This is a genomic window from Acinetobacter indicus CIP 110367, assembly GCF_000488255.1.
GTDB classification, from domain to species: domain Bacteria; phylum Pseudomonadota; class Gammaproteobacteria; order Pseudomonadales; family Moraxellaceae; genus Acinetobacter; species Acinetobacter indicus.
The window spans coordinates 1-57,671 of the sequence record NZ_KI530757.1 but is presented as its reverse complement, the minus strand read 5'-3'; the positions used below and the strand labels follow the sequence as shown (position 1 = coordinate 57,671).

At 44.4% G+C, this 57,671-nt stretch carries 56 protein-coding genes, 2 tRNA genes and 4 pseudogenes (1 of these 62 running past the window's edge); 39 read left to right on the top strand and 23 right to left on the bottom strand.

The window, feature by feature from the left end; genetic code table 11:
* The 4 genes in view from P253_RS13240 to P253_RS13225 are tightly spaced (at most 57 nt apart) and all read left to right on the top strand, a layout consistent with a single transcriptional unit that may run on beyond the window.
* On the top strand, positions 1-630 hold the 3' portion of the coding sequence (locus tag P253_RS13240) for a type I restriction-modification system subunit M (protein WP_016658951.1). It extends 939 nt beyond the left edge of the window; the window shows 630 of its 1,569 coding nt (coding positions 940-1,569); its start codon lies beyond the left edge, outside the window; its stop codon occupies positions 628-630.
* On the top strand, positions 630-1,757 hold the full coding sequence (locus P253_RS13235; protein WP_016658952.1) for a restriction endonuclease subunit S: 1,128 nt from the start codon (positions 630-632) through the stop codon (positions 1,755-1,757). Before P253_RS13240 ends, P253_RS13235 begins: the two co-directional genes overlap by 1 nt.
* 8 nt (positions 1,758-1,765) lie before the next feature.
* On the top strand, positions 1,766-2,428 hold the full coding sequence (locus tag P253_RS13230) for a hypothetical protein (RefSeq protein ID WP_016658953.1): 663 nt from the start codon (positions 1,766-1,768) through the stop codon (positions 2,426-2,428).
* 57 nt (positions 2,429-2,485) lie between these two features.
* A complete protein-coding gene (locus P253_RS13225; protein WP_016658954.1) occupies positions 2,486-5,362 on the top strand; it encodes a type I restriction endonuclease subunit R in 2,877 nt (958 codons plus the stop codon).
* A gap of 41 nt (positions 5,363-5,403) precedes the next feature.
* Here the strand turns inward: P253_RS13225 and P253_RS15805 are convergent.
* The 6 genes and pseudogenes from P253_RS15805 to P253_RS13200 form a co-directional block, all read right to left on the bottom strand.
* A pseudogene (locus tag P253_RS15805) lies at positions 5,404-5,520 on the bottom strand (IS5/IS1182 family transposase); the annotation flags it as partial.
* A gap of 119 nt (positions 5,521-5,639) precedes the next feature.
* Positions 5,640-6,383, bottom strand: a complete 744-nt coding sequence (locus P253_RS13220) for an ATP-binding protein (RefSeq protein ID WP_016658955.1) — start codon at positions 6,381-6,383, stop codon at positions 5,640-5,642.
* 10 nt (positions 6,384-6,393) lie between these two features.
* Positions 6,394-6,936 carry a DUF1376 domain-containing protein gene (locus P253_RS13215; RefSeq protein WP_016658956.1) on the bottom strand — a complete coding sequence of 181 codons (543 nt, stop codon included), beginning with the start codon at positions 6,934-6,936 and terminating at the stop codon, positions 6,394-6,396.
* A 65-nt stretch (positions 6,937-7,001) separates the two neighbouring features.
* Positions 7,002-7,253, bottom strand: coding sequence for a hypothetical protein (locus tag P253_RS13210; protein ID WP_004835501.1), 252 nt, complete (start codon positions 7,251-7,253; stop codon positions 7,002-7,004).
* The gene (locus tag P253_RS13205; protein WP_016658957.1) at positions 7,246-8,427 is read right to left on the bottom strand and encodes a site-specific integrase; all 1,182 of its coding nucleotides are present in this window, start codon (positions 8,425-8,427) and stop codon (positions 7,246-7,248) included. Before P253_RS13205 ends, P253_RS13210 begins: the two co-directional genes overlap by 8 nt.
* A gap of 19 nt (positions 8,428-8,446) precedes the next feature.
* Positions 8,447-8,656, bottom strand: a complete 210-nt coding sequence (locus P253_RS13200) for a hypothetical protein (RefSeq protein WP_000122748.1) — start codon at positions 8,654-8,656, stop codon at positions 8,447-8,449.
* Positions 8,657-8,768: 112 nt separating this feature from the next.
* On the opposite strand from P253_RS13200, the gene P253_RS13195 reads away from it, so the two are divergent.
* A complete protein-coding gene (locus tag P253_RS13195; RefSeq protein ID WP_016658958.1) occupies positions 8,769-8,996 on the top strand; it encodes a helix-turn-helix domain-containing protein in 228 nt (75 codons plus the stop codon).
* 325 nt (positions 8,997-9,321) lie between these two features.
* Here the strand turns inward: P253_RS13195 and P253_RS13190 are convergent.
* Both P253_RS13190 and P253_RS13185 read right to left on the bottom strand, forming a co-directional pair.
* Positions 9,322-9,397, bottom strand: a tRNA-Gly gene (locus P253_RS13190).
* A 46-nt stretch (positions 9,398-9,443) separates the two neighbouring features.
* A tRNA-Gly gene (locus tag P253_RS13185) sits at positions 9,444-9,519 on the bottom strand.
* Positions 9,520-9,751: 232 nt separating this feature from the next.
* Here P253_RS13185 and P253_RS13180 point away from each other — a divergent pair.
* The 5 genes from P253_RS13180 to P253_RS13160 all read left to right on the top strand — a co-directional run bounded on the left by P253_RS13180 (position 9,752) and on the right by P253_RS13160 (position 12,621).
* A complete protein-coding gene (locus P253_RS13180) occupies positions 9,752-10,060 on the top strand; it encodes a BolA family protein (RefSeq protein WP_016658959.1) in 309 nt (102 codons plus the stop codon).
* Between the two features lie 32 nt (positions 10,061-10,092).
* On the top strand, positions 10,093-10,485 hold the full coding sequence (locus tag P253_RS13175) for a SirB2 family protein (protein ID WP_016658960.1): 393 nt from the start codon (positions 10,093-10,095) through the stop codon (positions 10,483-10,485).
* Positions 10,486-10,565: 80 nt separating this feature from the next.
* Positions 10,566-11,408, top strand: a complete 843-nt coding sequence (locus P253_RS13170; RefSeq protein WP_016658961.1) for a ParA family protein — start codon at positions 10,566-10,568, stop codon at positions 11,406-11,408.
* Between the two features lie 7 nt (positions 11,409-11,415).
* Positions 11,416-11,808, top strand: a complete 393-nt coding sequence (locus tag P253_RS13165; RefSeq protein WP_016658962.1) for a hypothetical protein — start codon at positions 11,416-11,418, stop codon at positions 11,806-11,808.
* A gap of 219 nt (positions 11,809-12,027) precedes the next feature.
* Positions 12,028-12,621, top strand: a complete 594-nt coding sequence (locus P253_RS13160; protein WP_016658963.1) for a LysE family translocator — start codon at positions 12,028-12,030, stop codon at positions 12,619-12,621.
* Here P253_RS13160 and P253_RS13155 read toward each other — a convergent pair.
* Positions 12,618-13,256, bottom strand: coding sequence for a DedA family protein (locus P253_RS13155; RefSeq protein ID WP_005181345.1), 639 nt, complete (start codon positions 13,254-13,256; stop codon positions 12,618-12,620). The genes P253_RS13160 and P253_RS13155 overlap by 4 nt on opposite strands.
* Before the next feature lie 193 nt (positions 13,257-13,449).
* On the opposite strand from P253_RS13155, the gene P253_RS13150 reads away from it, so the two are divergent.
* Both P253_RS13150 and guaA read left to right on the top strand, forming a co-directional pair.
* The gene (locus P253_RS13150) at positions 13,450-13,866 is read left to right on the top strand and encodes a DoxX family protein (protein WP_016658964.1); all 417 of its coding nucleotides are present in this window, start codon (positions 13,450-13,452) and stop codon (positions 13,864-13,866) included.
* Positions 13,867-14,086: 220 nt separating this feature from the next.
* Positions 14,087-15,655, top strand: a complete 1,569-nt coding sequence (guaA, locus tag P253_RS13145; protein WP_016658965.1) for a glutamine-hydrolyzing GMP synthase — start codon at positions 14,087-14,089, stop codon at positions 15,653-15,655.
* A 207-nt stretch (positions 15,656-15,862) separates the two neighbouring features.
* Here guaA and P253_RS13140 read toward each other — a convergent pair whose 3' ends face one another.
* The gene (locus P253_RS13140; RefSeq protein ID WP_016658966.1) at positions 15,863-17,131 is read right to left on the bottom strand and encodes a GGDEF domain-containing protein; all 1,269 of its coding nucleotides are present in this window, start codon (positions 17,129-17,131) and stop codon (positions 15,863-15,865) included.
* 318 nt (positions 17,132-17,449) lie between these two features.
* Between P253_RS13140 and P253_RS13135 the strand changes: the two genes are divergently transcribed.
* Both P253_RS13135 and P253_RS13130 read left to right on the top strand, forming a co-directional pair.
* Positions 17,450-18,397, top strand: a complete 948-nt coding sequence (locus P253_RS13135; protein ID WP_016658967.1) for a pirin family protein — start codon at positions 17,450-17,452, stop codon at positions 18,395-18,397.
* 131 nt (positions 18,398-18,528) lie between these two features.
* The gene (locus tag P253_RS13130; RefSeq protein ID WP_016658968.1) at positions 18,529-19,188 is read left to right on the top strand and encodes a glutathione S-transferase family protein; all 660 of its coding nucleotides are present in this window, start codon (positions 18,529-18,531) and stop codon (positions 19,186-19,188) included.
* 45 nt (positions 19,189-19,233) lie between these two features.
* Here P253_RS13130 and P253_RS13125 read toward each other — a convergent pair whose 3' ends face one another.
* Both P253_RS13125 and argS read right to left on the bottom strand, forming a co-directional pair.
* Positions 19,234-19,854, bottom strand: a complete 621-nt coding sequence (locus tag P253_RS13125) for an SPOR domain-containing protein (RefSeq protein WP_016658969.1) — start codon at positions 19,852-19,854, stop codon at positions 19,234-19,236.
* A gap of 85 nt (positions 19,855-19,939) precedes the next feature.
* The gene (gene argS, locus P253_RS13120) at positions 19,940-21,730 is read right to left on the bottom strand and encodes an arginine--tRNA ligase (RefSeq protein WP_035363616.1); all 1,791 of its coding nucleotides are present in this window, start codon (positions 21,728-21,730) and stop codon (positions 19,940-19,942) included.
* 184 nt (positions 21,731-21,914) lie between these two features.
* Between argS and P253_RS13115 the strand changes: the two genes are divergently transcribed.
* Positions 21,915-22,193, top strand: coding sequence for a DUF2798 domain-containing protein (locus tag P253_RS13115; protein WP_016658971.1), 279 nt, complete (start codon positions 21,915-21,917; stop codon positions 22,191-22,193).
* 3 nt (positions 22,194-22,196) lie between these two features.
* Here P253_RS13115 and P253_RS13110 read toward each other — a convergent pair.
* A pseudogene (locus P253_RS13110) lies at positions 22,197-22,802 on the bottom strand (hypothetical protein).
* Between the two features lie 366 nt (positions 22,803-23,168).
* On the opposite strand from P253_RS13110, the gene P253_RS13105 reads away from it, so the two are divergent.
* The 7 genes and pseudogenes from P253_RS13105 to P253_RS13075 all read left to right on the top strand — a co-directional run bounded on the left by P253_RS13105 (position 23,169) and on the right by P253_RS13075 (position 32,567).
* Positions 23,169-24,869: an NAD-dependent malic enzyme gene (locus P253_RS13105; protein ID WP_016658973.1), complete on the top strand. Its 1,701-nt coding sequence runs from the start codon at positions 23,169-23,171 to the stop codon at positions 24,867-24,869.
* A 171-nt stretch (positions 24,870-25,040) separates the two neighbouring features.
* A pseudogene (locus tag P253_RS13100) lies at positions 25,041-27,551 on the top strand (type VI secretion system Vgr family protein); the annotation flags it as partial.
* A 55-nt stretch (positions 27,552-27,606) separates the two neighbouring features.
* Positions 27,607-28,539: an IS5 family transposase gene (locus tag P253_RS13095; RefSeq protein ID WP_005064486.1), complete on the top strand. Its 933-nt coding sequence runs from the start codon at positions 27,607-27,609 to the stop codon at positions 28,537-28,539.
* A gap of 99 nt (positions 28,540-28,638) precedes the next feature.
* On the top strand, positions 28,639-29,037 hold the full coding sequence (locus P253_RS13090) for a hypothetical protein (RefSeq protein WP_016658976.1): 399 nt from the start codon (positions 28,639-28,641) through the stop codon (positions 29,035-29,037).
* A 10-nt stretch (positions 29,038-29,047) separates the two neighbouring features.
* Positions 29,048-29,551 carry a hypothetical protein gene (locus tag P253_RS13085; RefSeq protein ID WP_035363581.1) on the top strand — a complete coding sequence of 168 codons (504 nt, stop codon included), beginning with the start codon at positions 29,048-29,050 and terminating at the stop codon, positions 29,549-29,551.
* Positions 29,552-29,556: 5 nt separating this feature from the next.
* Positions 29,557-31,950 (top strand): hypothetical protein, encoded by a 2,394-nt coding sequence (locus P253_RS13080; RefSeq protein WP_016658978.1) that lies wholly within the window; start codon positions 29,557-29,559, stop codon positions 31,948-31,950.
* Between the two features lie 113 nt (positions 31,951-32,063).
* A complete protein-coding gene (locus tag P253_RS13075; RefSeq protein ID WP_016658979.1) occupies positions 32,064-32,567 on the top strand; it encodes a hypothetical protein in 504 nt (167 codons plus the stop codon).
* A 58-nt stretch (positions 32,568-32,625) separates the two neighbouring features.
* On the opposite strand, the gene P253_RS13070 is transcribed toward P253_RS13075, so the two are convergent.
* The gene (locus tag P253_RS13070; RefSeq protein ID WP_005181383.1) at positions 32,626-33,546 is read right to left on the bottom strand and encodes a Dyp-type peroxidase; all 921 of its coding nucleotides are present in this window, start codon (positions 33,544-33,546) and stop codon (positions 32,626-32,628) included.
* A 158-nt stretch (positions 33,547-33,704) separates the two neighbouring features.
* On the opposite strand from P253_RS13070, the gene P253_RS13065 reads away from it, so the two are divergent.
* Positions 33,705-34,325: a LysE family transporter gene (locus tag P253_RS13065; protein ID WP_005181385.1), complete on the top strand. Its 621-nt coding sequence runs from the start codon at positions 33,705-33,707 to the stop codon at positions 34,323-34,325.
* Positions 34,326-34,392: 67 nt separating this feature from the next.
* Here P253_RS13065 and znuB read toward each other — a convergent pair whose 3' ends face one another.
* From znuB to P253_RS13050, 3 genes are read right to left on the bottom strand one after another with little or no spacing between them, the layout of a single operon-like run.
* Positions 34,393-35,193, bottom strand: a complete 801-nt coding sequence (gene znuB / locus P253_RS13060; RefSeq protein ID WP_016658980.1) for a zinc ABC transporter permease subunit ZnuB — start codon at positions 35,191-35,193, stop codon at positions 34,393-34,395.
* 3 nt (positions 35,194-35,196) lie between these two features.
* Positions 35,197-35,988: a zinc ABC transporter ATP-binding protein ZnuC gene (gene znuC / locus P253_RS13055; RefSeq protein ID WP_016658981.1), complete on the bottom strand. Its 792-nt coding sequence runs from the start codon at positions 35,986-35,988 to the stop codon at positions 35,197-35,199.
* A complete protein-coding gene (locus P253_RS13050; protein WP_005181393.1) occupies positions 35,961-36,458 on the bottom strand; it encodes a transcriptional repressor in 498 nt (165 codons plus the stop codon). The genes znuC and P253_RS13050 overlap by 28 nt, the downstream gene beginning before the upstream one ends.
* Before the next feature lie 136 nt (positions 36,459-36,594).
* Between P253_RS13050 and P253_RS13045 the strand changes: the two genes are divergently transcribed.
* The 11 genes from P253_RS13045 (at position 36,595) to P253_RS12995 (ending at position 45,403) form a co-directional block, all read left to right on the top strand.
* Positions 36,595-37,434, top strand: coding sequence for a metal ABC transporter solute-binding protein, Zn/Mn family (locus P253_RS13045; RefSeq protein WP_016658982.1), 840 nt, complete (start codon positions 36,595-36,597; stop codon positions 37,432-37,434).
* Positions 37,435-37,605: 171 nt separating this feature from the next.
* Positions 37,606-38,004, top strand: coding sequence for an ATP synthase subunit I (locus P253_RS13040; protein ID WP_005181400.1), 399 nt, complete (start codon positions 37,606-37,608; stop codon positions 38,002-38,004).
* Positions 38,005-38,105: 101 nt separating this feature from the next.
* A complete protein-coding gene (gene atpB, locus P253_RS13035; protein WP_016658983.1) occupies positions 38,106-38,981 on the top strand; it encodes a F0F1 ATP synthase subunit A in 876 nt (291 codons plus the stop codon).
* An 84-nt stretch (positions 38,982-39,065) separates the two neighbouring features.
* Positions 39,066-39,311, top strand: coding sequence for a F0F1 ATP synthase subunit C (gene atpE / locus P253_RS13030; protein WP_000424060.1), 246 nt, complete (start codon positions 39,066-39,068; stop codon positions 39,309-39,311).
* A gap of 40 nt (positions 39,312-39,351) precedes the next feature.
* On the top strand, positions 39,352-39,822 hold the full coding sequence (locus P253_RS13025) for a F0F1 ATP synthase subunit B (protein WP_005181403.1): 471 nt from the start codon (positions 39,352-39,354) through the stop codon (positions 39,820-39,822).
* 12 nt (positions 39,823-39,834) lie between these two features.
* A complete protein-coding gene (locus P253_RS13020) occupies positions 39,835-40,371 on the top strand; it encodes a F0F1 ATP synthase subunit delta (RefSeq protein ID WP_005181408.1) in 537 nt (178 codons plus the stop codon).
* Positions 40,372-40,417: 46 nt separating this feature from the next.
* Positions 40,418-41,962: a F0F1 ATP synthase subunit alpha gene (gene atpA, locus P253_RS13015; protein ID WP_005181412.1), complete on the top strand. Its 1,545-nt coding sequence runs from the start codon at positions 40,418-40,420 to the stop codon at positions 41,960-41,962.
* Positions 41,963-42,048: 86 nt separating this feature from the next.
* Entirely contained in the window at positions 42,049-42,918 is an 870-nt protein-coding gene (atpG, locus tag P253_RS13010) for a F0F1 ATP synthase subunit gamma (protein ID WP_005181426.1), read from the top strand.
* A 26-nt stretch (positions 42,919-42,944) separates the two neighbouring features.
* Positions 42,945-44,339, top strand: coding sequence for a F0F1 ATP synthase subunit beta (gene atpD / locus P253_RS13005; protein WP_005181429.1), 1,395 nt, complete (start codon positions 42,945-42,947; stop codon positions 44,337-44,339).
* A 26-nt stretch (positions 44,340-44,365) separates the two neighbouring features.
* The gene (locus tag P253_RS13000; protein WP_016658984.1) at positions 44,366-44,785 is read left to right on the top strand and encodes a F0F1 ATP synthase subunit epsilon; all 420 of its coding nucleotides are present in this window, start codon (positions 44,366-44,368) and stop codon (positions 44,783-44,785) included.
* Between the two features lie 135 nt (positions 44,786-44,920).
* Complete coding sequence (locus P253_RS12995) at positions 44,921-45,403, top strand: DUF2846 domain-containing protein (protein ID WP_005181435.1); 483 nt, start codon at positions 44,921-44,923, stop codon at positions 45,401-45,403.
* A gap of 191 nt (positions 45,404-45,594) precedes the next feature.
* On the opposite strand, the gene P253_RS12990 is transcribed toward P253_RS12995, so the two are convergent.
* Both P253_RS12990 and P253_RS12985 read right to left on the bottom strand, forming a co-directional pair.
* Positions 45,595-46,593, bottom strand: a complete 999-nt coding sequence (locus P253_RS12990; RefSeq protein ID WP_005181442.1) for a pirin family protein — start codon at positions 46,591-46,593, stop codon at positions 45,595-45,597.
* A 120-nt stretch (positions 46,594-46,713) separates the two neighbouring features.
* Positions 46,714-47,322 (bottom strand): hypothetical protein, encoded by a 609-nt coding sequence (locus P253_RS12985; RefSeq protein WP_016658985.1) that lies wholly within the window; start codon positions 47,320-47,322, stop codon positions 46,714-46,716.
* 258 nt (positions 47,323-47,580) lie between these two features.
* Between P253_RS12985 and P253_RS12980 the strand changes: the two are divergent.
* Positions 47,581-48,732: pseudogene (locus tag P253_RS12980) on the top strand (IS4-like element ISAbe18 family transposase).
* Between the two features lie 51 nt (positions 48,733-48,783).
* Here P253_RS12980 and P253_RS12975 read toward each other — a convergent pair.
* Entirely contained in the window at positions 48,784-49,326 is a 543-nt protein-coding gene (locus P253_RS12975) for a glutathione peroxidase (protein ID WP_005181445.1), read from the bottom strand.
* Between the two features lie 328 nt (positions 49,327-49,654).
* Between P253_RS12975 and P253_RS12965 the strand changes: the two genes are divergently transcribed.
* Positions 49,655-50,566, top strand: a complete 912-nt coding sequence (locus P253_RS12965; protein WP_016658987.1) for a DMT family transporter — start codon at positions 49,655-49,657, stop codon at positions 50,564-50,566.
* 380 nt (positions 50,567-50,946) lie between these two features.
* Here P253_RS12965 and P253_RS12960 read toward each other — a convergent pair whose 3' ends face one another.
* Genes P253_RS12960 through P253_RS12950 form a run of 3 tightly spaced genes read right to left on the bottom strand, consistent with a single transcriptional unit; the run spans position 50,947 to position 53,875 of the window.
* Positions 50,947-51,513: an L-threonylcarbamoyladenylate synthase type 1 TsaC gene (locus P253_RS12960; protein WP_005181449.1), complete on the bottom strand. Its 567-nt coding sequence runs from the start codon at positions 51,511-51,513 to the stop codon at positions 50,947-50,949.
* A 45-nt stretch (positions 51,514-51,558) separates the two neighbouring features.
* A complete protein-coding gene (gene dprA / locus P253_RS12955) occupies positions 51,559-52,701 on the bottom strand; it encodes a DNA-processing protein DprA (RefSeq protein ID WP_016658989.1) in 1,143 nt (380 codons plus the stop codon).
* 16 nt (positions 52,702-52,717) lie between these two features.
* Entirely contained in the window at positions 52,718-53,875 is a 1,158-nt protein-coding gene (locus P253_RS12950; protein ID WP_016658990.1) for a LysM peptidoglycan-binding domain-containing protein, read from the bottom strand.
* Between the two features lie 119 nt (positions 53,876-53,994).
* Between P253_RS12950 and def the strand changes: the two genes are divergently transcribed.
* The 3 genes from def (at position 53,995) to P253_RS12935 (ending at position 57,139) form a co-directional block, all read left to right on the top strand.
* On the top strand, positions 53,995-54,519 hold the full coding sequence (gene def / locus P253_RS12945) for a peptide deformylase (RefSeq protein WP_005181462.1): 525 nt from the start codon (positions 53,995-53,997) through the stop codon (positions 54,517-54,519).
* A 90-nt stretch (positions 54,520-54,609) separates the two neighbouring features.
* A complete protein-coding gene (locus P253_RS12940; protein ID WP_016658991.1) occupies positions 54,610-55,032 on the top strand; it encodes a DUF2946 family protein in 423 nt (140 codons plus the stop codon).
* Between the two features lie 73 nt (positions 55,033-55,105).
* Entirely contained in the window at positions 55,106-57,139 is a 2,034-nt protein-coding gene (locus P253_RS12935) for a TonB-dependent copper receptor (RefSeq protein ID WP_016658992.1), read from the top strand.
* Positions 57,140-57,671 lie beyond the last annotated feature (532 nt).

Genomic DNA, 57,671 nt, shown 5'->3' with positions numbered 1-57,671 from the left:
TTTTTACAAGATGAGCGTTTTGCTTCTTATGGCAAACTGGCGCCAAGCTCCAAAGCCGATATGGCTTTTGTACAGCACATGCTGTATCAACTGGATGACAATGGCACCATGGCGGTGGTGTTACCGCATGGCGTCTTGTTCCGTGGTTCGAGCGAGGGCGTGATTCGTCAGTATTTGATTGAACAGTTGAACGTGGTGGATGCGATTATTGGTCTACCCGCCAATATATTCTATGGCACCTCGATTCCGACCTGTATTTTGGTGTTGAAGAAAAACCGTGAGCATAAAGACAATATTTTGTTTATTGATGCCAGCAATGATTTTGAAAAGCAGAAGAATCAAAACAAGTTATTGTCTGAGCATTTGGATAAGATTGTTGCGGCATTTGAAAAGCGTGAAAATATTGAAAAATATGCGCATGTCGCGACCTTGCAAGAAGTCAAAGATAACGATTACAACCTGAATATTCCGCGTTATGTGGATACCTTTGAAGCGGAAGCCGAGATTGATTTAGATGCGATTGCAAAACAGCTTCAAGCTTTGGAACAAGACAGCCAAGAGACCGATGCCATCATTGCAGATTTTTGCAAAGAGCTAGGCATTGTTTCACCTTTTGCGGAGGTGAAGTAATGTCTAGTCCAGCGTTAAGATTCAAAGAATTTGATGAAAATTGGAATGTTGAAGTTCTGGGTAATATTGTCCAGATTAAAAGCGGTTATTCTCCTAGCAAATACGAGTTACACGAAAATGGTGAAATACCATTTTTAAAAGTCGAAGAGTTAAACAACAGTAATAAATATCAAGAATATTCAAGATTTTATACTGAAACTTGTGCTGATGTAATTCCTAAAAAAAGTGTAATTTTTCCAAAAAGAGGGGCAGCTATTCTAAATAATAAAGTTCGTATCCTTAAAGTCGATTCTTTATTAGATAGCAATCTTATGGCTCTTATTCCACAAAATACTTTGGATGCTGAATATTTATATTATTTAATTAATAAAGTTGAACTTTATAAAATTGCTGATACTTCTACAATTCCTCAGATAAATAATAAACATATCGAACCATATGAAATTCATTTGCCAAGTAAAGCAGAACAAACCAAAATCGCCTCTTTTCTTTCCGCAGTGGATGAAAAGATTAGCCAACTGACTCAAAAACATGAGCTGCTGAGCCAATATAAACAAGGCATGATGCAAAGGCTGTTTAGTCAGCAACTTCGTTTTAAAGCGGATGATGGTAGCGAGTTTGGGGAGTGGGAGGAAATTGCTCTAGGCAAAATTAAAGGAGTTTCTATAGCTTCAGGGAAATCCTCACATGAAAAATTGGAATTAGCTAAATATTATTATTATGGGTCTACTGGAGTAATTGGGTATTCGAATGAATATGATTACCAAGGAACCCGAATTTTAATTGCACGTGTTGGACACAATGCTGGCTATATTTATATGGTTAGTGGTCAATATAATGTATCTGATAATACGCTAATTTTAGAATTACCATCAAATCTAGATTATATTTTTATTCGTGCATTCTTAGAAAAATTTCAATTAAATAAGTTAGTTTTTGGGACAGGTCAGCCATTGATTACAGGTAGTTTATTAAAGAAAGTGGTAATTCAAGTACCTTGCCTAGAAGAACAAACAAAAATCGCTAATTTTTTATCTGCCATTGATCAAAAAATTGAAGTGGTGGCAGAGCAAATTGAACAAGCGAAAATTTGGAAAAAAGGCTTGTTGCAGCAGATGTTTATATAGGTTTTGTTATGAAAAAATCCAGAGAACTTATAGCAATACATTCATCTAAACATAAATGGTTGCAAGATTTAGAAAGATTATTAAGTCAAATTGATCAACAAACTAATCAGTGTGGAGATACGCTGATTGAATGTAGTAAATCGTTTATAGAAGCGATAGCTAAAAATATTATTTTAAAACTTAGACCGTATGAAAACGCTAAGGATATTAATTTATTGGATTTAGGGCGCTTGTTTAAAAAAGCTAAGGAGTGCATTTACGAACATTCAGCAATTGAAAATGTAATGCCAAAAAGCGACATAGAAAATTACTTTTCAGCACTTAATCAATGGATACGTTTTCTGGGGGAGATGAGAAATAATGTTGGTGAGATATCTCACGGCAAAATTCTTCCAAAGAGTTATTCAGTTGGAGTGGAATTAGCTCAGATTATTGCACAAACAACAGATCGATTATCATATATATTGCTTCTTCTTCTGCTTAAAATTGATCTCTCTTACACACAAAGTTACCGTTACGAGGAGTATCCTGAATTTAATAATTTTCTTGATGAGCAATTTGAATTGCCTAGTGGTTTAAGTTATAGCAAGGCATTGTTTGAGCAAGATTATGATGCGTACTCAGAAGAGTTAGATAATTATCTTGATGCGCAAGGTATCGAAGTTGCTTAAATTTTTATTATAGATAATCAAGATTGACGTGAATAATTTAAAAGATTAGAGGGTTAAATGACAGTACAAAGTGAATATCAACTTGAAAACGAACTAATTGATCAACTCAAACAACTGGGTTATTCATCAGTGACGCTCAAGGACGAAAGCCAGCTACTGTCCAACCTGAAAACCCAGATTGAACGTGCCAATGGGCTAGCACCACTGTCAGAAACTGAATGGAAACAGGTCATCAGTTTTTTAAATACGGGCACAGTATTTGAGCGCGCCAAAAATCTGCGTGATCTGTTCCCAGTCAAATTTGATGATGGAACCAGTAAACACCTTTTTTTCCTGTCTGATGATCCTAGCAAAAATATTTATCAGGTCACTAATCAAATCACCATCGACCACCGCGACTATAATGGCAGAACCAGCCGTTTTGATGTGACTTTACTGGTCAATGGTTTGCCTTTGGTACAGATCGAGCTGAAAAAACGCGGCATGGAAATCGCCGAAGCCTTTAATCAAACCCAACGCTATATTCGTGAAGCCTATTGGGCAGGGCAAGGGCTATTTGGTTTTATTCAGCTGTTTGTGATTAGTAACGGTGCTAATACCCGTTATTACTCCAACGGCACCACAGGCATCGAGTTTGCCTTTCCTTGGGCGGATGTCCATAACAAACATATCAATGAAATTGTCGACTTTGCCGAAGCTTTTTTAAATCAGCAGCATCTAACCCAAATGCTGACCCAGTACATGGTGCTGCTAGAAACCACCAAAAGCCTGATGGTGCTGCGTCCCTATCAGATTTATGCAGTACAGAAAATTGTGGAGCATGTGCAAAACTCCGATCAGAACGGCTATATCTGGCACACCACCGGTTCAGGCAAAACCCTGACCTCATTTAAAGCCAGTCAGATCATCATGCAAATGCCCGATGTTGAAAAGGTCTTGTTTGTGGTCGATCGTAACGACCTCGATACGCAAACCTCACGCGAATTTAATGCTTTTAAAGCCGACAGCGTCGACAGCACAGATAACACATCGACCTTGGTAAAACAGCTCGATCAACGTCATGACAAACTGATTGTGACCACCATCCAAAAGCTCAATCGGGCCATCAGCACTGAACGTTATTTAGAATCGATTGATTATCTTAAAAATAAAAAAGTGGTCTTTATTTTTGATGAATGTCATCGCAGTCAATTTGGTGAGACCCATCAGAACATCAAAAAATTCTTCAGCAATGCGCAGATGTTTGGTTTTACCGGTACGCCTATTTTTGAAAAGAACAGCCAAAGCAAAGCAGGTTTAAAACTCACCACAGATTACCTGTTTAATGAGTGTTTGCATAAATACGTGATTGTCGATGCCATCCGTGACCGTAACGTCTTGCAGTTCCAGATTGATTATCGTGGCAAATACACCGCCAAAGGCATGGCGACGAATGAAAGTTATGAGGAAGATGTAGAAGGCATCGATACCAAAGAACTGTATGACAATCCGCAACGACTGGAAATGATTGCCCGCTACATTGTCAGTATTCACGATACCAAAACCCGTAATCGTGAATTCACCGCAATGTTCTGTGTCAGTTCGGTCGAAACACTGACCCAATATTACGACCTCTTTGAAAAGGTGCAGGCCGAAAAGCAAATTGAAGATGAAGCACAAGGTCGGATATTTAAACCGATGACCATTGCCACCATCTTTTCCTATGCGGCAAATGAGGCTGTACCGACTGATGACTTAACTGGCTTGATTCACGAAGAAGCCGCAGATATTCCAACTCAGGTCAATTCATCCAGTCGGGATAAGCTGGATCGATACATTGCCAATTACAACCGACAGTTTAAAACCAACTACAATTCTGGTGATCAATTTTATGCGTACTACCGCGACATTGCACAGCGCGTAAAAAACAGACAGATTGATATTCTAATTGTGGTCAATATGTTCCTCACGGGCTTTGACTCTAAGCCGCTAAATACCTTGTATGTCGATAAAAACCTAAAATATCATGGCTTGATTCAAGCATTCTCTCGTACCAATCGTGTCTACAACGATAAAAAACCATTTGGCAATATCATCTGTTTCCGTAACCTAAAACGTGCAACGGATGAAGCGCTGGCACTATTTTCCAACAAAGAAACGACCAAGATCGTCCTTGTTCCAAGCTATGCGGAAATCGAACAGGATTACCAAGCAGCGGTGAGCAAATTGTTTGCCTTAACGCCCAATTACCAATCAGTCGATGATCTTGTCACTGAAGAACAGCAACTCGAATTTATTAAAGCTTTCCGTGAAGTGATGCGCTATAACGCGCAATTACAAACTTTTATTGAATACGATCAAGACCAAACACAACTTGATAAGCAGCACTTTGCAAACTTCGCCTCTAAGTATGCTGACCTATGTCGTGCCGTTAGAAAGACCACCAAGAGAGACAAAGTATCGGTACTGGATGATGTCGATTTTCAACTGGATTTACTGCATAGTGATCGCATTAATGTTGGTTATATCATCAACCTGCTACAGCTTGTTGTTGATACAGACTCAGAGGACAAGCGTAAGAAGTACCAAGCGCAAATTTACGATTTAATCAGTAGCGATATTAGCTTGCACGATAAGCAAGACCTCATTCAAAAATTCATTGAAGAAAACATGCCGAAGATGATCAACGGCCAAAGCGTCCAAACAGCTTTTTCTGAATTCTGGGATGCTGAAAAAGAACAGGCCTATCAGCATCTTTGTAAAGAAGAAAACCTGAAACCAGAAGCCATGAAGCAGGTTCTGGAGCATTATGAGTTCACCAAACGCCTACCACGTAAGGAAGAATTGAAGGACTTACCAAACTATAAGGTTAAGCTGTTTGAGCGGGAGAACGTCTTCACTCACTTGATGGTCAAGACACGTCAGTTGATTGAAAAGTTTTATGTGGGATTTTAATTGAGGTAAGGCTTTGTTGCACAAACCTAGCTTAGAAGGGGCGCATACCATTGCGTAGCAGGATCAAACCAAATGGCAATATTTCCGCGACTCATGAGTGCTCGGTTATATGCGGGCCAATTGGTTGTGCGGTAGATTTTGTGTGTAGGCTTCTTCATTTGAAAATTATATCGCTGAAAAACCCTTTACAGATAGGTTTGTGCAACAAAGCCACTTAATTTAAAAAAGAGATAAGTTAAAAAGAGCCGTCTAACAAGGCTCTTTTTTGCAAGCAGTATTAAGTAATCCTTTGATCTGCCCAGTAGCATGGAACAATGATCAGGCTATTTTCATGCAACCTTGACCATAATCGGACACCTAAATCCCGCTGCATATTTTGGACTGTGAAATTGGAAATCAGCAGGGTAGATTTCATATTGTCATAACGACTATATAAGACCTTATGCACCATCTCCAGGCGTTTTTCATGCCGGTCATGCAGGCCATATTCATCAATCACTAATAAATCAAAGCTGGAGAAATGGTCGATGACTTCCTTTTCAGAGCGTGAAGCATCTGACCAAGTGTCCATCATTTTTTGAGCAATTTCTGCACTGGTATAGTAGCGTGCAGATTTTGTACTGTTATGCAGAATGTTGCGAATAATTGATGCACTCAGATGGGTTTTACCTGTACCTGGTGTACCAATCATCAACATGTTCGGGTTGTGGTCAGAAATAATCTGCTGTGCAAAGGCCTGACATAGTTTGATGGTATTGTCTTGTGCAGGGCATGCAACTACATAATTCTTGAAGCCACGATCCAGGTAGCGTTTATTGAGCCCTGAGTTTTTGATTTTCTGTTGTAGCAATCGCTGTTGCAACTCATCTGCATAGGCTGCATGTGAGTGATGGACGGTTTCTTTGGCACACAATTTACATAGCTTGTGACCAGCGATTTCCATCAGGGGTATATGATGGGTAGGGCAAAGTGTTTCCGTTGTTTCTGTGCGAAACTGGAGCGTTTTAAGCATGGTATTCATGATCACTCTCCTAAATCCATTTGGAATTTTCTAAAAAATCCTCATTTTTTTCTTCAAAATTTGAAGATGAAGATGAAGATGAAGATGAAGATGAAGATGAAGGGCATGGTTCAAGCATGACTTGAGTAATACTCGGGTTCTTCTCAGGAGCTGCTTGAGCATTTACTTTTCGTTGCTTGGCTGATGCTTGAGCATTACTTGCGGATTTCCCCCAACGTGCTTGAGCTGCATTTTTAGCTTTATCAGATTTCATTTGCTGATTTTGCAATGCCTGGCTTTTTAAACTGGTTAAAAAACTTGAAAGAATTTGTTCAGATTCGACTTCAAATAATTCTAATGCTGTCAGCGTATTCAACAAAGTTTTAGCCTTGGTATGCTGCGGTAATTTCGTGATGCTGCATACCGTTGCTAAATCATGAGGAATAGCTCCATTTTTCCAGAAATCCATCATTAACAGCAGTGCCGCACCAATTTGTTCTGCTGTCATTCGTGCAAATTTCGCCTGTAGGTCGCCAATATAGAGTGGCATCCAAATTGAAATATCTTTATGCATATGTTCACCTTTTTATAGGTATAAAGGGGCTACGGTCATCGATTTGATGACCTTTTATGTTTGTTTTATGAGTGAGCGAGACTCATTAAGCGGACACGGGCCTGTTGAGCTAAGTCATCGTAATGAGCTTGCCCTTCATCCAGCATTCGCTGTAGCCAAAGTCTTAATGCTTGGTGATCATCGAAGCATTTATTGATTTCCAGCAAAAAGGCCAGATTGTGCAGTTTCGGAATGTGTAGCTCATGGATTAATTCACGAGCGACCATATCTGCTTCAGGGCTGATCACCACACCACCAAAGAAAGCTTTACTATTCATGTGCAAGCTCCTCTGTAGTGAGTCTCTCCAGCATGGCTTCAAAAGCACTGCCATCGCGACGGGTAACATTCGGAATGTAGCGGCTATAGACCCGGAACAACATTTCAGTGGTTGAATGCCCCAATTGGCGAGCGACCCATTCTGGATTTTCACCTGCCGCCAACCAGAGCGTTGCTGCTGTATGACGTGTCTGATAAGCACGACGAGGCGTTAATCCTAAAAAGCGTAGCAGAGGATGCCAGACACGCTTGTTTACCAGACGATAATCGAGAGGTCCACCATCACGATTGCAGAATACAAACTCTGATTTACCATTATTTAACATTTTCTGTTGCAGAAAGGCCTGATAAACCCGATCACTCATTTGGATGGTACGGTCAGAACCATAAGTTTTGGTTCCACCAAGCTCGCCATTTACTAACGCTTCTCTGATATGGATTTCACGACGCTGTAAGTCGATATTTTTCCATTGCAGACCATCGATTTCACTGGTACGCATACCCGTAAAAAAGCGAATGGTGTAATAGGGGCGGAAGTCTTCACGCACTGTGGTAAGAATTTTATGCACCTCTTCCAGAGAAAAAGGTGTGACTTCAATCTTGTTTTCCTTCAGATTGTTAATATTTTTATAAGGCGACTCAAACTCGTATCGTTCAGCCGCATCATTGAGTATCATACGTAAAGGCGTCATGATTTGATTGATCCTCGATGCTTTCAGACTTGTTTGATCTTTTCCGTGTGTCACTTTGGCGAGAGAGGCACGGAAGTTCAGCAAGTCTGACTTCTTGATTTTCGAGAGAACCTGATTACCAAAAGCAGGAATCAAATAGTTTTTGATCACAATTGAAACCTTTTGCTGATATGAGGTTCTCCATTCAACTTGTTTCTGCTTAAACCACAATTCAGTAAACTCTTTAAAAAGAGGAACTTTGGTCTGTACAGCAATTTGCTGACTTCTTTTTTCCTTAAACTCCTCAACACGGTTACTTTTTGGAAAGTACTTTTCGTATTCAAAAGTTCCCAAAGTAATTTCAGCTTCAAGCTGTTCGAGACGTTTTTTCAAAATGCGTCGGTTATAAGCATTGTCTTCAAGATTGGTTGTCTCTCTACAACGAATGCCCATGTAGCGAAAGTCGGCAATCAGTTTGCCACTTCGTTCCCGGATGGTAGCCATCAGTTAAACCTCCTAAGCCTTATTGCAAGGCATCCATGCTTAAACCGGTGAATTTAAGCATTTCAGTTTCAATGCGTTCCCAAACAAAAAGAATTTTTCGACCACCAAAAGGACGGATGTAGTGAACACCTTCAATAAAGACACTGTCCTTCAGTTGGTTGCGGATAGTACGAGCGTCGTACTGGATTTTTTCAGCCAGTTGCTGGGCTGTGAGATAGGTATATGACATAATAGAGCCTCATATTTTTTACTAGGTAACTAGGAAAAATTATTCCTAAGACATAAATTATCATATTTTTATGTTGTTGCAAGTACTTTTTATGATTTAACTAGGAAATTTTATGATTATCTCAAACTTGGCGGTTTTATTAGCAGAAAGGAAACTTAAGGTTGCTGATTTGGTGAGAAGTACTGGAATTAATAAATCTACTTTGCATAAACTTTATAATGATGAATCTGTACGGATTGATTTTGAAACCATTGATAAAATTTGTATTGCATTAGATGTAGAAGTGGGCGATTTATTGATTTTTAAGAAAATTGATAATAATCAAAATGATAATGGCTAGTTTGGTCACAAATGGTCACATCAAAAAGTGAAATGGTCACAAATCCTTGATCGTTTGGTAAAAAAACACCTTGTTTGGAAGAGAACTGGGTGATTTTTGCCTTCAAAAAAGCTCTAAAATTGGTGATCGATTGAGGACATTTAAGGTCAATTGAGACCATTTTTATTGTCGTGGGCACGCCATGGTCACATCTTGGTCACAAAATACAAATTACATTAAGAATATTTTTTATTGAATCGAAGAACAAAGGAAGAAGAGTTTTTAAAAAATATAATAAAATCAACAAGAAAAAAGCCCCAATCTTTCGATTAGGGCTTTTTGAATTTGGAGCGGGAAACGAGACTCGAACTCGCGACCCCAACCTTGGCAAGGTTGTGCTCTACCAACTGAGCTATTCCCGCAGGGTCGATCAATTTTTTTACTTTAAAAAATGAACAAAAAAGAATTTGGAGCGGGAAACGAGACTCGAACTCGCGACCCCAACCTTGGCAAGGTTGTGCTCTACCAACTGAGCTATTCCCGCATGCGGTGTATAATACATTATGCAAAAACAGGGTCAATAACTTTGTGAAAAAACTTGTGCTGATTGCATAAATAAAAGCCATTTTGACCAAGGTTTAGATGATTTCTGCTGTGAAATCAGCCAATAGCGGCGGTTCAAGCGGGAAAAAGGTGGTTTTCAGCCGGTCGCCACAATATCGCAAAAAGAACAGGGTATACTAAGATCAATCTCAGGCCTTTTTGGATGCATGATCATGAGTATAGAACAACAACTGATTGAACGCTTACACACCCTGAACCCGACACATTTAGACGTGGTGAATGAATCTTCTGGCCACGGCGGCTATTATCCGGGGAAGGAATCTCATTTTAAGGTGGTAATCGTTAGTGAACAGTTTGCCGGTTTACGTCTGGTGCAGCGTCATCAACAAGTCTATGCCGCGGTCGGTGATCTGTTAAGTCCAAGCAAGATTCATGCGCTGGCAATTCATGCCTTTGTTCAGGATGAATGGCAAGGACAGGATACCTCAAGCCCGGAATGTGCCCACGCCCCGAAACAATAACCCGGAACAAGAAATAGAGATCAGAACAGTTCATGGAAACCCAACTTTTACTTAAAATTATTCATATGACCAGCATCAGCGTATTGCTGGTCATTCTGCTGGCCCGTGGCCTGACCTTATTTAAAGGCGTGCAGGGCAACCAGCCCAATCCGGCCGGACGCACACTATGGGTGACGCTACAACATTTATCGGTTACGCTGATAGTAGTAACCGGAATTGTGCTGCTGGCATTAAAGGATTTTCAGGTCGAAACCTGGTTTTATGCCAAAATCATTTTATTCCTGGTGATGCTGTCTTCGTTAATGAAAGCCTACCGTAAAACGGACAGTATTTTACTGGTGCAACGTCGCGCCGGCTGGGGCATAGCCCTGGTTGCACTGCTGGCGATTATCGCGCTGGTGATGATCAAGCCAAGTTTTGGTTAATTGTTCGACAATAATGTCTATCTCTCGGCTATACTTCGCTACACTTGAGCCAATTAGAATATAAAATCAGAGGGATAGACATGCGAACACGTGTGGTCTTTAACCAGAAAGGCGGCGTTGGAAAATCCAGTATTACGGTCAATCTGGCCGCTATCAGTGCCCATCAGGGCTTTAAAACCCTGGTCATTGATTTGGACCCGCAAGCCAACTCCAGCCAGTATTTACTGGGTGATGATGCCACCTATTCCACCCATAAGCCGGCACTAGAGCCAAATATCCAGAACTATTTTGAAGAAGTGCTGGGCAATACCCAAAGCAAAGGCTTAATTGGCAATGCCCTGGGCTCGATCTTAAAAAGCCGCGCCAAGGGGCTGGAAGCCTATGTGCATCAATCGCCCTTTCCAAATCTGGATGTAATTCCAGCCAGTCCGGACTTGGGCAGTCTGGCCCATGCCTTAGAAAGCAAACATAAAATCTATAAATTACGGGATGCCTTGGCCTCACTGGCCGGGCGTTATGAGCGGGTCTTTATTGATACACCGCCGGCGTTTAACTTCTTTACCTTGTCGGCACTGATTGCGGCTGACCGGGTGCTGATTCCGTTTGACTGCGATGTATTTTCCAAACGTGCCTTGCACAGCCTGATTGAAAACGTGCTGGAAACCCAGGAAGACCATAATGCCGAGCTGGAGATTGAAGGCATTGTAGTGAACCAGTTCCAGGCTCAGGCCAAGCTGCCACGAGAAGTGGTCGAGCAGCTGAAAGAGGAGCACTTACCGGTATTTAACAGCATGCTGCCACCCTCAGTCATCATGAAAGAGTCGCATCATAAAAATCTGCCGCTTATTCATTTTGCTACAGATCATAAATTGACGCAGGCCTATCAATCGTTGTTCAATGAGATTGAACAGAAACAATCCTGAGATGGGCATGAAAACACTGTATATCAGCCTGATGGCTGCCGGAACCTTGCTGCTGGGTGCCTGTGCCACGACGGTTAAACCGACCTATGTCTCGCCTACACATTATCAGGCGCTGAACTGTCAGCAGCTGCAAAGCGAATATAACCGGATTCAGTCCTATATTGATCAGGGCGTACAGGCACCTAAACGGACCGGTGTTGGTGTGGGGGTTGGTCTTGGTGGAGGCTGGGGCAGTCGTGGCGGCTGGGGCATTGGCCCAAGTGTTTCGGTCAATATGGGACAATCCTCCAATACCAAAAATACCGAACTGGCACGGGTGCTGGGCGAGCAGGAAGCCATTGTGCAGGCGGCGCGTTTTAAAGGCTGTCCAATTATTGTACGCACCAAGCAGGCCAGTTAAGGCTTCGCATTTTTCACGCTAGGCTGGCAGTTTATGCGAGTCACAGCGTGAAAAATCTTAGCAAAATGTTTCAGAAAAAATTATTAAAAATCTTGAATTTAAATAAAAATAAAGGCTTTTTTGTCTGTCCAAATATCCTCCCAGTCGTGAGAAAAACTTGTCAGTTTTTATCAAATTAATATAAGGTGTGCGCCTAATTTCAGGTAATCTCAGGTGTCTATGATTGAAAGTTGGCTGTTTGTGCTGGCAATGATTGCGGTTCTGCTTATTCCGGGACCAACCAATGCTTTGCTTGCAAGTTCAGCACATCAACATGGGATTGCCAGAACCAGTTTATTTGTGCCTGCCGAGCTGCTCGGCTATTTATATGCCATCAGTTTGTGGGCGCTGCTGATTCATCTGACCGTCCCAATCTGGCCGTATTTAAGCCATATTCTGCATGGCCTGAGCGCACTATATGTGCTGTGGACGGCTTTTCATTTGTGGAAGCATGCGCATCTGGTCAAGCATAACCAGCTCAACCCGTCTATCCGCCCGCATCAGCTGTTTTTTGCCACCTTAAAAAATCCCAAGGCACTACTTTTTGCTGCCGGGATTTTACCGACTGAAACCTGGGATAATCCGACCAATTTCTTGATGGTTTATGCAGTGTTCTGTCTGGTGCTGTTGCCGACTGCGCTGTTCTGGATGTCTTTTGGTCGCGCGATTTTATCGGGAGAATCCAAGCAAATAAAAGCCGATCTCTTGTATAAAGGATCGGCCATGTTGCTGGTGCTGTGTGCTTTTCCGGTTATTCTGCGTTTTTTCGCTTAAGCGCGGACCTGCTTTTTCAGCTTCTGGCGGGCAAAACCAATCACCCCCGGCAAGACACTTAAAATAATGATGCCAAAAATCAGATAGGTAAAATTCTCTTTCACAATTGGCATGTTACCAAACAGATAACCCAGGGTAATAAATGAGCCAATCCAGCAGAAAGCGCCCACTACGTTATAGGTTAGAAAGTATTTATAGTTCATGCTCCCGGCACCGGCAACAAAAGGGGCAAAGGTGCGGGCAAAAGGCACAAAACGGGCAAAAATAATGGTTTTACCGCCATGCTTGGCAAAGAATTGCTGGGTGGCAATTAGGTGTTTTTTATTAATAAAGCGTGATTCAATTTCAAATACCCGTGGCCCAATATATTTACCAATATGATAGTTCAGGGTATCGCCCAAGACAGCGGCAATAAACAGTAAGCCGCCCAATAACCACGGATCCATGGCACCGGTCGAGGCCGCCAGCGCACCGGCTGCAAATAACAGGCTGTCTCCCGGTAAAAAGGGCATCACCACCAGACCGGTTTCAACAAAAATAATCAGAAACAGGATGGCATAAATCCAGACCCCATAATTGGTAATGAACTCAAGTAAATGCGCATCAACATGCAGGATAAAATCAATCAGTTCCATGAGGGAAAAACAAGCAGAAATGTAGTCAAATCCTATCAGTCCGGTTGGTGAAAGTCAGTAGAAAAACGTAAATAAATTTCCGCTGTCATCATTCTAAATTTGCAACGATACATCTTTGAAATGTTGATTTTTTGATCTTCGGCCAGTCCCTAAGATAGCAGCATCTTTTTACTGATCTGCTGTAGGTTCTCTCATGTTTAATCCAAATACTGTGGTTGCCAAAATCTTTCAAACCCCTGCCTTAAACAACCTGTCGCTGCTACTGGCGCGTGTCTTGTTGGCTTATATTTTTATTGTGTCGGGCTGGGGCAAAATTGCCGGCTATAGCGCAACGGTGGGCTATATGGAAGCGATGGGGGTGCCGGGTGGCCTGTTACCGCTGGTGATTCTGCTGGAGCTGGGTGGTGGTCTGGCAATTTTACTGGGTCTGCAAACCCGTCTGGTGGCATTGGCACTGGCAGTATTCAGTTTGCTGACTGCATTTATGTTCCATGGCGCACCGGAAGATGCGGTTAACCTGATGAAGAACCTGGCGATTTCAGGTGGTTTCCTGCTATTGGTGCTGCAAGGTGCAGGTAAACTGAGTCTGGATCATCTGATTGAAAAATAAGACGCAATGCAGGGAAATAATTTTCCCGTCATTCAGTACAGGCAGCTCCGGCTGCCTTATTTTTTGCCTAAATAGATAATAAAGAAGAGGGTCGAGAACATCTGCCGGTAGCGGCCTGATTCGGGGATCCGCACAGACTGATCTGAATCTTGTGTTTAATGCGCAGAAAAAATGCTAGAATACGGCGCTTATATTCGTTTGCCTCTCATAGTTGTTTGTCATGACTACCAATACTCAAATTACTGAAGATCGTATCCTGATTCTGGATTTCGGTTCTCAATATAGTCAGCTCATCGCACGTCGTGTTCGTGAAGCTGGCGTATATTCTGAAATGTATGCCTATGACATGTCTGAAGAAGACATTCGTGCATTTAATCCAAACGGTATCATCTTGTCGGGTGGACCTGAAAGCGTTCACCAGGAAGGCAGCCCGCGTGCACCACAAGTGGTGTTTGAACTGGGTGTGCCGGTATTGGGCATTTGTTATGGCCTGCAAACCATGTGCGAACAGCTTGGCGGTAAAGTTGAGCCAGGTACTGTCCATGAGTTTGGCTATGCAGAAGTAGACATCGTGGTGCGTGACCAGCTGATTGGTAACCTGCAAGACCGTGAAAACCAGCTGCATGTCTGGATGAGCCACGGCGATAAAGTTGCCCGTATTCCGGAAGGTTTCCAGGTAACAGCACAAACCCCAAGCTGCCCAATTGCCATGGTATCTGACGAAACACGTCGTTTCTACGGCATCCAGTTCCACCCGGAAGTGACGCATACCTCTAAAGGTGCAGAATTACTGTCGAACTTCGTACACCAGATTTGTGGCTGTCGTGGTCTGTGGACACCAGAGCACATTATCGATCTGCGTGTAGAACAGCTACGTGAACAGATTGGCGATGAAAAAGTACTGCTAGGTCTGTCAGGTGGTGTGGACTCTTCTGTGGTTGCTGCATTGCTGCATAAAGCAATTGGCGATCAGTTGACCTGTGTATTTGTAGACAACGGTTTGCTGCGTTTAAACGAAGGCGACCAGGTTATGCAAATGTTTGCTGACAACATGGGGATCCGCGTGATTCGTGCCGATGCGGAAGACCGTTTCCTGTCTGCACTGGCAGGGGTCACTGATCCTGAAGCGAAACGTAAGATTATTGGTCGTGAATTTATTGAAGTGTTTGCTGAAGAAGCACGTAAATTAGATGGTGTGAAATTCCTGGCACAAGGTACGATTTATCCAGACGTGATTGAATCTGCCGCCAGCAAACAGGGCAAGGCGCATGTAATTAAATCACACCACAACGTGGGTGGTTTACCGGATGATTTGGCTTTTGAACTGGTTGAACCGTTACGTGACCTGTTTAAAGATGAAGTACGTAAACTGGGCACCACTTTAGGTCTGCCACACAGCATGATTTACCGTCATCCATTCCCGGGTCCAGGTTTGGGCGTGCGTATTCTGGGTGAAGTGAAAAAAGAATATGCCGACATTTTACGTCTGGCTGATGACATCTTTATGCAGGAACTGCGTGCCAGCGGCTGGTATGACAAAACTGCACAAGCCTTTGCTGTATTCCAGCCAGTGAAATCTGTTGGGGTGGTGGGTGATGGCCGTCGTTATGCCTGGGTTGTTGCCCTGCGTGCCGTTGAAACAGTTGACTTTATGACAGCACGTTTCGCGCACCTGCCATATGATCTGGTAGATCGTATTTCAACTCGTATTATGAACGAGATTAAAGACGTTTCACGTGTGGTATATGACGTATCGTCTAAACCACCTGCAACAATTGAATGGGAGTAATTCAGGGCTTTCGGACAGTACTGCTGTCCGCCTGAATTACGCCAAGGGCTGTGCCCGCAGCAGTGGGGTTTTACGAAGCATTGCTTTGTGCCTGAATTACGCCATGAGCCCATTTTAAAGCATTGCTTTTAAAATCGGCGCAAGGTGCGCGGCAGTTTAGAAGCCCGAAATTATTTAAAAAAGAGCGCCTCGGCGCTCTTTTTGTATTTAAACCACCCAGGAAATATTGGACGGGCAGGCCGGTTTTTTCGGTTCGCTCATGCCAATATCATAGTGCAGTACACAATTACGCCCATGCTGTTTGGCCGCGTATAAGGCAATATCAGCTTCTTTAATTAATGTGGTTAAATCAGGCTGTTCGGCTTTGAGCTCAGATACCCCAATCGAAACGGTAAAATTCAGGCTGATATTCTGGCCAATATAAATCCGGTGCTGGGCAATTTTGGTTCTTAAACGTTCGGCAATCAGCAGTGCATCCTGCAGACTGGTTTCGGTGAGTAAAGCGGTAAATTCCTCGCCACCAAAACGCGCCAGAATATCCTTGCGCCGCATTTCCTTACGGGCAATATCAGCAATGGTCTGCAGCACCTGATCACCGACATCATGACCATGGGTGTCATTAATCTGCTTGAAATAATCGACATCAAACATCAGCAGGCAGGTCGAAGCATGCTGCGGCCATTCATGTACCTTATGCTCGGCAATATGCACAAACTGGCGGCGGTTGCTGAGCTGGGTCAGCTCGTCGGTATGCGCCAACTCTTGCAGAATATGGAAATTCCAGTCATTTAGCATGGTTCTGAGAAAATTACGCCGTGCATTCAGGGTATTGGTCCAGCTGATATATAAACTGAACAGCCAGATTGGCAGATAGACCAGCGCAAAAATAATGGTTTCAATGGCGCTGGTTAAGTTAGATACGCCTAAAAACACCACGGTACTGATTAAAAACGAGGTATATAGCGCCGGCTTAAAGCGCACCTGAATACACAAATTGGCCAGCACCACAAAAATGACCGAGGCATAGATATAGATATCGATATAGGGGCTGTTCGACAAGGACATCAGATAAAACCACAGGCCGGCACAAACCAGCGTGCCGACCGGTAAAATCTGGTCATGGATCCGGATATCTTTCACATATTTGAACAGGAAATAATTAATGCTGATGGCCAGTACAATCACGATGACTCTGGCGATACCGGAGAGCAGACTGACATCGGGCAGTACAAAATAATCGGCGAAAAAGTACAGTAAAAATGCCAGCTGGCCAATGTGATTGACCTGTTGTAAATACAGCTTCTGGTGAATGGTCTGGAATTTATAAAAATAGTCTTCAAACTGGGGCGGAATACGGGCAGCCGGATCTTGCAGGGCCTGTTCCAGGGCCTGACGACTTTCCAGGTCGCACTCTGACGCTTGTAAAATATGTCGATCCGAATCATCGGGTGCAAGATCTGTTGAATTCGTCGACATTCTAATCCGATTTCCCATCTTCATAGAATTGCCCCAAGTCTTTAATAAAATCAAAGTAATAGTATAGCTTTGACGATTAAAAAAAGACCTCCCTAAATATGGGTAATTTGCTGAAAAAAAGCCTCAAAACGGCAGGAAAAGAGAGGAAATTGTGCGCTGGTGCTCACATGAATCCTTACAACAAAAAGCGATTTTTTGATTGTTCTGCCAGGAGAATGCTGCATATTAACTGAACTATAGCAAACTCATGCAGCATCCGCGTATAAGATAAACAACAAGATGAGCGACATGGAACATCGCCAGAGTTAGGATACAACTATGACCAATGCCAACTATACCGAACTGTCCCATTCAGACGATTGTGAAAAATATATCCAGCAGTTTATTCAGGAAGTGCCGCTGCGCCGTGCAGAAATCGGGCAGGGCACCGTCATTAAACGCGCCTTGCCCAGCCGGCATAAACGCATGATTGGCGCCTGGTGCTTTTTAGACCATGCCGGTCCGGTCAGCTTTCCGCAGGGTGACGGGCTAGATGTCGGACCACATCCGCATATTGGCCTGCAAACCTTTACCTGGATGATTGAAGGCACCCTCATGCATACCGATAGTGTCGGTTCCAAACAATTGATCCGGCCGAAACAGGTTAACCTGATGACGGCCGGGCAGGGGATTTCGCATACCGAAGTCGCGCCAGAGCAGGAAACCCACATGCATGCGGCCCAGCTGTGGATTGCCTTGCCGGATGCCAAGCGCAATATGCCGCCGCGTTTTGACCATTATCCTGAATTACCGGTGGTGTCACGAGATGGGGTTGAATTTACCGTACTGGTCGGAGAGTTTCTGGAAACTCGTTCGCCGGTTGAGGTGCATAGCCCGTTACTGGCATTGGACTTAACTGCGGCAGAAACGGTACGCACCCGGCTTCAGCTGAATCCGGCCTTTGAATATGGCTTTATGGCGCTAGAAGGCACGGCGCATATTAACCAGCATGAACTGAACGAAGACAATATGGTGGTGCTGGAGCCGGGTCTGCAGGACATTGAGATTGAACTGCACCAGGGTGCACGCGTACTGTTACTGGGCGGTGAGCCATTTGAATCCGCGATTTTACTATGGTGGAACTTTGTCGGACGTACCCAGGACGAGCTGAGCGAGGCACGTGACCAGTGGGTCAATCAGGACCCGCGTTTTGGCAGCATTCCAGATTATAATGGGCCACGGCTGGAAGCACCGGCCCTACCAGATAAAATGCGTGCTTCACGTTAAGCAGGCATGATGAATTGAACTTCAGGCCCAAGCGTCGCGATCGATGGGTGGGCCTGATGATGCTGAGTTGCCGCAACCGGTCAAGGTGGCCGGTGGTTCTTTATTTCAAGAAAAACAATCAGAGTGTCATTATGATTACTGTGCATCATCTGGAACAGTCGCGTTCCTTTCGTATTTTGTGGGCCTTAGAAGAACTGGGCCAGCCTTATCAGATTGAATTTTATCGCCGTTTACCGAGTTTTGCCGCGCCACCAGAGTTAAAACGGGTGCATCCGCTGGGTAAAGCACCAATTTTGACAGATGGTGAGCAGCCGATTGCCGAATCTGCGGTGATTTTAGAGTATTTACAGGAACAGTATGATGCGGCGCAGCAGTTCAAGCCAACACGTCCGGCCGATCAGCAGCAGTACCGTTACTGGATGCACTATGCCGAAGGTTCACTGATGCCATTGCTGGTGATGCAGCTGGTGGCCAGCAAAGTGCCGCAGCGCGCACCCTGGCTGATTCGTCCGGTGGCAGCAAAAGTCAGTGAAGGTATCCGGCAGGGTTTTATTCAGCCGCGACTCAAAGATCATATCCAGTTTCTGGAAGATTATCTGGCCACACATGACTATTTTGCCGGCACATTTTCCTTTGCCGATATTCAGATGGCCTTTCCGCTACAGGCCTTGCAAAGCCGTACTGATGGCAAATATCCGCAGATTGAGCGTTATCTGCAGCGACTGGCACAGCGCGAGGGCTATCAGCGGGCGTTCGCTCGTGAACAGAAGCTAGAGGCACAGTTGGCCTAAACAAAATTTGAAGCTATAAAAAAAGATGCTTGCGCATCTTTTTTATTATTGGCGTTTCACCACAATCGAATCAATCCCGCTATGTTGCAGGGTTTGCTGAGCAATTAGCGCCGCCTCTGCAGAGGTATATGGCCCCGAAATTACCCGATACCAGGTTTCACCACCTTCTACGGTTTTGACCACATCGGCGGACAGACCATTCAGAATAATTTCAGCTCGACGTGCATCGGCGGCATCCGGATCGGTATAGCTGCGGACCTGCAGAATATAGCTGGCAGGCGCGGCCACGGGCGGTTCAGTTGGCGTGATGCCCGCCGTCGCTTCACTGGCGGCTGCGGGCGCTGCCGGCTCAACAATTGGCGCTTCGACAATCACCACTGCCGTCTGTTCCTGGGTTTCAGGTACGGCCTGCTCCGGAATTGGTGTTACCTGTTGCTGGGGCAGCAGGTCATAGAAGCGGTAATCCTTGTTGGTGTCTTCCTGATAATGTTCAGAAGTGATCTGGCCTTTTGCTGGCACAGGTTCCCACGGCTTCCACAGCATTAAGGCCACTGCGAAACATAACACGACCAGAATCACCACCAGTGTGCCTAACCAGGTCGGAATGAGTGGTTTTTTGGGCTTATTTGGTCGTTCTGATACACCGCGCTGCGTTTTTCCAAACACGAGGGAACCTCTTTATTCTGATTATTGGCTGATTGGCTGGACAGGCACGTGATGGTACGCCTGCCCAGCAGAAGAATGTCTTGGTTTACATGCTTTCAGGTGCAGAAACACCTAATAATTCTAAACCATTGCGCAATGTTTGTTGTACGTTTACTGAAAGCAATAAGCGGGCTTGAGTAAGCGCAGCATCATCATTGAGCACTTTGTGTTCATTATACCAGCCGTGAAATAAAGCTGCTAATTCTTTCAAGTAGTTACCAACCTGATGGGGTTCGCAGGCATTGGCAGCACGGGTCACGATTTCAGGATAAGCCGCCAGCTTGGCCAGAATTTCAGTTTCAGCCTCCAGTTCCAGCTTGGCCGCAAACTGACGCGCGTCAAGCGCATTAAAATTCACGCCTGTGCTGGCCGCTTTTTCCAGCATACGGCAGATACGCGCATGTGCATACTGGATGTAATACACCGCATTGTCTTTGCTTTGTGAGACTGCTAAATCCAGGTCAAAGTCGATGTGCTGCTCAGATTTACGCATGACATAGTAGAAACGCGCTGCATCGTTGCCGACTTCTTTACGCAGGTCACGCAAGGTCACGAACTGGCCAGAACGGGAAGACATCTGTACCATCTCGCCGCCGCGCCATAAGCTCACAAACTGTACCAGTAAAACAGTCAGTTTTTTCGAGTCATAACCCATCGCATCAATTGCAGCTTTTACACGGGAGATATAACCGTGGTGGTCAGAACCCCAGATATCAATCAGGTCGGTATAGCCACGTTGTAATTTGTTCAGGTGATACGCAATGTCTGAAGCGAAATAAGTGGTTTGACCATTACGACGTTTGACCACGCGGTCTTTTTCATCGCCAAACTCAGTCGATTTAAACCAGATGTTGCCATCTTGCTCATACAGATAACCACGCTGATCCAGTGTTTGCAGCGCTTCATCAATTTTTTCAGTTAAAGAGGCTTCGCTAAACCACTGGTTAAAGGTTACGCCAAATTCACCGAGGTCATCTTTAATGTCATCCAGAATGGCTTTTAAAGCCGCCTGATGGAATACGCGATAGCCTTCGCCAATTAAAGTTTGTGAATTGAAAATCAGACCATCAATGTGTTTTTCTTTGTCGCCAGACAGGACCACCTTGTTGCCTTCTGCATCCGGTTCAGCTGCATACTGCACATCTTCCGGTACATCTTTATAGACATCGGCCACTGGACGTACATAAGCATCACCATCCTGGTCGATAATGCTTTGCGCGATTTCTTTGACGTAATCACCCTGATAGGCATTTTTCGGGAACACCAGTTCCTGACCGGTCAGTTCCAGATAACGTAAGTAAGTTGATGTTGCCAGAATATCCATTTGACGGCCGGCATCGTTCACATAGTATTCACGATCTACGGTTGCGCCAGTGGCTTCGAGCAGATTGGCAACGGTCATGCCATAAGCGGCACCGCGACCATGACCCACGTGCAGGCTGGACGTCGGGTTGGCAGAAACGAATTCAACCTGAATACGTTTGCCCGCGTTGACCTTGGTGCGGCCAAACTGGTCTTGCTGCGCCAGAATTTGATCAAGAATGGCAAAACGCTGGTCGGCATTTAAGAAGAAGTTGATAAACCCCGGACCGGCAATTTCTGCTTTGCTGATATCTGCCACTTCTGGCAATGCAGCCAGAATTTTTTCGGCCAGATCACGCGGCTTCATGCCCGCAGCTTTAGAGGCAATCATGGCGATATTTGAGGCAAAGTCACCGTGGCTTCGGTCTTTGGTTCGCGTCAAATTACTGGTGTTGTTCCAGTCTGCTGGGAGGACACCTTCTGCTTGAAGGGATTGCACTGCATGTTCAAGAGCTGCTTGGATTGCCGTATTCATAATCAGTCGAAAAATAAATGTCGCAGAAAAACAGCAAATATAGCAAATTTCACTGTCTTTAGGTGAACCCATTTGTAGTGAATGAAGATTGTCCGACATTCTGCGCCATCTGTAGCCTGAAAATGCTACCATGGCCATGAAATGACCTGATCAATGACGGATTTGTCCCGCTGTAGGAGCATGCATGCACGCCAAACGTCCTGTAATTATCGCCAATATTCCTAAACTGCCAGCAAAATGGGCGGGCATTATTATGCCGCTGCTGCTGTCTGGCCTGATGAGCGGTATTATTTCAATGGTCAATATGCTGCGTGCGCTGGGCTGGGTCGAGGGGCTGATCACACTGTGGTTCCAGAACTGGATGATTTCCTGGGCCATTGCCTTTCCGGTGGTGCTGATGGTGTTGCCGCTGGTGCGCCGTTTTACCGCGATGCTGGTGGATATGCCGGGCGCAGCCAAATAGCATTTAGCCCGATGCACCAGACTCCTGACAGGACACCGGTTTACTCAGCAGATCGGCATTGCCATTCTGGAAGGTATAAAGCCGGGAGGCATTAAAAATCTTGATCACCTTGGCCTGCGCAATGGCTGCCTGGAAGCGTTTCAATGGCTCATCGGTATGTACATTAAAAGGATTGCCATAATTCTGATTGTCGAGCAGGAACTGGATCTGTCCGGCATTCGGATCATAAGCCTTTAACAATGTCTTGCCTTCGGCACTGCTCAGCGAGAAGGTTGGTCGCTGGCTGCTGATCTTGCAGTGCAGGGCCAGAGTCAGAATCACTCCATCCTGAGCCTTGTTTTTCAGCTGATAGCGGCCCAGCTGTTCATTTTCAATATAGACCCATTGTTGAGTGGGCATGCTGGCAGTAAATTTTTCCAGTTGCTCCAGGGTTTTTTTACTGATATCCACCACGCCATCTTTGTCGATTTACGGCGCTTTGTCTTTACTGGAGAATAAACCGGTCACCTGATCGCTGACTTTTTCAGTGGTATTGGAAAGGGTCTGGCAGCCGCCTAACCCCAGCACAGCGGCCAAACCGCCCAGTGTAATCCATGGCTTGATATACATGATTTTTAAATATGTCGTTGTGTTTTGCCCCAGAGCATACCCAAATTGAGGCCAATTGAAAAATCTGCACTGGCTGCATGTAACAGAAAAACAGCGAAAAACTACATCCTGATGGGTCGAGGATTTGTAAGCTAAACAGGCAGGGGATTGATTTGGGCATAAAAAACCGCATTTTGAGCTTCGGGAAAGCGTTATTTCGTGACTGGATGCCGGATTGGACAAATTTATTCAGTACCTAAATTATCCACAAATCATTATCAATTTTCTAAATACCCCATTGTCCTCAAAACGGGCTAAGCTAGCTTATCTCCCAGAGGAACTTTTGCTTTGAGCCTCCTTCTGGATCATCGAATAATGAGATCGGAAATGACATCAGCGAATTCAGCCACCAAAAAACCGCTTTACATCCCTTATGCCGGAAACACGCTTCTGGAGCTGCCTTTGCTTAATAAAGGCGGTGCATTTACAGAAGAGGAACGCCGCCATTTTAATCTCCACGGTTTACTTCCACATGCCATCGAGAGCATTGAAGAACAGAGTCAGCGCTCCTATCAGCAGTATGTGTCGTTTAACGATGCCATCAACAAGCATATTTATTTAAGAAATATTCAGGACACCAACGAAACCCTGTTCTATCACTTAATTGAGCATCATTTAAGTGAAATGATGCCGATTATTTATACCCCGACGGTTGGCGAAGCCTGCCAGCGTTTTTCTGATATTTACCGCCGTCATCGTGGCATCTTCCTGGCCTATCCGGACCGCGGCCATATTGATGACATTCTGCAAAATGTGAACAAGAAAAACGTGAAGGTGATTGTAATCACTGATGGCGAGCGCATCTTAGGTCTTGGTGATCAGGGGATTGGCGGGATGGGGATTCCGATTGGCAAATTATCCTTATATACCGCATGTGGTGGGATCAGCCCGGCTTATACCTTGCCAATTACTTTAGATGTAGGTACCAACAACCCGCAACTGCTGGATGATCCAATTTATATGGGCTGGAATCAGCCGCGGATTACCGGCGATGAATACTATGCCTTTGTTGATGAAGTGATTGCAGCGATCCAGCGCCGCTGGCCAAAAGCGCTGATCCAGTTTGAGGATTTCGCTCAGAACAATGCGATGCCATTGTTAAACAAATATCGTGACCAGATTTGCTGTTTTAATGATGATATTCAGGGCACCGCAGCCGTTTCGGTGGGCAGTTTAATTGCTGCCTCACGTGCCGCTGGTAAACAGCTGAAAGATCAGGTGGTGGCTTTCCTCGGTGCCGGTTCTGCTGGTAGCGGCATAGCCGAGCAGATTATTGCGCAGATGATGTATGAAGGTTTAAGCGATGCCGAAGCGCGTGCGCGGGTATTTATGGTCGACCGTTTTGGCCTGATTACCGAAAACCAGCCGAATCTGCTGGACTTCCAGCGCAAACTGGCACAGCCGCCTGAACGGGTTGCAGCCTGGGGCAATGCCGATGACATGATTTCACTACTCGATGTAGTCAAACATGCCAAACCAACGGTATTGATTGGCGTATCGGGTCAGCCGGGGCTGTTTACCGAAGAAATTATTCGCACACTAACGGAAAATTGTGAGCGACCAATTGTAATGCCACTGTCGAATCCAACCTCACGGGTTGAGGCGGTGCCGGCTGATATCCTGCAATGGTCTGAAGGTAAGGCGCTGATTGCAACTGGTAGTCCATTTGCACCGGTGAATTATCATGGCAAGATTTATCATATCTCACAGTGTAATAACTCCTATATTTTCCCGGGTATTGGTTTGGGTGTAGTCGCCTCCGGCGCAACCCGGGTCACGGACAGTATGCTGATGGCGTCGAGTAATGCACTGGCAGACTGTTCGCCGATGCTGCTCGATCCCGCCGCTGATCTGCTGCCGGATTTAAATGAAATCCAGAAGGTTTCGAAAATTATTGCCTTTAAAGTGGCTAAAGCGGCGATGCTGGCCGGTGTAGCACCGGTAATCAGTGACGAGTTACTGGCAGAGGCCATTGAGGCGAATTTCTGGAAACCGGAATACCGCAGTTATCGCCGGATTACCTTCTAAAATATAGACAAACACAACAAGGAGCTTCGGCTCCTTTTTTTTTAGGGCAGCTGTTGATCGCAACTGGTCGGAAACAGGCGGTTTGTAGCCCCGAAATGAAAGCGAGAGGCTGGATTAAAAAATAAGCATTGTTTAGAATCGGGGCAAATTAAAACAATAGCTTTTATAACAATGATAACCCGTGTTCATATCCATACTGTCTTGGAGCAGGCCGGCCTCAGCCCACAAAAACGTGCCCTCCATATTCAATTTTCTCAGCCTGCCTTAAATGCCGATGTTTTCTTGCAGCGCATCGATGGTAAACACCAGCTCAATGACGGTTTACATGCCGAACTGATCTGTCTTTCGACCAACGCACAGATTCCGTTAAAACAGTTTATCGGCGCGCAGGTTGCCGTCGATCAGGTCACTGACCAGGGCCAGCTGTTTCGCAGCAGCGGTATTATCACCGCAGCCGCGCAAGGCCAGAGTGATGGCTCACTCACGCTCTATAAACTTACGCTAGAAGATCCAACCGCACTCTGGCATAAACGCCGTAATAGCCGCGTGTTTATGAATAAAAGCGTACGCGAAGTCAGCGAGATTCTGTTTAAAGAATGGCAAAACAAAAGCCCACTCTTTGCCGCCAGCCTGACCCTGGACTTAACCGGACTGACCCAGGAACTGGATGTGCGTCCTTTTATCATGCAGTCCAATGAAACCGACTATGACTTTTTGACCCGGCTCTGGCGCAGTGAAGGCATTAACTGGCTGATTGATGAAGCCCAGTTACAGGTCGTACATTCCAGCAGCCCGCTTCAGGCCCAGAAATTACGCCTGATTGATGACAACAGCCAGTACAGCGCCTTAAATCGTCGCAGTATCCGCTTTCATCGCTCCAGTGCCACCGAACAATTAGACAGCATCACCCAGTTGATTGCCCAGCGCAGCCTGCAACCGACTGCCGTACATCTGCAACGCTGGCAGTCAGACAGCCTCAGCCAGGAAGAAGGCGCCGGTTCCGTACAAAGCAAACACCAGCACAGTCATAATCAGGACAATGCCAGCTTAAGCCTGGAACAAGCCTGGCAGATCAGCCCGGCCTGGATGCAGGATTTAAATGGCGAAGACCAGGCCACAGCCTCTTCCAACAACCAGCTGGATAAACTGAACCAGAACCTCAGCCACTACAACGACCTGCAATCCAAATACTTTAGTGCCCATTCCACCGTCCGTGATGCCCAGGTTGGCTACTGGTTTGAACTGAATGAACACCCGGAAATTGACCAGCACAGCGCAGCCGACAAAGAATTTCTAATTACCGGCAAACAGTTCTATAACCAGAACAACTTACCTAAAGACCTCAATCAGCAGATTAACCAGTTACTCAGTCAAAGCCACTGGCATAGCCATTTTAGCTTTCAACACGAACAACACCCGGATGAACGTCAAGGCAATACCTTAACCTTACAACGCCGCAATATCCGCACCGTACCGGAATACCATCCACTACAGCACCGACCGGCGGCTCATCCACAGCGCGCCCGGGTAGTCGGTCCTGCTGGCGAAAGCATCCATGTCGATGAGTGGGGAAGGATTAAAGTCCGTTTTCTGTTTACCCGCAGTGATGACCATCAGCATGATGGCGGTGCTGGCAGCAATGACAATGACACCGACTCTGCCTGGGTGGATGTACTGACCCCCTGGGCCGGAGAAGGCTACGGGGCACGTTTCCTGCCACGGATTAATGAAATTGTGGTGATCGACTTCTTTGACGGTAACATCGACCGGCCTTTCGTGGTTGGTCGTTTACATGAAGCAGAACGCTCGCCAACCCAATTCGACCAACAAGGCCAACTACCCGACACCCAAAAACTCAGCGGGATCCGCTCACAGGAAATTGAAGGCAGTGGCTTTAATCAGCTGTGTTTTGATGATACTCCGAAGCAGATTTCTGCCCAGCTGCAAAGCAGCCATGGTGCGACCCAACTGAACCTGGGGAACTTGAGCCATCCCAAAGCCAGCGCCGAAAGTGATGGTCGGGGAGAAGGTTTTGAACTGAGAACCGATCAGTGGGGTGCAGTACGTGCTGGAGAAGGCTTACTGATTTCGACCCATCCACAGGCACAGGCCGAAGGTAACCATCTTGATGCCAGCGAAGCCAAGAGTCAGATTGAAAGCTCACTGAACAATACCCAAGCCCTAAGTGAAGTGGCCAAAAACCAGCAGACCGATCCTTTAGAAGTTCTTGATAACTTAAAGAACTTCTTAGAGCAGATCGAACAGCAGGATGAAAATAAAGCTGCTGCTTTTAAACAGGCCTTAATGATTCTTAGCGCACCAAACTCTATTGCGTTGAGTAGCCAGCAAGATGTGCATCTCTCTGCTGATGGTCAGATCAGCCACAATGCCGGAGAGAGTATTAACCTGAGTACGCAGCAATCCCTGATTGCCCATGCCAGCCAGAAACTGAGCCTGTTTGCAGCCCAAGAGGGTGCACGCTTATATGCCGGTAAAGGCAAAGTCGAAATTCAGGCACAGGGTGATGGGGCAGATCTTATTGCCAGAAAGGGGGTGCAAATTATTTCGACGGAAGACAGGATTGAAGTCAAGGCGAGTAAAAAAATTATATTGGTGGCTGGAGGAAGTCAGATTGAAATTAGTGGTTCAGGTGTGTTGCCGACAACTGCTGGGAAGTTTGAGGGGCTTTGTTGCACAAACCTATCTGTAAAGGCTTTTTCAGCGATATAATTTTCAAATGAAGAAGCCTACACACAAAATCTACCGCACAACCAATTGGCCCGCATATAACCGAGCACTCATTAATCGCGGAAATATTGCCCTTTGGTTTGATCCTGCTACGCAATGGTATGCTCCATCAAAAGGCAAACAAGGGCGAAATCAAACCTACTCCGACGCAGCCATCCAATGCTGCTTAATGATTAAATCCTTATTCCGTCTATCTTTACGTATGGTCACTGGCTTTGTGCAAAGTCTGATTAAACTTTGCGGATTAAATTGGACCGCACCAGATTACAGTACGCTTTGTAGAAGACAAAAGCATATTGATATTGCAATCAGCTACCAAAAAAGTAGCGATGGGCTGCATCTACTCGTAGACTCTACAGGCATGAAGTTTCTAGGTGAGGGCGAATGGAAACGCAAGAAACATGGAGCTGAATATCGTCGCCAATGGCGTAAACTACATATTGGTATAGATGCCAAAACCCTACAAATACGCGCTATTCAGCTCACAACCAATAATGTCTGTGATTCACAGGTGCTTGGTGATTTACTTAATCAGATTCCACAAGATGAGCAGATTGACTCTGTTTATACCGATGGAGCTTATGACACCAAGCAATGCCGTCAGGTCATTGCAGATCGGCAAGCACATGCGGTGATTCCACCTAGAAAAAATGCGAAACCATGGAAAGATACAAAGAGTAGCTCGCTAGAGCGAAATGAATTACTTCGAACAATTAAACGTTTAGGTAGGACACTATGGAAAAAATGGTCAGGCTATCATCGCCGAAGTTTGGTTGAGACTAAAATGCACTGCATCAAATTATTAGGAGATAAACTCAGTGCAAGGAGCTTTGATAGCCAAGTCAATGAGGTTCATGCACGTGTAGCAGTCCTCAACAGATTTACGGAATTAGGTCGACCACTTACCCAAGTTACGCCTTAAATTTGGCTCAATTAGGGGCGCTTTGCATTTCAAATCTTTGTGCAACAAAGCCAGTTTGAGGTGAAAGCGGGGCAGCATCTGTTTATAAATGGAGCTAATGTGAATACTCAGTTAGCGAAGATGCCTGAGACTGGAATATTTAGTAGACGGTTTGATTTTAAAGATCTTATTTCTCAAGAGCTACTGGCAGGAGGCTTTAAATATAAAGTCATAAACAAAGATAAAAAAACTGAGTTTATAGGTACACTTGATCAGAATGCACGTACAGAAAGAATATTTAGTGATAATCCTGATAATATCGAAATATTATTATTAGGCAAATCTGATAATGATTCGGAAAAATTACTCCTAATCGAAAAAGAAGTAGATCATAATAAAACTGAAGGTCCAGATGAAGTATGTTGTGGTGAGTATGATGAAGATAACTATGATAAAAATACTGAAAATTTGAATGAGGATAATGATTTAGAAGCAGACTTTAAGAGTTTTGGGATTTAATGGTGGAATTATGAAAAATATAATAACTATATGTGTACTAATAAGTAGTTCAATTTTATATGCTGAAAGTTCAAAAGAGTGCATGCAGTATTGGAATCAGCCTATTAAAAAAATAAAGATTATTGAAGAGTTTGAATGTGAACACATTTGGGAATTCGGGAAAAATAAAAGTAGTCTAAGTCAATTAAAAGTAATAAATAATTTAAAGCTTAAAACAAGCGATGCACAGTGGTTGTCAACAGGCCAGTGTCAAAAAATTTCATATAATAAAAAGCAATATAATATTTATAATGCAGAATATAAGGAATATGGACACAATATTTGGCTAATTTATGATGATAAAACAGCTTTTGCATACTTTAGAAAAGTAAATAGTAGAGATCAATCGGTTGATTTGAGTTGTAATCAGGTTGGGATAGATCATGAAATAAAATATATACTTAATAGTTATTTAAAAAATAATACATCTGTCAGTATGGAAAAATATAGAGAAAATGATTGGTATAAAGAGTAATAATAATGAAAAAAACGATAATATTTAAAGATGGAACTATAAAAACATCTGAAACTAATTTAGCTGGCTTTATCTCTGCAGTGAGTTTTAAAGAGTCATCATCAGATTTATCTTTATCTTTGAGTCATCCTATTAATATGAGATGTGCTAAAAAAGTTAATACAAATGGTTACATGGGCTTGTTTCAATGGGGGGAATCAGCTTTATACGATTTAGGATATTATCTAGGTGATAGGGGGATATCCTATGAGGATCTTAAAAACGTAAAAAGAGAGTCTGCTTTGTATAGGAGGTGGAAAAGTCAATTCTCATCAAATAATTGGTCCGGGAAGTGGTCTGGAAAAAGAAATATTAATTCAAAATTTGATTTTTTGAATAGTCCTAGTATTCAATATGAAGTTATCAAAGAATGGATAGAATATCTCTGTAAACAAATAAGAAATAATAATTTAAATGAGCATTTTGGAAGAACGATCCAAGGAGTGGAAATCAACGAATCTGGAGCGATTGCTGGAATACATTTAGTAGGTATTGGTGGTCTAGGAGCCTTCTTAGGTATTGCTAGTTTTTCCGGTCAAAAGCAAACTGATGGCAATGGGACTCATATTAAAAAATATATTCAAGACTTTGGAGGATTTGATTTAGAAAAATGCTGTAATCGAAAAATATATATTCAATTAAAAGACCAAAATGAAAACTTATTAAGAAGAAAAGAAGTTACAATTATTTCAAAATATTCAGGAAAGTCCTTCTCTGGAGAAACTAAAGTAAAAGTAAAAAGTGATGAAAATGGAAATCTTCCTGTCATTGTTAGACATCCATTGACTGAGATCAAAATTGCAGCTGATGGTAAAGAGTCTAATCTTATTATTCAAAAAAAAGATCAGAAACAATATGGAATTATACAAAATTTTGAAGTTTCAAGATTTTCGGCAACTTTAGAAGAAAACAGTACGCCACAACCAAAATCTGAACCAACTAAGACACCTCAAGAAGTAAGAAATGAACAAAACTTAGCTGAAATTAAAAGAGATAGTATTGCTGAAAATACTAAAGATATTAGTTTTAATATTCAAATTGTAGAAGGTGATACAGGAAAGAAAATTTCTAATATGAATTTCTTCCTTACATATAAGGGAAATATAAAAAAACATACAGCAAATAGCCAAGGTATCAAGCAGAATATAATTGCTGAGGTGGGGCAAGATATTGAAGTTTCTGTTTCAGGAGAAGCTGAAAATCAGAAAATATATCATTTTAAAGTTGAAAAATCATTATCTAATCAAACTATAAAAATTAAATTACCAGTTCAAAGTTTCAAAATAATCGTAAAAAAGGACGATAAATTAGTACCAAACCTAGCCCTAACTTTGTTTTATAGGGGAAGAGAGATTTCCAAGAAAACAAATTCTTTAGGTGAAATTTCTGTAAGAATGTTAGTTGGGTTTGTATATGGATTTGGTGCTGGTAGTAAATCATTAACTAAGGTAAGGGTAATACATAATAGTTCATCGAGAGTTTTTCGAATTAATGAGGGCTTTGAAAAACTTTCAAAACAGGTTGTTATGACCCAGACTCAATCAAATAAACAACAGCCAGTTTTAACATCAAATCCAACTAGCCCTATACCTCCAGCACAACCTGCCGAAGTTAAGCATGAACAACCGAAAGCCATACAGCAAAATACCTATACAGAAAATAGTGGTAAACCTTTGACAACTATCAGTAATCAAGCTCCACCAACCAGTGATATAACACGCTATCATATTTATCATGATGGAAAAATTAAGAGAGAAAATAAAGCAGCCACAGGTTATGCTGAGTTTATATTTTATGAAGCAAATGGAACAGCTCATAATTTGGGTAAATCAAGATTTATAAAAGCTCCATTGCGTAAATCTGGTAATGAAATTATTGCTGGAAATTGTTACTTAATCGACTTTACAAAGCATGGATTATATAGAAAAGGAAATTTAGGTTATAAGTGGTTTATAACTGGGGGAAATATAAGATTTTATTTGAATGGTATATCAATGGCTGCAATCTTGGGTAGCTTCATGAATTTAGGTTATGAGGAGTATCCAAGTTCTGGTGCAAGTTTAATTGATGGAAGTTCACAGAAACCAAGTGTAACACATAGAAATGGCGAAGCTTGTGACTTTAGATACTTAGGAAAAAATAATGCTCATCGGACAGAGGCTATTTGGACGCAAAATAGTAATTATGATGATCAAAGAAATATAAATTTAGTTCATGAATTTAAAAAGTTTGGTTTTACTGTATTCTATACCCAAGATGGATATACAAAAAGACCTAAGATCCCAGGTACAGGTTATGCTAAAAATCATTATCACCATTTACATATTGGTACATGTGTGCCAAAAATTCAGGATATTTAATATATGTATAAATGGCTTTGTTGCACAAAGATTTCATAACTATATGATTTTAAAATTTTTGATTATTTTTTGATCCAAAATTAAATTTATTTAAATCAGATGCTTACATATTTATGCAACAAAGCCTGTATAAATTAATGTTTTTTTCTTTAATTTTAATTCTAACAGCTTGTAATTCTAATGAGGCAGTGGGATTAAGTAATAATAATGAAGTAAAAAAAACAATTATATCTGAATTTTCTAAAATGAATATTGGTGGTGATTTTAAATTATTCTCTAAGAGTGGTGAAATTAAAAAAATAGAAAATACTGATATTGTTGATAATTGCTTGTATGCTGAAAGTAAAGATGGTGATGTTGATTATTTGGTTTTTAGTAATAAGATTTCAACAGCAACATATTTGAACTCAGTTTTTTTAGGAATTAATTCGTCAGAATTGAAATCAAAAATTAATGATTTATCTTTAATTAGAAGCGAATATGATGAAGCTACTTACTATTTACAATATGATCTTGATGAAAGGTATGGGGTGAAATTCTATTTAGTTGATGATAAAGTAATTGAAGTGACTTATGGATTACTTGATAAATTGCAATACCAAGAAGGATGCTCGTGATTATTATTAATTTTTTATTAAATTGAAATATAAAGCCGACTCTCGTCGGCTTTATAAATTATCCTTCCAGCACTGTTTCCAGCAACTCTTCACTTGGAGCGAAGTAGTAAGCGCCATCTAAAGCGGTGACAAAATGCAGTAAACGGTCATGAATACCATCTCCCGAGGTGCCAAACATACGCTCAAGCATCGCATCCAGAATGGTTAAATCCTTGGTATAGGCAATAAAGAATAAGCCTTGGTCACCTTGCCCATCCCCATACGGTAGGGAATGACGCAGAATTTCCATTTCTTCACCTTCATCATCTTCAACCACGGTACGGGCGACGTGGGCATTGTCAGGTTTCACCTCATCATCCAGCTCAATTGACTCAAGTTTGGTTCGACCCATCACTTGTTCTTGTGCATCGACTTTCAGGCGTTTCCATTTATCTAAGTCATGCGCATAACGCTGGGCAAAGACAAAGGAGCCATCTTCAAAAATGCCGGCATCTTCGCCCAGTAAAGCGACTTCGGCACGGTCATCCGGGAATTGCGGGTTTTCTGTGCCATCAATAAAGCCGGTCATGTCACGACCATCAAAATAGCGGAAGCAGACCCGCTCATCCAGAACGTCAACCTGATCCTGAATACCCTCAAAGAAAGACTGGCTCAGGGCAAAACAGATATCCGCACGGGCACTGGCAATATGAATGAGTACATCTGCCGGTACGACAGGCATCTGGAATGCGCCTTCAATCGGTTGTAACTGCTTAAAGCCAGCTGGAGTTTGGGAGTACAGTTGTGCCCAAAGTTCAGGTCCAAAGGCCACGGCAGTTTTAATTTGTGCATGAGGATGCTGGGTAATCAGGCGATCACGGGTATTAAAAAGATCAGCTAATTTTTCTTTTAATTGCTCAAGAGTTAAATCTTTTAAACGTAAAACAATAAAACGGGCATGATCTGAAGGTAATGGCAAGATTACAGATTGAGCTGTCATTCATGGCTCCTAAGTTTTTAATAATCAATCACTAAAACTATTGTGCCTGAACCGGTAGCAGCTTAACAGTCTCTGGATCAGATTTTTATTGCCTCTTTACTGCGCACTTAAAAGATGAAACGTCATATAATAATCTGTCATTTTTGTGGTGAATTACCATGTCTTATCAGATTTGGCTGGCCTATATGCTGGCCTGTTGGGTGATTAGTGTGTCGCCGGGCGCAGGTGCGATTGCCTCGATGTCGAGTGGGCTGAATTACGGTTTTCGTCATGGTTACTGGAATGCCATCGGGCTGCAACTGGCGCTGCTGGTACAGATTGCGATTGTGGCGGCCGGCGCGGGCGTGCTATTTGCGACCACGCCTTGGGCTTTTCTGGCAGTGAAATGGTTCGGGGTAGCGTATCTGCTGTATCTGGCCTATCTGCAATGGAAAGCGCCGGTACACTCGATTGAAATCCGGCAGGATTTACCACAGAAATCAGCTGGACGACTGCTGCTGAACGGTTTTCTGGTGAATATGAGCAATCCGAAAGCGATTGTATTTTTGCTGGCTGTCTTGCCACAATTTCTGGATTTATCCAAACCGCAGTGGATTCAATATCTGATTATGGCAGCAACCATGATTACGATTGATCTGATTGTGATGGCGGGCTATACCGGCCTGGCAGCTAAGGTTTTAAGATTGTTAAAGTCACCGCGTCAGCAGAAAGTCATGAACCGGACGTTTGCCGGTCTGTTTGCTGGTGCTGCATTTTTATTAAGTCTGGTGCATCAGTAATAGATGTTGATTTTCCCCTCTAAATGATAAAGAGGAGAGGGCTAGATGGAACCTTTCGGTTGATTGTTTAGGCCAGTTTTTTAAATTTCTGCATGGTAAAGATCAGGGCAAAAATCACCGCCATGGTCAGCACAATAGTCAGACCGGTCGAGGTATTTAAGCCGGCGCTGGACCATAAACCAACCGTTACCCCAATTTGTGCAATCACAAAAGCCCAAATCACCATCTGTTTCGGAGAATGCGCCAGCAGTCGTGCCGTGAGCGCCGGAATCACCAGCAGCGCACCCATCAATAGCGAGCCGACCGCGCGTAATGCCAGAACCGTAAACAGGGCCAGCAGCAACATAAAAATCAGACGTTGCCACTGGGCATGAATACCTTCACTGGCAGCAATATCCGGATCAATGGCAATCTGAATCTGGGCTTGCCAATACTTATATAGAACCAGCAGTGCACCGACAATCACCAGCGCAAAGATGGGTAAATCAGCCCAGGAGATCGTGAGCAGATCACCAAACAGGTAGCTGAGCAGTTCCGGGCGCAGGCTTGGAATGTGCTGGATAAACAGTAGACCGGAGCAGAGCAGGGTCGCAGAGCATAAGGCCAGCAGGGCATCATTCGGTAAGCGCGGATCATGCAGAATCCAAAGAATACCAACCAGTAATAAGGCTAAAAATGTAACGCCCATCCACAGCGGTAAGCTCAAGGCGCCGGCAATGGCCACGCCTAATAAGGTGCCATGTGCCATGGTATCGGCAAAAAAAGACATCCGGCGCCACAGCATCAGACAGCCGAGTGGCGCGGTCAGAAACACCAGTAAAGTGCCCATGATCCAGGCCGGAAGTAATAACGATAACCAATCCATCATGGTTTAGACTTCCGGTTCAGGGTGAATATGGGGACGGGAATCATGCTGACACGGCTCGGCATGGTCGCCATGCGCACAATGATCATGATGATGCTGATAGAACACCCGGTTGGTGCCAAAAATGGCCTGATATTCCGGATGCTGCTGCACGCTTTCGGGCAAGCCGCTACAGCAAATGTGTTTATTTAAACATACCACCCGATGCGTGCCTTGCATGACCCATTGCAGATCATGTGAGACCATCAGCACGGCACAGCCATATTTTTCTGGTAGGCTACGCACATAGTCATACAGCTCGGCTTCCGACTGGATATCCAGCCCCTGCATTGGTTCATCCAGCACCAGCACATCGGGTTGGCGCAATAAGGCGCGGGCCAGTAATACCCGCTGCCGTTCACCACCTGACAATTGCTGCACTTTGGAATTTTCCAGCTTGGCAATACCGGTATCGCGGATAATTTCTGCTTTTAACGTGCTGCTACATTTTTCTAAAGCCAGCAGATCCTTGACCCTTAACGGCAAGCTGTGTGAAGGATTGAATTTCTGCGGCACATAGGAGAATTTTAGTTTTTTATCGGCCAGTACTTTGCCAGCCGTGGGTTTGACAATACCGAGCATGACTTTAATCAGCGTCGATTTGCCGGCACCATTCGGACCAATGAGCGTGACAATTTCTTTCTCATGCAAAGAGAAATCGACCTGTTTTAAAATATCACGCTCATCAATCCGGACTTGAATCTGTTCAAGGCGAATCAGCGGCGCAGGACTTAGCGTTTGCTGGCGCAGTGCTGACATAAACCAGAAATCTCGATAATACTGTGATGGGCGGTGAAGTGGTCCGAAGCCGACAGCTCTGCCAGTTGCTGCAGTAAACCCTGCGCAGAAGCTTCTTTGACCACTTTGCATTCGGTGCAAATTAAAAACGCCGCCTGATGGCCTTCGCGCGGATGGCAGCAGGGAATATAGGCATTAATAGAAGTTAAACGGTGAATCAGCCCTTTTTCTAATAAAAAGTCGAGGGTGCGGTACACGGTTGGTGGTGCCGCCGGACGATCTGACTCACTTTTAATTTTGGCCAGCAGGTCGTATGCCCCCATCGGGCCCGAGGCATTTAAAATCAGTTCCAGCACTTCACGACGAAGTGGGGTCAGGCGAGCACCTGTGGCGGCACAGAGACTTTCGGCTTCAGCAAGACGCTGCTCAATATTTTGATGGTCGTGCACGCCATGTAATGCATCATGATGTTCATGAGAACATAAGCTCATAGCTACCCCAAGGAAATGTAGGAGGAAAATCGGACATTAAATTTTAACATGAAGTATAGTCAGATTCGATTATACATAGGTATTTTTGTTATTTTGTTATAATATAACATCTATCCTGTTTTATGATTTTGCGCTCATGTCCCGTTTTTTCGCCTTCTGTGCTCTGGCTTTGTTCAGTACCTTGAGTTGGTCTCAAAGTCTTGTTATTTCGACACAGCCGATTTATCTGATTGCCAAGGAAATTACACAAGGCATAGAAACCCCGACCTTATTATTGGCCGACCAGACCGGACATGATGTCAGTTTGACTCCTGCACATCGCAAGACCATTCAGGATGCAGGTCTGGTGATCTGGCTGGGCAAAGCGCATGAAGCGCCTCTAGAAAAACTGTTCAGCAATCAGAGCAAAGCTATTTCATTGCTAGATTCTGGCATTTTGCAAACGCTACCACAGCGTAGCCCTCGTGGTGCAGCATTAAAAGATACGGTCGACTCGCATGTCTGGCTTGATCCGAACAATGCCATTCGTATTGGCTTTTTTATTGCGGCCTTGCGTTCCCAGCAGGTGCCTGAGCAGCGTGAACAGTACTGGGCCAATGCCCGTGCCTTTGCCCAAGAGCTGCTCCTGACCGCAGACAAGTTTAAAAGCAAAGCCTCGGCCAAAGCCTACTGGTCTTATCATGATGCCTATCAATATCTGGAACGTCCGCTGAACCTGAAGTTTGCCGGCGCACTGACCCATGATCCGCATGTCGCTCCGACGGTGGCGCAAATTAAATATATGAATGATCATCGTCCAAACACGAAAATGTGTTTACTGGCCGAAGGTCATGCCAGCAAGAGCCAGTATCAGCGCCTGAATCCGATTGTGTTTCAAATGGTCGACGAAAGTATGAGTGGGGCAGGGGACTTTGTGCAGGCCTGGCAGAAATTGGCTACCCAAACGCAAAAATGTGTAATAAATGCGCAAAAATAGCGCGTTTTGGCGGCAAATTTGAATTATGACAATACGGTTACAGTTGTGCAAAAAAATACGACTAAGATCGGGAAAAGATTGCATGTTCAGGGGTGTAACTCTATAATGCCTGCGATAAAAAACGATCATCAGTTAAACTTGTCAAGCATTTATGCTGTGAGTGGAAAGTAAATGAGCCGAACTAGTCGCTTGATTGACCGACGATTAGCGAAAGCTTTGGTCTTCTTGCAAGCATTCATGATACCTGTTGCTGCATTGATTGCCTGGATATTCAAAGATGCTACAGCCGCCTTGAGTGCCGCACTTGGTGCATTGGTATGTTGGGTTGCAAGTTGTTATTTTTCCTGGCAGTCGTTCCGCGCAGCAGGCGCGAGAGCATCTAAACAAGTTCTGTCGAACATGTATAGGGGCATGCTCGGTAAGTTTGCGATTGTGATCGTAGGATTCATTTTAATTTTAAGCAATGTCGAGCCGTTGTCTCCGGTTGCATTGTTTTGTGGTTTTATTCTCGTTCAGGCCATGTCGTGGGTCGCTCCGTTTTGGGTGTCACGTCTACAAAAACGAGTATAGGCGCAGCAAAAATTGAAAAGTTTTTAGGAGATGAGCGAGATATCAAGCAGCACGCGATATTCGTTCCCTCTTTTGTTTTTGACATTGACCAGGTGTGATTTATGGCTGCTGAAGAACATGCCCTTACTTCGACCGAGTACATCAAGCACCACTTGACCAACATGACGTACGGCAAAATGCCGGACGGTACATGGAAATTGGCCGAGTCTGCTGAAGAAGCTCAACAGATGGGGTTCACTGCTATTCACTTGGATTCAATGGGTTGGTCAATTGGCCTTGGTATCATTTTCTGTTTGCTGTTCTGGGTAGTAGCGAAAGCTGCAAACTCTGGTGTTCCAACCAAGTTCCAGTCTGCAATTGAAATGATTATTGAGTTTGTTGACTCAAGTGTCCGCGACACATTCCATGGCAAATCTCGCTTAATTGCGCCGTTAGCTTTAACCATCTTCGTGTGGATTTTCCTCATGAACTTGATGGACCTGATTCCTGTTGACTGGATTCCTTATACAGCTCAACTGATCGGTGCTAACGTGTTTGGTATGGACCCTCACCACGTTTACTTCAAGATTGTTCCATCTACAGATCCTAACATTACCCTTGGTATGTCTTTATCTGTATTTGTCCTGATCTTGTTCTACAGCATCCGTGAAAAGGGTGTTGGCGGTTTCGTTGGCGAGTTGGCACTTAACCCATTTAACCCAAGTAACCCAGTTGCAAAAGCGTTGCTTATTCCAGTGAACTTGATTCTGGAATTGGTAACTTTCCTTGCACGTCCAGTTTCATTGGCTCTCCGACTTTTCGGTAACATGTATGCAGGTGAGTTAATCTTCATCCTGATCGCATTATTACCGTTCTGGATCCAGTGGGCGTTGTCTGTGCCTTGGGCGATCTTCCACATTCTTGTTATTACGCTACAAGCATTCATTTTCATGATGCTGACTATCGTATACTTGAGCATGGCAAGCGAAAAGCATTAATGGTATTGCCTGACTGTCACCGGATGGTTGGGCACAATTTTTTAATTTAATTTGGTATAAAACCTAACCTCTGAGGAATTTTTCATGGAACTCACTTTAGGTCTAGTTGCAATTGCATCTGCTATCTTGATCGCTTTCGGTGCTTTAGGTACTGCGATTGGTTTTGGTCTTTTGGGCGGTCGCTTCCTGGAAGCTGTTGCACGTCAGCCAGAATTGGCTCCACAACTTCAAACTCGTATGTTCTTAATCGCGGGTCTTCTTGATGCTGTGCCTATGATCGGTGTTGGTATTGGCTTGTTCTTCATCTTCGCTAATCCATTTGTAGGTTAATCAGCTTAATTCCCAAAAATCCACTATTTGAGGAATAGCAATGAATATCAACCTCACATTGATTGGCCAAGCGATTGCATTTGCGATTTTCGTCGCATTCTGCATGAAGTTTGTATGGCCACCACTAATCAATGCGATTAGTGAGCGTCAGCGTCGCATCGCTGATGGCTTAAATGCTGCTGAAAAAGCAAAAGCTGACCTTGCTGATGCGCAAGCACAAGTTAAGGCAGAGCTAGACGCAGCGAAAGCACAAGCGGCTCAATTGATCGAACAAGCGAACCGTCGTGCAGCACAATTGGTCGAAGAAGCGCGTACTCAAGCATCTGCTGAAGGTGAGCGTATCCGTCAACAGGCGAAAGAAGCTGTTGATACTGAAATCAATGCTGCTCGCGAAGAATTACGTCAACAAGTCGCTGCTTTAGCAGTTGCCGGTGCTGAGAAAATTCTTAGCCAGCAAGTTGACGCAGAAGCTCACAATGCCATGCTGAACCAGCTGGCTGCTAAACTTTAAGCGAGGCGAAATATGGCTGAACTCTTGACGTTGGCACGCCCATATGCGAAAGCAGCATATGCTTATGCCTCTGAGCAAAGTGCAACTGACAGTTGGTCACAAGCACTAGCATTGCTCAGTGCTGCGGTACAAGACGAAGCATTTTCAGCTTACTTAAATCGCCCTGAGCTTACTCCTGCAGAGCAGGTGAGTGTTTTTGCGAAAGTTTTAGGTGAAGACCAGACTGCAGCATTGTCAAACTTTTTGACTTTGCTTGCTGAAAATGATCGTTTGTCTTTAATGCCTGAAATTCAAGCAGAATATGAACAGCTCAAATCACAGAATAACAACAATGTGGATGTCGTGATTGAATCGGCTTTCCCATTGTCTGCTGACCAGGAACAAGTGTTGAAAGCGGCGCTGGAAAAGCGTTTCAACAGCACGGTTTCTATTGTAGTAGAAGTCAACCCGGCGTTAATCGCGGGTGTTGTTATTCGTGCAGGCGACCAAGTGATAGATGATTCTGCGCTTAACAAGCTTGAAAAAATGCGGACTCGTCTTCTTGCGTAATTGCATATAAGAAGACTGAACTTTAAAAAGATTGAGGTATAGCGCAATGCAACAACTGAATCCATCCGAGATCAGTGCGCTCATTAAACAGCGTATCGGCGATCTGGACACCAGCGCGACCGCTAAAAACGAAGGTACCATTGTTATGGTATCCGACGGTATTGTGCGCATTCACGGTCTTGCTGATGCAATGTACGGTGAAATGATCGAATTCGACGGCGGCTTATACGGTATGGCACTGAACCTAGAACAGGATTCAGTGGGCGTCGTTGTTTTAGGTAACTACTTAGGCCTTCAAGAAGGTCAAAAAGCTCGTTGTACAGGTCGTGTATTAGAAGTTCCGGTTGGTCCAGAACTTTTAGGCCGTGTCGTAGATGCTTTGGGTAACCCAATTGATGGTAAAGGCCCAATTGATGCGAAATTAACTGATGCTGTAGAAAAAGTAGCACCAGGCGTAATTTGGCGTCAATCAGTGGATCAACCTGTACAAACTGGTTATAAATCAGTAGATACAATGATCCCAGTTGGCCGTGGTCAGCGTGAGTTGATCATTGGTGACCGTCAGACTGGTAAAACAGCTATGGCGATCGATGCGATCATCGCTCAGAAAAACTCTGGCATTAAGTGTGTATACGTAGCAATTGGTCAAAAACAATCGACTATCGCGAACGTAGTACGCAAGCTGGAAGAAACTGGCGCTATGGCGTATACCACTGTTGTAGCAGCAGCTGCAGCTGATCCAGCAGCAATGCTGTATCTGGCGCCTTATGCTGGCTGTACAATGGGCGAATACTTCCGTGATCGTGGTGAAGACGCGTTAATTATTTATGATGATTTGTCTAAGCAAGCTGTTGCTTACCGTCAAATTTCATTGCTTCTTCGTCGTCCACCAGGTCGTGAAGCTTACCCAGGTGACGTATTCTATCTACATTCACGTCTACTTGAACGTGCTTCTCGCGTATCTGCTGACTATGTTGAGAAATTCACTAACGGTGAAGTTAAAGGCCAAACTGGTTCATTAACTGCATTGCCGATTATTGAAACTCAAGCAGGTGACGTATCTGCATTCGTACCGACTAACGTAATTTCGATTACTGATGGTCAGATCTTCCTTGAAACATCATTATTCAACGCGGGTATTCGTCCTGCGGTGAACGCCGGTATTTCTGTATCGCGTGTTGGTGGTTCGGCTCAAACGAAGATCATCAAAAAATTGTCTGGTGGTATCCGTACCGCTTTGGCGCAATACCGTGAATTGGCAGCGTTTGCTCAGTTCGCTTCTGACCTTGACGAAGCAACTCGTAAGCAACTTGAACATGGTCAACGCGTAACTGAGTTAATGAAGCAGAAACAATATGCGCCTTACTCAATTGCTGACCAGGCTGTTTCAGTTTATGCATCTAACGAAGGCTACATGGCTGACGTTGAAGTGAAGAAAATCGTAGACTTTGATGCTGCGTTAATTTCTTACTTCCGTTCAGAGCACGCTGCGTTAATGCAACAAATCGATGAAACTGGTGATTACAACAAAGACATCGAAGCTGCAATCAAAGCAGGTATTGAAAGCTTTAAAGCGACTCAAACTTACTAATTTAGCACTTTGCTAATTAGTGTTGGTTTGGTTCACGGATCAACCTTCGAGGGCTCGAAAGGGCCTTCGAATACTAGGTTAAGCGTATGGCAAACTTAAAAGAAATTCGCGCCAAAGTAGCTAGTATCAAGAGCACGCAGAAGATTACTCGAGCGATGCAAATGGTAGCTGCTTCTAAGATGCGTCGTGCGCAAGAGCGCATGGCTCAAGGCCGTCCGTATGCCGAAAATATGCACCGTGTAATTGCTCATTTGGTACAAGCGAATCCTGAATATAAACACCGTTATATGGTTGAACGTCCTGTGAAGCGCGTTGGCTATATCATTGTTTCTTCAGATCGTGGTTTGGCAGGCGGTTTGAACATTAACCTGTTCAAAAAAGTGGTCAAACACGTACAACAGCAACAAGAGCAGTCAATTGAAGTTCAATTTGCTTTAATTGGTCAAAAAGCGGTTTCGTTTTTTAAAAACTACGGCGGTAAAGTACTAGGTGCAACTACAAACGTAGGTGATACACCAAGTCTTGAACAGTTATCTGGTTCTGTACAGGTGATGTTAGACGCTTATGATAAAGGCGAGTTAGATCGTATTTATCTGGTGTCCAACGGCTTTGTCAATGCCATGACTCAAAATCAAAAAATCGAACAGCTTGTTCCTTTAGCAGCTGCTGAAGAAGACAAGACCCTGAACCGTCAATACGGTTGGGACTATATCTATGAACCAGAAGCAGAAGAACTGCTGAATGGTTTATTGGTTCGTTATATTGAGTCTGTGGTGTATCAAGGTGTGATTGAAAACATCGCTTGTGAGCAATCTGCACGTATGGTCGCAATGAAAGCTGCGACAGATAACGCAGGTGAGCTTATCAAGAACCTACAACTTATTTATAACAAGCTGCGTCAAGCCGCGATTACTCAGGAAATTTCTGAGATCGTTGGTGGTGCCGCTGCCGTTTAACATTATTTTGAATTGAGGAGACAGCAATGAGTAGCGGTCGTATCATTCAGATCATCGGCGCGGTTATCGACGTCGAGTTTGAACGCAACAGCGTTCCTAAGATCTATGACGCTCTTCACGTTGATGGCACTGAAACTACTTTAGAAGTTCAGCAACAACTTGGTGACGGCGTTGTACGTACAATTGCGATGGGATCTACTGAAGGTCTTAAACGTGGTTTGAACGTAACTAACACTAACGCGCCGATCTCTGTACCAGTAGGTACAGCGACACTTGGTCGTATCATGGACGTTCTTGGTCGCCCTATCGACGAAGCTGGTCCAGTTGCAACTGAAGAGCGTTTACCAATTCACCGTCAAGCGCCTTCTTATGCAGAACAAGCGGCTTCTACTGACCTTCTAGAAACTGGTATTAAAGTCATTGACTTACTTTGCCCGTTCGCGAAAGGTGGTAAAGTTGGTCTGTTCGGTGGTGCCGGTGTTGGTAAAACTGTAAACATGATGGAGTTGATCAACAACATCGCTAAAGCGCACTCAGGTTTATCTGTATTCGCTGGTGTTGGTGAGCGTACTCGTGAAGGTAACGACTTCTATCACGAGATGAAAGACTCTAACGTTCTAGACAAAGTAGCAATGGTCTACGGTCAGATGAACGAGCCACCTGGTAACCGTTTACGCGTAGCGTTGACTGGTCTGACTATGGCTGAGTACTTCCGTGATCAAAAAGACGAAAACGGTAAAGGCCGTGACGTATTATTGTTCGTTGACAACATCTACCGTTATACACTAGCAGGTACTGAAGTATCAGCACTTCTAGGCCGTATGCCATCTGCAGTAGGTTATCAGCCTACACTTGCAGAAGAGATGGGTGTTCTTCAAGAACGTATTACATCGACTAAGTCTGGTTCGATTACGTCTATCCAAGCGGTATACGTACCTGCCGATGACTTAACAGATCCATCGCCTGCTACAACGTTCGCTCACTTGGACGCAACTGTTGTATTGAGCCGTGACATCGCTTCTCAAGGTATTTACCCTGCGATCGATCCACTTGACTCAACTTCACGTCAGTTAGATCCACTGGTAGTTGGTACTGAGCATTACGAAATTGCTCGTGCAGTTCAAAACGTTCTTCAACGTTATAAAGAACTGAAAGACATTATCGCAATTCTTGGTATGGACGAATTGTCAGAAGAAGACAAACTTACTGTATACCGTGCACGTAAGATCCAGCGTTTCTTCTCTCAACCGTTCCACGTAGCTGAAGTATTTACTGGCGCGCCTGGTAAACTTGTACCGCTTAAAGAAACGATTCGTGGCTTTAAAGGTCTTCTAGCTGGTGAATACGATCACATCCCAGAACAAGCGTTCTATATGGTTGGTGGTATTGACGAAGTGATTGCTAAAGCCGAGAAACTTTAATTAGCTACCTAATTTAGGAGGTTCTCATGGCGACTATGCAATGTGACGTTGTAAGTGTTCAGGAGTCTTTGTACTCTGGCACTGTAACTATGATAATTGCAAAAGGTGCTGGCGGTGAGTTGGGTATTATGCCTGGCCACGCTCCGCTGGTAACTTTGCTCCAACCTGGCGCGATCCGCGTTATTTTGGAAAATGGTACAGAAGAATTAATCTATGTATCTGGTGGTGTTCTAGAAGTTCAACCGCACGTTGTTACGGTTCTTGCAGATACTGCAGTCCGTGCAGAAAACTTGGATGAAGCGGCAATTATTGAAGCGCGTAAACACGCTGAACAATTGCTGGCGAATCAAAAGAGCGATTTGGACGCTGCTGCTGCTTTGGCTGCTTTGGCAGAAACTGCTGCACAGTTGGAAACGATCCGCAAAATCAAAAACCGCGCAATGTAATTGCTGGTTTAAGATTGAAGAAACCACCCGAAAGGGTGGTTTTTTTATGAATACTATTTAATGGAATATATTAGTAAATAACTTATATATTTGTTATATCTCATGCTCTTAAAAAATAAATAAGGGGAATTTGGGGTGTCAAATAAAATTATTTTACCGCTATTATTATCATTAGGTTTTGTTGGTTGTGCTTCGGTTCCGAAAGCAGATCCACAAGCAGTGCAGCAACAAAAAAAGATTCAAGCGCCACAAGCAGGTCAAGCAGGAATCTATGTGTACCGCTCGAATAGCGTTGTAGGTGCAGGACTCAAGAAAGATATTTGGGTTAATGGTGAGTGCTTGGGTGAAACTGCACGTGGTGTTTATTTTTATACAGAGGTAGAAGGTGGTAAAACACATATTGTGTCTACAGAATCAGAGTTTTCTCCTAATCACCTGAACGTAACTACACAAAGTGGGAAAAACTATTATGTTCAACAATACATTAAACCAGGTGTATTTGTTGGTGGTGCAAACGTAAAATTGGTTGATGAGACTGAAGGTCAGCAGGCGATTGAAAAATACAGTTTGGCAGTAGGCGGCAAATGTTCTAAGCCTTCTATTCAACTTCCTAAATAATAATTTCCACATCTGTGTTTGCGGTTGCTGCAAGGTGTAAATCGCAAACACTTGCTTTTGATCTAAAGACTTTCATTCATCTTTACTTAACCCAGCTCTATATCCATTTTTCCAAACCCTGATAATTTCATTGTTTAATTTTTCATAAAAATAGCCTGAAACATGCCAAGCTGTTCTCATAAAAATAGAATTTAGAGCTGTTCAGGATATTCCTTATGCTCACCACCCTGATAAGTCGCAAAACGTGGCTGCTTGCGTTCAAACACCGGTGCCGGACTCGGCCATGGCCATTCACCAAAATGGGTGTCGCGGTAACGTTTAAAGGCAGCGTTCAGTTCATCTTCGCTATTCAGTACAAACGGTCCGCGCATGGCTACCGGTGCACCAATTGGCTCACCTTCAAGCCATAGAATCCGGGATTCAAGTAGTCCGCCTTTTAAATGAATCTCGACATCCGGTTTTAGTTCGGCCAGATGTTTCACGTCCATCTGCTGACCTTCAAGCTCTAAACTCTTACCCTGATAGAAATAACAGAAGCGGGTCGAACTGGCGCTGGTGGCTGGAATAGTGACTTCAGCTTCGGGCGCTAAGGTAATCAGGTAAATATTCACCTTGTTTTCAGCCGGCGCTGCCCATGAATGGGGTGGGCGTGGCAGGGCATCGGTTTCTTTAAATTGACCGGAAATCACCCGGATATCAGCTTTCTGGCCTGCCGCATTGGCTTCAATTACATGCGGAATCTGCTCGCGCCATAACATTTTATAATCAGCTGGCTGCTGTTTCTGCTCAGGCGATGAATTAAACCAGATCTGGAACAGTTCCATTGGGTTGGCTTGGTCTTCATGCACGAGTGGAAACATCTCGCAGTGTTCGACGCCATTGCCGGTGGTCAGCCATTGCACATCTCCAGCGGCATAGCGACCGGCATTGCCGAGTGAATCAAAATGATCGACCACACCTTGTTCCACTAAGGTAATGGTTTCAAAACCGGTATGTGGGTGCTCAGGGAAACCGGGCACCACATTGCCATAATACATATTGTATTCTTTATTTTGTGGTGGCGTTTGCGGACCCAGTTGGGCATTGCCAGCCGGAAAATGATCCAGATGATGGGCACAGAAGATAAATGGATCTTTCAGATCTAAACGGAATGTCACCGGTACAACAGAATAAATCAGTGGATGCTGCATGGCAGACCTCTTATTTTTAAATGAACTCATTATTTTTTTTAAATTTTAACCATCAGAATCAGACCAGAAACTGTCTGAATCAGACAAGCTCACCACCCAGATGGGCAGTGAGCCCGAGGATCAGGATTCAGCTTGCGCCTGATTTTCAGTGTCAGTGTTTGCGCTTTCAGTATTTTCAGCATTCTCTGACTGTAACAGGATGCTGGCCAGTTTCACCATCTCAGATTGTACTGTGCCCATCTGCTGCTGAATTTTGGCAAAGTCGACTTTGCTGAGGTCAATCTGACCATTTAAAAATGGCGAAGCCAGAACCTGTTCATTGGCTTGCAGAATGTTCTGGCGAATATTGTCAATTTCCTGACTTTTTAAATTCAAACTGTTTAAGGCGCTATTAAAGCCCTGTAATTGCTGTTGCAATTTGCTGGCTGCGCTTTGTAGCTGTTGATGATCCTGACTGTTGACGGCCTGTTGCAGCTCGGTCTGGGTCTGGCGTAACTGCTCGACATACTCACCGGCTTTCAGCTGCATATCGGCCACATCGCGCACAATATAAAACATATTGCCGCTTTTTAAATCGGCTTGTGGCGCAGGGCTTTGCTGCTGGGAGGTGATTTCAGTGTCCGGATCGGCTTCCGAAACCGGAGCGCTGGGCTGGTCACAACCGACCAGAAGTAGAGCTGAAGTCAGCAGGCCAAAGGGCAGGAGAAAATGGGAAAAGGCGCGTTTCATGGCAAGATCAATCACAATTTTTATCTTGCAGTTTAATATAGGGGCTTTAATTAAATAAAAAACAGATTGTTGCAAAGCAATAACAATTTTCCAGGGCAAACAGGCGGTGTGATGAGCGTGGCTTATGGATGTCTAGATCTATAAAAAAAGAGGGCCGCGACCACTGCTGTCCCATAGTTTGCTTTAAATAAAAAAACCTGAGTCCTAACAGTTAAAATATGAGTGCAAACAAACACTTTAACGACCAGGATTCAGGTTTTGTCACATCAGAATACCGTATTTCATGAGCTAATTAAACCTGTTGTGCGACAGGATTTTGAACAACTTGCTAAAGTACACCATGTTGGACAGAAATTTAGAGCGGCTTCCCGGTGGGATCAGTTTATTGCCATATTGATGTCTCAATTCTCTTGTAGGCAAAGTCTGAGAGATATTCAATCCAATTTGGAGTGCCAACAGGAAAAGCTGAGTCATCTCGGAGCAAAGTCTATTCCCCGAAGCACGCTGGCACGAATCAAGGAGCAGCAGCCTGCTGCCTTGTATCAACAGCTATTTTACAAGTTGCTTAAATACTATGAACACTCAAAAGTAGCTCATAAATTTCGCTTTAAGAATCCCTTGTATTCCTTGGATGCCAGTCATATTGACCTGTCGCTTTCCTTATGTGAATGGGCCAAAGTTCACGACTCAAAAGCCAGCATGAAACTCAGTATAGGATTGAATCACAGCAATGATATTCCTGAGTTTGTTGCAGTTGAAAATGGCAAAGAAAATGACATGGTACAAGGCCGCAAATTCCAGTTTCCTGCTGGCAGCATTGTAGTTTTTGATAAAGGCTATGTCGATTACCAATGGTATGCAAATCTGACTGCTCAAAACATTGGATTTGTCACACGTTTTAGGCCTAAATCTGTGTATCAGGTGATCCAGCAACATCCAGTGCTTGAATCCAAAGGTATTCTAAAAGATGAAACCATTCAGCTGAATAGCGCACATGCCCTAAAAAGAAAAGCCCCAGTGTTAAGAAGAATTGAATATAGAGATCAGCAAAGTGGCAAGCACTTTAGCTTTCTCAGCAATAACTTTCATTTAGCCGCCTCCACCATTGCGGCGATTTATAAAGATCGTTGGAAAGTTGAGCTGTTCTTTAAGGCGATTAAGCAGAATCTCAAATTAAAAGCGTTTCTAGGCCGCAGCAGGAACGCAATTCAGACACAAATCTGGATTGCGATGATCGCCTATTTATTGGTGAGTTTCGCTCGACATTTAGGAAAAACAGGTTGAACAGTTCAACGTTTACTCAGAATAATTCAAGTGAATTTGTTTGAAAGAAGAACTTTAAAAGCTTTATTTTCACCCGATAAAATACCCATAAAACAAGAGGAAGCTCAAATGAGCTTCCTCTTGTGAAAAATTGTGGGACAGCAATGGGGCCGCGACCCTCTTTGTTACTGTAAACAATTAACGCGCCAGTTCGGCATTAATCGCATCGACAATACGTGGGTCATCGGCCTGAATATCTGGGGCAAAACGTGCCACCACTTCGCCTTCTTTATTGATCAGGAATTTCTCGAAGTTCCATAGCACTTCAGGTGGTTCATTTGGGGTCAGACCATAATCCACCAGATCTTTCCACCACGGGCCTTCACCGATTCGCTCAGGAATGGCTTGAGTCAGGCGGGCATATAGCGGATGTTTATCTTCACCCACTACCGAAATTTTGGCAAATAACGGGAAATCTACCTGATAATTCAGCGAACAGAACTGCTGGATTTCTTCATTGCTGCCGGGTTCTTGCGCCAGAAAGTCATTGGCCGGGAAGCCCAGAATTTCCAGACCTTGTTCTTTTTTCTGCTGATAAAGCTTTTGCAGACCTTCATATTGCGGCGTCAGACCGCATTTAGAAGCCACGTTTACAATCAGCAGCACCTTGCCTTGATACTGGTTCAGTGTGGTTTCTTCACCCTGAATGGTCACGACCGGAATGTCATATACAGATGCCATGTGTTTATCCTAAAGTGATTTATTGTCGTTCTCTGTTGTAACGGGCTTTGCCCAATCCCGCAAGACCTATTGCTGCGGCTTTTGGCAGATTTTTGTATAGCGCTGTGTCAATGCGGCATATTTTAAGCAGGTGCGGAATCCCAGCAAAGTGGAGTGATGGAGCAATTTGAACGCAGCACAAGATTTCACCATCGCGAACTGCCCCAAAGCAGTTAAATTGGACTAGAATGAGGGCACAAGGAAAGTTTAAAAATAAAGTGAAAAGGCATTCATTCAGCGCAGGAAGCAGCGTCTGCTTCAGGCCGATCGACTCAACAAGGAACAGAATATGACACAGCAAGAAAAAATGCTGTCTTGGGCCATTCTTTTACCGGTCAGCGCGGTACTGATCTGGTCACTGAATATTGTCGTGACCCGCTATGTGACCGACTTTATCTCGCCGGTGAGCATCAGTTTTTATCGCTGGTTTTTTGCCTTTCTGATTCTGACCCCGTTTATTTTGCCGCGGGTGATCCGTGAACGCGCCCTGATTGTACCGCATCTGAAACAGCTGGCAGTGCTGAGTGCCTTTGGACTGGTGCTGTATCAGGGACTGGCCTATACCGCTGCGCATTACACCACCGCCACCAATATGGGCATTATTAATGCCTTTATTCCGATTTTTACCATTTTTGTGTCGATGCTGATTCTGCGCGATATTCCGAATCGCTACGCCATTATTGGCAGCCTGTTGTCCTTTGCCGGGCTAATCTATGTGATGGGGCAGGGCAATCCTTGGGGCTTGCTGCATGCCGGTGGTCAGTGGGGCGATCTGCTGATGATTATTGCCGTGTTTTTCTATGCCTTTTACGGGGTTTTTCTGAAAAAATGGCAGCTGCAGATTCCGTTAATGCTGAGCCTGTATGTGCAGATTCTGTTTGCACTGCTGTATCACCTGCCGTTTGTGGCCTGGTTGGGTCTTGATGCTATCAATATGGCCAATGCCGGCAGCGTGATCTACGCCAGTATTTTTCCTTCATTAATTGCCCCTTTGGTGTGGATGATGGCGATTCAGCGTCTGGGACCGAACCGCACCAGTATCTTTATGAACCTGATGCCGGTGTTTACCGCTTTAATTGCCTTTGTCTGGTTAAAAGAGGCCTGGACCATTTATCACAGTATTGGTGGGGCGATTATTCTGTTCGGAATTGTGCTGGCCCAGAAAAAAACTTTGGCGCCAGTGCTGCTGAAAGCTAAATAATTGCCTAAAAAACGAACAAACAAACTTAATTTTTTGCTTGAATGATCTCGTGAATAAAGGGAAATAGACTTTAGTCGAGGAGAGTAGCTTTTAGCTTCTTTAAAAAGCACTTTAAAAAGAGCAAGATAATTTGAACTTTTTTCAAATAATGGTTGATTAATCATAGGTTTAAGCTGCTTTGTAAGAGCTAAAATATATTTGTTTTTTTTAAACTGTTCACCCATAATACGCTCCATCGCAGATCAGCGACTGTTGCTGATTTGCCCAGAGATTTCGATACCCTCTGGATGTGATTGATACACATCCTTTTTTATGCTCAACCATCCCTATATGGTTGAGCTTTTTTTTGCCTGAAATTTCTTTCATTTCTGGCCCGATCTTCAGTCACGAATCACGGCACCGGTTTCAGCATCCAGAATACGGCTAGGTAACTGGCTGAGTCCCAAATCGCCATTTAAATAATTCAGCTGATTGCCAAAATACTGGCTGGCCTCTTGCAGGGAGCGCGCCGGTTCCTGTCCGGCCGGATTGGCACTAGTCGATACAATAAAGCCGCTAAAGGCATGACATAGCGCGACACAGAGCGGATGCGTGGTTACACGTACCGCGACTTTAGGATGCTGGCCTTTAATCCAGCTGGGAATATGCTCACCTGCCGGCAACAACCAGGTGGTAGCACGCTCTGCGGGTGGATTGAGCCAGGAGTCGATCACCTGTTGACGCTGTGGTTCGGCCAGGTTGTGCAGCAAATGTTCTACCTGGGAAATATGACCTGCCAATAAAATCACGCCTTTTTCAATCGGACGCTGTTTCAGTTGCAGAATCTGCATAAAAGCATCTTGGTTATACGGGTCACAGCCGAGACCCCAAACTGCCTCTGTAGGATAGGCCAGCACCTGTCCTTGCTGTAGACAAGTGGCTGCTTCGGCAACAGAGGTTGTAATCATGTGGTACACCTTTCGAGGTTATGCGGGGTTGTACTATTGTGAACCTTATTGCGATGGACGACAACGCAGATATAGCCCCGATTGCTGCATTGCCATCCCGAGCAGCTCCAGTTCCATTAACTGAGCGGTTAAATGGGCGGTTTCCTGTTGCAGTTCGCTGGCCAGCTGGTCCATGTTTTTACCAACCCAGTCCAGCTGGCTGTATAGGGCCAGCAGATGTTCGGGTAAGGTCGGGTGGGTAGCTGTAGATGCTGTACCGGATGAGGTCGCCTGCTGTTGACTCAGCCATTGGGTTGGCAAGGCCAGATCTTCAATGACCTGTTCCGGATGATCGACCAGAATTGCACCTTCCCGAATCAGTTGATGGCAGCCCTGATGAAATTCACTGTAGATATGACCGGGAATGGCAAACACGGTTTTGCCCTGTTCAGCTGCCAGTTTGGCGGTAATCAGCGAGCCACTGTCCAGCGTGGCTTCGGCCACAATTACTCCCAGGCTAAGTCCACTGACAATGCGGTTGCGCCGTGGAAAATGCTGCTGTAGCGGTTTGGTCTGTGGCAGGAACTCACTGATAATAGTGCCATGCTGTTGCAGAATCTGGTCACGCAGGCCCTGATGTGTGGCTGGGTAGGTGAGGTCGAGGCCAGTACCCATCACAGCAATGGTACGTTGATGTTTTAGTCCACCTTGATGGGCTGCTTCATCAATGCCTTGCGCCAGGCCACTGTTAATAAAAAAGCCTTTTTCACTTAAATAATAGGCAAAGTCATAAGCCACCTGCCGGCCATGCGGACTGGCTTTGCGACTCCCAACAATTGCCACTTGCGGCTGAAGTAAAGGTTGTGCCTGTCCTTGGCCAAATAAAATTGGTGGCTTGTCGGTATAGGGCAGCAGTTGGGTGGGGTAACCGACATCTTCGGGAATAAGAATAAAATCGGTATGTTGCTGGACGCGCTGCAGCAAGTGCTGGAAGTCGGCTTGTGCCTGTGCTTGATGAAAATCCCGTGCGCGTTGCAGATGGTTCTGATGCAGTCCCAGTTCTGCCCAGCGCTGCAGGTTGCCGGCTTCGGTGGCCGCAGCGGCCGAACCGAAGTGCCGGATTAATTTATAAAAGCTGGGGAGTGAATGCTGAACCAGATACCACAGGCGAATCGTTGCGAGATGACCGGGTGATATCGTATTCAGCATGGCTCATCCCTCAGTCTTAATCTTCCATAATCGGTGGCTGAATACCGGCCCCGACTTTAATTGGTAGTTCGCTGTCCAGAATATAGGCATAGCTGAGCTGGTCAAAGGTTTTAAAGACCATGGCATAGCCAATACGCTCGCCTGGCAGCTGCACCCGTTCACGGGTTTTCGGATCGGTGACCACTTCGCCTTTTTGAGTTACCGCAAATACATGACCGGATTGCACGCCGTGCGCCTGACCACGGTCAATGGTGACCACACTGTGTTTAGCTGCGGTACCAATTGACCCCATCACGCGTACCACCTGGCCATCTGCTGCAATGTGTTCGGCATTGGTCGGGTAGAATAGGGTTGGTAACATCGGGTCATATTCTGGCAGCACACGATCGCCACGACGCACTTCGGCATTGTAGGTATCGGTCAGTTCCAGGGTGGTAATATCATTTTCACCGCGTACTGCAATACCGGATGCAACCTGAGTCAGCTCCAGACCGGCATTGTATTTTTTACCGTTGGCATCGGTGAAGATATACGGTTCGCCTTCACGATACACAGCATAACGCTGGCCAACTTGCAGACCCTGACCGCGGGCATAGACATTCTGGCCTTTGGCCGCCAGGACACGCTGATCCGCCGTGCCTAAAATATAAGGCGTCTGTTGCAAAGATTCAGGGGCAATAATGCTGGTACGTTCCAGCCAGTGCTGAATGTACTCCAGTGGAATCACCGGAATGGTATTGTTAAGCGACTCAACCCGGATTTGCGGCTGCAGGCTGGTGGTGTTGCCAGTATAACGACGGATAATACCTTCACAGCCATCACCTTCATCTTTACCAATGATCGGGCGACCATCATAGGTACACATCAGCAGGCGATCTCCCGGGAAAATCCAGTGCGGATTTTTCACGTGCTTGTTGCTGGCCCAGATTTCACGCCAGCGCAGCGGGTTTTGCAGAAACTTCTTGGAAATATCCCACAGCGTATCGCCTTTTTTCACCACATACACATTTGGTGCATTGGCCTGTAAGGTCGGTGGGTTGATATTGCGTGCCGGTGCGGCCTGTACAGTACTGACTGCGCCCACCCCAAAACTGAAACAGACAGCAAGTGCCAGCGCCTGCTGTTTTAACCCCAAGGCACGAAAAGAAGATGTGCCCTTCAAAACCTTTTTCATTATCATAATTCCTAAAATTATGTATGTAGTTGCGTTATAATAACGATCTTACATACATTTTTTCGATGAAGCATTCCTTCATTCGGTTATTTGACCAATGGCAAAGCTGAGGACGTAATATGGCCTTATTACCTATTTTAAGTTTCCCCGATCCCCGTCTTCGTACCATTGCACAACCCGTCGAAGAAGTTACTGATGAAATTCGTCAGCTCGCCGCAGATATGTTTGAAACCATGTATGAAGCGCCCGGCATCGGGCTGGCTGCAACGCAGGTTGACCGTCATATTCAGCTGATTGTTATGGATCTGTCTGAAAACAAAGACCAACCGATGGTATTCATTAACCCCAAAATTACCCCATTGACTGAAGAAACCCAGCCTTATGAAGAAGGCTGCTTGTCAGTGCCTCAAATATACGACAAAGTTGAGCGTCCGTCACGTGTAAAAATTGAGGCAATTAACCTTGAAGGTCAAGCATTTGAGTTAGAAGCGGACGGACTTCTCGCTGTCTGTATCCAACATGAAATGGATCACTTAAATGGTAAGCTTTTTGTCGATTATCTGTCGCCATTAAAGCGCCAGCGTGCCCGTGAAAAAGTCGAAAAAGTGGTGCGTCAGCGTCAGAAAGTGGCGGTTAAACGCTAAACAGCCCTGCGACCAAAAGATCAGGACAAAACAGCCCAATTTCGATTGGGCTTTGTTATACTTGGGCCAGTCAAAAGCAGGAATATATGTTTGTTGATTCGTAGTGGTTTACTGCTCTCACTGATGGCAGTATTTTTACAGATTGCTGTTTTTTTACAGCCTTTGCTGCCGAAAGCCTATCAGGTGGCACCGGTCTGTGAAACCATTACGCGTGCGCTTTTATTGCCGGTTGATCATTCAGCGCATGGACATGCCCATTCCGAACATCTGTACAGTCAGCATCAACCAGTCATTTCAGATGACGGGCATAATCATCATGATGCCAATCATCAATGCCAGTACTGTACCGTGTACGGCAATCTCGTTTTACCGCCAGAACTCAGTGTGAAAGAAGTGCTTGATCGTATTCAAGTGCGTTTTATCGCTTTTGAAAAAGCTTTCCAGCATGTCTGGTTTGCACTGCAACGACTATTTCTTATTCCTCAGGGTAGGGCACCGCCACTGTTTGCATAAAACCGCGTTTGTTTTGCTTGGGTCTTGAATGACTTAAGCCGTGTTTTATATGTATTCCAGTGAGAAATGAAAAATGGCTCAGCCAAAATTCTTTTTACAGCCTCTTGCGGCTGCGATTTGTGTTGCTTGTTATTCACCAGTTGTGTTTGCAGAAACCCCAACACCCGTCCAAAGTCTGGCACCTATTGTGATGACTGCGCATCAGGGTAATGATGCCAACGGCCTGATTGTCCGTGCCGATCCGAAACAGCCAATTCAACCGATTCCAGCCACCGATGGCGCAGATTATCTGCAAAGTATTGTCGGTTTTAGCGCGGTCAACAGTGGCGCTGGTACCAATGGCGATGTGACTTTCCGTGGCATGTTTGGTTCGCGGATTAAAATTCTGACCGATGGCACAGAAAACCTGGGTGCCTGTCCGAGTCGTATGGATTCACCGACCTCCTATATTTCACCAGAAAGTTATGACCAGATTTCGGTAATTAAAGGCCCACAAACCGTGCAATATGCCAATACCGGTTCAGCTGCCACCGTGATTTTTGAGCGCCGTCCGGAACAGTTTGATGAAGATCAGCACTATCGTGGTCAACTGAGTGTGCTGGCCGGTTCATTTGGCCGTCTGGACCATAATATTGAGGTTGCAGCAGGCGACGAGCAGAAATATATTCGCCTAAATAGCAACCGTTCGGTATCGAATAGCTATCAGGATGGTGAGGGCAATACCGTGCCATCGGACTGGGAACGTTGGAATGCTGATGTAGCACTGGGCTGGACCCCGGATGCAGACACTTGGGTTGAATTGACCGGAGGGAAAGCCGATGGTGAAGCGGTGTATGCTGGCCGGATGATGGATGGTTCCAAATTTGCCCGTGAAAGTCTGGGTTTACGCATTGAAAAACAGAACATCACTGATGTGATCAAGAAAATTGAAGCGCAGATTAACTATAACCTTAATGATCATGTGATGGATAACTATAGTTTGCGTCAGTTTAAGCCGACCATGATGATGCCAAAAGAAACGGCTACCAACGTGGCGCGTAAAACCTTAAACGCACGTCTGGCAGTGACACATGAGTGGGATCAGCTGGATTTTATTACGGGTATTGATACTCAAAATAATGAGCACACAATCCGTAAGACCGATACAGAAAATAATATTGCCTATCATGCCTTACCACGTATCAAAGATATGAAGTTTCAGTCTGTTGGCGCTTTTGGTGAGTTGGGTTATCAGCTGAGTGAGCAGAATCGTTTGGTGGGCGGTGTGCGTGTCGATCAGGTTGAAGTAGACGCCGTGCAAACCGCACAGCAACGTCAGGAAACCTTACCGAGTGCCTTTATCCGTTTGGAAAATCAGCATCTTCATCATGATGCTAAAACCTATATTGGGCTTGGTTATGTAGAACGGATGCCAGATTATTGGGAACTGTTTAGTCCCGTTTCAGGAAATGGCAATATCAATACCTTTAAAAACATTGATACTGAAAAAACTTTGCAGCTAGATTTTGGTTATCAGCATGAGCATGGTGCATTTAGCTCCTGGGTGTCTGCATATGCAGGGTTGATTCAGGATTTTGTACTGACCGATTATCTGCCAACAGGCCGTATGGGTATGCTGGAAGCACATACCCAGAATGTCGATGCCACGATTGCGGGTGCAGAAGCGGGGCTGGCATATCAATTTAGCGATGCGATTCAGGCAGATGTTAGCGCAATGTATGCCTGGGGTGAAAACACCACTGACAATACGCCGTTACCACAGATTGCACCGCTTGAAGGTCGTGTAAACTTACGTTATATCCAGGATCGTTATACCTTGGGTGCCTATTGGCGAATCGTAGATGGTCAAAACCGGATTAGCCAGAACCAGGGCAATATTGTGGGCTATGACCTGAAAGAAAGCGCAGGTTTCGGCACCTTATCTTTAAACGGCACGTACCATCTTTCCGATGGGGTTGATCTTTCTGTGGGAATTGACAACGTTCTGGATAAGACGTATACCGAGCATCTCAATAAAATGGGGAATGCAGGTATTGGTTTAGCCGCCAACGAGCAATTCAATAATGTGGGCCGTAATTATTGGGCGCGAATGAGCTTTAAATTCTAATTAGCTCGAAATGCAGACAAAAAGCAGGGCAGAAGTTCTGCTTTTTATTCTTAATATTTTATTAAAATTATATATTTCAATAGTTTAACTTGGGTTTATATTTCCAAATAAAATAACGAATATTTTTATTAAAATAATTTTTATAAATAAAACAATTATTTATAATTTTTTTGGATTATAAAATAAACACATGTTTCAGAAGTTTTAAAAAAGGTGTTGCAACCCCTCTGAAATCCTGTAGAATGCACATCCATCGGCGGTGATGTTGATAAAAACTTGTTGATAAACAAGGATTTAGCTAAAATAGTTGAGTTCTGGTTTAGGAGGTAAGTTTAGAAATAAAATCAACATTGCATGTTGACTTTCTAAAAATAGAGAGTAATATAGCCGACCTAGCTTGATGCTGACGAAGCATCGAGAAGATCATTAAGAGATTATGAAGAACAACTTGTGTGGATTTTTACTGGTTGATTAATCGAATATATTTTCATTAATTGATTGGTTTAAATTACTCGAAGTTTATTTGAGCGAA

Coding starts and splice junctions, on each gene's coding strand:
- P253_RS13235 (WP_016658952.1), top strand. CDS start 630: ATGTCTAGTCCAGCGTTAAGATTCAAAGAATTTGATGAAAATTGGAAT.
- P253_RS13230 (WP_016658953.1), top strand. CDS start 1,766: ATGAAAAAATCCAGAGAACTTATAGCAATACATTCATCTAAACATAAA.
- P253_RS13225 (WP_016658954.1), top strand. CDS start 2,486: ATGACAGTACAAAGTGAATATCAACTTGAAAACGAACTAATTGATCAA.
- P253_RS13220 (WP_016658955.1), bottom strand. CDS start 6,383: ATGAATACCATGCTTAAAACGCTCCAGTTTCGCACAGAAACAACGGAA.
- P253_RS13215 (WP_016658956.1), bottom strand. CDS start 6,936: ATGCATAAAGATATTTCAATTTGGATGCCACTCTATATTGGCGACCTA.
- P253_RS13210 (WP_004835501.1), bottom strand. CDS start 7,253: ATGAATAGTAAAGCTTTCTTTGGTGGTGTGGTGATCAGCCCTGAAGCA.
- P253_RS13205 (WP_016658957.1), bottom strand. CDS start 8,427: ATGGCTACCATCCGGGAACGAAGTGGCAAACTGATTGCCGACTTTCGC.
- P253_RS13200 (WP_000122748.1), bottom strand. CDS start 8,656: ATGTCATATACCTATCTCACAGCCCAGCAACTGGCTGAAAAAATCCAG.
- P253_RS13195 (WP_016658958.1), top strand. CDS start 8,769: ATGATTATCTCAAACTTGGCGGTTTTATTAGCAGAAAGGAAACTTAAG.
- P253_RS13180 (WP_016658959.1), top strand. CDS start 9,752: ATGAGTATAGAACAACAACTGATTGAACGCTTACACACCCTGAACCCG.
- P253_RS13175 (WP_016658960.1), top strand. CDS start 10,093: ATGGAAACCCAACTTTTACTTAAAATTATTCATATGACCAGCATCAGC.
- P253_RS13170 (WP_016658961.1), top strand. CDS start 10,566: ATGCGAACACGTGTGGTCTTTAACCAGAAAGGCGGCGTTGGAAAATCC.
- P253_RS13165 (WP_016658962.1), top strand. CDS start 11,416: ATGAAAACACTGTATATCAGCCTGATGGCTGCCGGAACCTTGCTGCTG.
- P253_RS13160 (WP_016658963.1), top strand. CDS start 12,028: ATGATTGAAAGTTGGCTGTTTGTGCTGGCAATGATTGCGGTTCTGCTT.
- P253_RS13155 (WP_005181345.1), bottom strand. CDS start 13,256: ATGGAACTGATTGATTTTATCCTGCATGTTGATGCGCATTTACTTGAG.
- P253_RS13150 (WP_016658964.1), top strand. CDS start 13,450: ATGTTTAATCCAAATACTGTGGTTGCCAAAATCTTTCAAACCCCTGCC.
- guaA (WP_016658965.1), top strand. CDS start 14,087: ATGACTACCAATACTCAAATTACTGAAGATCGTATCCTGATTCTGGAT.
- P253_RS13140 (WP_016658966.1), bottom strand. CDS start 17,131: ATGTCGACGAATTCAACAGATCTTGCACCCGATGATTCGGATCGACAT.
- P253_RS13135 (WP_016658967.1), top strand. CDS start 17,450: ATGACCAATGCCAACTATACCGAACTGTCCCATTCAGACGATTGTGAA.
- P253_RS13130 (WP_016658968.1), top strand. CDS start 18,529: ATGATTACTGTGCATCATCTGGAACAGTCGCGTTCCTTTCGTATTTTG.
- argS (WP_035363616.1), bottom strand. CDS start 21,730: ATGAATACGGCAATCCAAGCAGCTCTTGAACATGCAGTGCAATCCCTT.
- P253_RS13115 (WP_016658971.1), top strand. CDS start 21,915: ATGCACGCCAAACGTCCTGTAATTATCGCCAATATTCCTAAACTGCCA.
- P253_RS13105 (WP_016658973.1), top strand. CDS start 23,169: ATGACATCAGCGAATTCAGCCACCAAAAAACCGCTTTACATCCCTTAT.
- P253_RS13095 (WP_005064486.1), top strand. CDS start 27,607: ATGAAGAAGCCTACACACAAAATCTACCGCACAACCAATTGGCCCGCA.
- P253_RS13085 (WP_035363581.1), top strand. CDS start 29,048: ATGAAAAATATAATAACTATATGTGTACTAATAAGTAGTTCAATTTTA.
- P253_RS13080 (WP_016658978.1), top strand. CDS start 29,557: ATGAAAAAAACGATAATATTTAAAGATGGAACTATAAAAACATCTGAA.
- P253_RS13075 (WP_016658979.1), top strand. CDS start 32,064: ATGCAACAAAGCCTGTATAAATTAATGTTTTTTTCTTTAATTTTAATT.
- P253_RS13070 (WP_005181383.1), bottom strand. CDS start 33,546: ATGACAGCTCAATCTGTAATCTTGCCATTACCTTCAGATCATGCCCGT.
- P253_RS13065 (WP_005181385.1), top strand. CDS start 33,705: ATGTCTTATCAGATTTGGCTGGCCTATATGCTGGCCTGTTGGGTGATT.
- znuB (WP_016658980.1), bottom strand. CDS start 35,193: ATGATGGATTGGTTATCGTTATTACTTCCGGCCTGGATCATGGGCACT.
- znuC (WP_016658981.1), bottom strand. CDS start 35,988: ATGTCAGCACTGCGCCAGCAAACGCTAAGTCCTGCGCCGCTGATTCGC.
- P253_RS13050 (WP_005181393.1), bottom strand. CDS start 36,458: ATGAGCTTATGTTCTCATGAACATCATGATGCATTACATGGCGTGCAC.
- P253_RS13045 (WP_016658982.1), top strand. CDS start 36,595: ATGTCCCGTTTTTTCGCCTTCTGTGCTCTGGCTTTGTTCAGTACCTTG.
- P253_RS13040 (WP_005181400.1), top strand. CDS start 37,606: ATGAGCCGAACTAGTCGCTTGATTGACCGACGATTAGCGAAAGCTTTG.
- atpB (WP_016658983.1), top strand. CDS start 38,106: ATGGCTGCTGAAGAACATGCCCTTACTTCGACCGAGTACATCAAGCAC.
- atpE (WP_000424060.1), top strand. CDS start 39,066: ATGGAACTCACTTTAGGTCTAGTTGCAATTGCATCTGCTATCTTGATC.
- P253_RS13025 (WP_005181403.1), top strand. CDS start 39,352: ATGAATATCAACCTCACATTGATTGGCCAAGCGATTGCATTTGCGATT.
- P253_RS13020 (WP_005181408.1), top strand. CDS start 39,835: ATGGCTGAACTCTTGACGTTGGCACGCCCATATGCGAAAGCAGCATAT.
- atpA (WP_005181412.1), top strand. CDS start 40,418: ATGCAACAACTGAATCCATCCGAGATCAGTGCGCTCATTAAACAGCGT.
- atpG (WP_005181426.1), top strand. CDS start 42,049: ATGGCAAACTTAAAAGAAATTCGCGCCAAAGTAGCTAGTATCAAGAGC.
- atpD (WP_005181429.1), top strand. CDS start 42,945: ATGAGTAGCGGTCGTATCATTCAGATCATCGGCGCGGTTATCGACGTC.
- P253_RS13000 (WP_016658984.1), top strand. CDS start 44,366: ATGGCGACTATGCAATGTGACGTTGTAAGTGTTCAGGAGTCTTTGTAC.
- P253_RS12990 (WP_005181442.1), bottom strand. CDS start 46,593: ATGCAGCATCCACTGATTTATTCTGTTGTACCGGTGACATTCCGTTTA.
- P253_RS12985 (WP_016658985.1), bottom strand. CDS start 47,322: ATGAAACGCGCCTTTTCCCATTTTCTCCTGCCCTTTGGCCTGCTGACT.
- P253_RS12975 (WP_005181445.1), bottom strand. CDS start 49,326: ATGGCATCTGTATATGACATTCCGGTCGTGACCATTCAGGGTGAAGAA.
- P253_RS12965 (WP_016658987.1), top strand. CDS start 49,655: ATGACACAGCAAGAAAAAATGCTGTCTTGGGCCATTCTTTTACCGGTC.
- P253_RS12960 (WP_005181449.1), bottom strand. CDS start 51,513: ATGATTACAACCTCTGTTGCCGAAGCAGCCACTTGTCTACAGCAAGGA.
- dprA (WP_016658989.1), bottom strand. CDS start 52,701: ATGCTGAATACGATATCACCCGGTCATCTCGCAACGATTCGCCTGTGG.
- P253_RS12950 (WP_016658990.1), bottom strand. CDS start 53,875: ATGAAAAAGGTTTTGAAGGGCACATCTTCTTTTCGTGCCTTGGGGTTA.
- def (WP_005181462.1), top strand. CDS start 53,995: ATGGCCTTATTACCTATTTTAAGTTTCCCCGATCCCCGTCTTCGTACC.
- P253_RS12935 (WP_016658992.1), top strand. CDS start 55,106: ATGGCTCAGCCAAAATTCTTTTTACAGCCTCTTGCGGCTGCGATTTGT.